General features: G+C 41.0%; 59 protein-coding genes and 2 riboswitches (2 of these 61 cut by a window edge). Of the genes, 15 read left to right on the top strand and 44 right to left on the bottom strand.

What is annotated here, in order from left to right:
• Both MHZ92_RS11995 and MHZ92_RS11990 read right to left on the bottom strand, forming a co-directional pair.
• A protein-coding gene (locus MHZ92_RS11995) for a sodium/solute symporter (RefSeq protein ID WP_239432030.1) crosses the window boundary here: on the bottom strand, positions 1 to 1,494 show its 5' portion. Its footprint begins 69 nt before the window's first position; 1,494 of the gene's 1,563 nt are visible here — the first part of the coding sequence; it begins with the start codon at positions 1,492 to 1,494; its stop codon lies beyond the left edge, outside the window.
• Positions 1,494 to 1,904: a DUF485 domain-containing protein gene (locus MHZ92_RS11990; protein WP_239431934.1), complete on the bottom strand. Its 411-nt coding sequence runs from the start codon at positions 1,902 to 1,904 to the stop codon at positions 1,494 to 1,496. Before MHZ92_RS11990 ends, MHZ92_RS11995 begins: the two co-directional genes overlap by 1 nt.
• A 512-nt stretch (positions 1,905 to 2,416) precedes the next feature.
• Between MHZ92_RS11990 and MHZ92_RS11985 the strand changes: the two genes are divergently transcribed.
• Complete coding sequence (locus MHZ92_RS11985) at positions 2,417 to 3,007, top strand: TetR/AcrR family transcriptional regulator (protein WP_239431933.1); 591 nt, start codon at positions 2,417 to 2,419, stop codon at positions 3,005 to 3,007.
• Positions 3,008 to 3,078: 71 nt separating this feature from the next.
• On the opposite strand, the gene MHZ92_RS11980 is transcribed toward MHZ92_RS11985, so the two are convergent.
• From MHZ92_RS11980 to MHZ92_RS11905, 16 genes are all read right to left on the bottom strand, one after another.
• Positions 3,079 to 3,588, bottom strand: a complete 510-nt coding sequence (locus MHZ92_RS11980) for a hypothetical protein (RefSeq protein WP_239431932.1) — start codon at positions 3,586 to 3,588, stop codon at positions 3,079 to 3,081.
• Between the two features lie 856 nt (positions 3,589 to 4,444).
• A complete protein-coding gene (locus tag MHZ92_RS11975) occupies positions 4,445 to 5,089 on the bottom strand; it encodes a vWA domain-containing protein (protein WP_239431931.1) in 645 nt (214 codons plus the stop codon).
• An 82-nt stretch (positions 5,090 to 5,171) separates the two neighbouring features.
• Positions 5,172 to 5,666, bottom strand: coding sequence for a helix-turn-helix domain-containing protein (locus tag MHZ92_RS11970; RefSeq protein WP_239431930.1), 495 nt, complete (start codon positions 5,664 to 5,666; stop codon positions 5,172 to 5,174).
• Between the two features lie 95 nt (positions 5,667 to 5,761).
• Complete coding sequence (locus tag MHZ92_RS11965; RefSeq protein WP_239431929.1) at positions 5,762 to 6,211, bottom strand: universal stress protein; 450 nt, start codon at positions 6,209 to 6,211, stop codon at positions 5,762 to 5,764.
• A 109-nt stretch (positions 6,212 to 6,320) separates the two neighbouring features.
• The gene (locus tag MHZ92_RS11960; RefSeq protein WP_239431928.1) at positions 6,321 to 6,677 is read right to left on the bottom strand and encodes a DUF1428 family protein; all 357 of its coding nucleotides are present in this window, start codon (positions 6,675 to 6,677) and stop codon (positions 6,321 to 6,323) included.
• A 21-nt stretch (positions 6,678 to 6,698) separates the two neighbouring features.
• On the bottom strand, positions 6,699 to 7,157 hold the full coding sequence (locus MHZ92_RS11955) for a hypothetical protein (RefSeq protein ID WP_239431927.1): 459 nt from the start codon (positions 7,155 to 7,157) through the stop codon (positions 6,699 to 6,701).
• Between the two features lie 269 nt (positions 7,158 to 7,426).
• Positions 7,427 to 8,800 carry a GntP family permease gene (locus MHZ92_RS11950; RefSeq protein WP_239431926.1) on the bottom strand — a complete coding sequence of 458 codons (1,374 nt, stop codon included), beginning with the start codon at positions 8,798 to 8,800 and terminating at the stop codon, positions 7,427 to 7,429.
• A 73-nt stretch (positions 8,801 to 8,873) separates the two neighbouring features.
• Positions 8,874 to 9,887, bottom strand: a complete 1,014-nt coding sequence (pdxA, locus tag MHZ92_RS11945) for a 4-hydroxythreonine-4-phosphate dehydrogenase PdxA (RefSeq protein ID WP_239431925.1) — start codon at positions 9,885 to 9,887, stop codon at positions 8,874 to 8,876.
• A 2-nt stretch (positions 9,888 to 9,889) separates the two neighbouring features.
• The gene (locus tag MHZ92_RS11940; RefSeq protein ID WP_239431924.1) at positions 9,890 to 11,191 is read right to left on the bottom strand and encodes a four-carbon acid sugar kinase family protein; all 1,302 of its coding nucleotides are present in this window, start codon (positions 11,189 to 11,191) and stop codon (positions 9,890 to 9,892) included.
• Positions 11,192 to 11,199: 8 nt separating this feature from the next.
• Positions 11,200 to 11,958, bottom strand: coding sequence for a DeoR/GlpR family DNA-binding transcription regulator (locus tag MHZ92_RS11935; RefSeq protein WP_239431923.1), 759 nt, complete (start codon positions 11,956 to 11,958; stop codon positions 11,200 to 11,202).
• 575 nt (positions 11,959 to 12,533) lie between these two features.
• A complete protein-coding gene (locus tag MHZ92_RS11930; protein WP_239431922.1) occupies positions 12,534 to 12,974 on the bottom strand; it encodes a hypothetical protein in 441 nt (146 codons plus the stop codon).
• 554 nt (positions 12,975 to 13,528) lie between these two features.
• Positions 13,529 to 13,981, bottom strand: a complete 453-nt coding sequence (locus MHZ92_RS11925; RefSeq protein WP_239431921.1) for a YrvL family regulatory protein — start codon at positions 13,979 to 13,981, stop codon at positions 13,529 to 13,531.
• 108 nt (positions 13,982 to 14,089) lie between these two features.
• Positions 14,090 to 14,959, bottom strand: a complete 870-nt coding sequence (locus MHZ92_RS11920) for a GNAT family N-acetyltransferase (RefSeq protein ID WP_239431920.1) — start codon at positions 14,957 to 14,959, stop codon at positions 14,090 to 14,092.
• A 147-nt stretch (positions 14,960 to 15,106) separates the two neighbouring features.
• Entirely contained in the window at positions 15,107 to 15,508 is a 402-nt protein-coding gene (locus MHZ92_RS11915) for an NUDIX hydrolase (RefSeq protein ID WP_239431919.1), read from the bottom strand.
• A gap of 63 nt (positions 15,509 to 15,571) precedes the next feature.
• A complete protein-coding gene (locus MHZ92_RS11910) occupies positions 15,572 to 16,360 on the bottom strand; it encodes an MBL fold metallo-hydrolase (protein WP_239431918.1) in 789 nt (262 codons plus the stop codon).
• A gap of 332 nt (positions 16,361 to 16,692) precedes the next feature.
• A complete protein-coding gene (locus tag MHZ92_RS11905; protein ID WP_239431917.1) occupies positions 16,693 to 17,391 on the bottom strand; it encodes a FadR/GntR family transcriptional regulator in 699 nt (232 codons plus the stop codon).
• Positions 17,392 to 17,589: 198 nt separating this feature from the next.
• Here MHZ92_RS11905 and MHZ92_RS11900 point away from each other — a divergent pair, with 198 nt between their 5' ends.
• From MHZ92_RS11900 to MHZ92_RS11880, 5 genes are all read left to right on the top strand, one after another.
• Positions 17,590 to 18,675: a tartrate dehydrogenase gene (locus tag MHZ92_RS11900; RefSeq protein WP_255723503.1), complete on the top strand. Its 1,086-nt coding sequence runs from the start codon at positions 17,590 to 17,592 to the stop codon at positions 18,673 to 18,675.
• Complete coding sequence (locus tag MHZ92_RS11895; RefSeq protein ID WP_239431916.1) at positions 18,676 to 19,425, top strand: SDR family NAD(P)-dependent oxidoreductase; 750 nt, start codon at positions 18,676 to 18,678, stop codon at positions 19,423 to 19,425.
• A 14-nt stretch (positions 19,426 to 19,439) separates the two neighbouring features.
• On the top strand, positions 19,440 to 20,882 hold the full coding sequence (locus MHZ92_RS11890) for an aldehyde dehydrogenase family protein (protein ID WP_239431915.1): 1,443 nt from the start codon (positions 19,440 to 19,442) through the stop codon (positions 20,880 to 20,882).
• 25 nt (positions 20,883 to 20,907) lie between these two features.
• On the top strand, positions 20,908 to 21,909 hold the full coding sequence (locus MHZ92_RS11885; protein ID WP_239431914.1) for a bile acid:sodium symporter family protein: 1,002 nt from the start codon (positions 20,908 to 20,910) through the stop codon (positions 21,907 to 21,909).
• Positions 21,910 to 22,039: 130 nt separating this feature from the next.
• Complete coding sequence (locus MHZ92_RS11880; protein WP_239431913.1) at positions 22,040 to 22,678, top strand: hypothetical protein; 639 nt, start codon at positions 22,040 to 22,042, stop codon at positions 22,676 to 22,678.
• A 118-nt stretch (positions 22,679 to 22,796) separates the two neighbouring features.
• Here MHZ92_RS11880 and MHZ92_RS11875 read toward each other — a convergent pair whose 3' ends face one another.
• Positions 22,797 to 22,949, bottom strand: coding sequence for a hypothetical protein (locus MHZ92_RS11875; RefSeq protein WP_239431912.1), 153 nt, complete (start codon positions 22,947 to 22,949; stop codon positions 22,797 to 22,799).
• 263 nt (positions 22,950 to 23,212) lie between these two features.
• On the opposite strand from MHZ92_RS11875, the gene MHZ92_RS11870 reads away from it, so the two are divergent.
• Complete coding sequence (locus MHZ92_RS11870) at positions 23,213 to 23,926, top strand: SH3 domain-containing protein (RefSeq protein WP_239431911.1); 714 nt, start codon at positions 23,213 to 23,215, stop codon at positions 23,924 to 23,926.
• Positions 23,927 to 24,036: 110 nt separating this feature from the next.
• Here the strand turns inward: MHZ92_RS11870 and MHZ92_RS21425 are convergent, their stop codons facing one another.
• Together MHZ92_RS21425 and MHZ92_RS11865 are read right to left on the bottom strand one after the other, a co-directional pair.
• Positions 24,037 to 24,168 (bottom strand): hypothetical protein, encoded by a 132-nt coding sequence (locus MHZ92_RS21425; protein ID WP_255723502.1) that lies wholly within the window; start codon positions 24,166 to 24,168, stop codon positions 24,037 to 24,039.
• Positions 24,169 to 24,434: 266 nt separating this feature from the next.
• Positions 24,435 to 25,268, bottom strand: coding sequence for an STAS domain-containing protein (locus MHZ92_RS11865; protein WP_239431910.1), 834 nt, complete (start codon positions 25,266 to 25,268; stop codon positions 24,435 to 24,437).
• 314 nt (positions 25,269 to 25,582) lie between these two features.
• Between MHZ92_RS11865 and MHZ92_RS11860 the strand changes: the two genes are divergently transcribed.
• Positions 25,583 to 25,807 (top strand): cysteine-rich CWC family protein, encoded by a 225-nt coding sequence (locus MHZ92_RS11860; RefSeq protein ID WP_370644696.1) that lies wholly within the window; start codon positions 25,583 to 25,585, stop codon positions 25,805 to 25,807.
• 271 nt (positions 25,808 to 26,078) lie between these two features.
• The gene (locus MHZ92_RS11855; protein WP_239431908.1) at positions 26,079 to 26,927 is read left to right on the top strand and encodes an STAS domain-containing protein; all 849 of its coding nucleotides are present in this window, start codon (positions 26,079 to 26,081) and stop codon (positions 26,925 to 26,927) included.
• A 165-nt stretch (positions 26,928 to 27,092) separates the two neighbouring features.
• On the opposite strand, the gene MHZ92_RS11850 is transcribed toward MHZ92_RS11855, so the two are convergent.
• The 9 genes from MHZ92_RS11850 to MHZ92_RS11810 all read right to left on the bottom strand — a co-directional run bounded on the left by MHZ92_RS11850 (position 27,093) and on the right by MHZ92_RS11810 (position 35,287).
• Positions 27,093 to 28,388, bottom strand: a complete 1,296-nt coding sequence (locus MHZ92_RS11850; RefSeq protein WP_239431907.1) for an NCS2 family permease — start codon at positions 28,386 to 28,388, stop codon at positions 27,093 to 27,095.
• A gap of 150 nt (positions 28,389 to 28,538) precedes the next feature.
• A riboswitch (purine riboswitch) is annotated at positions 28,539 to 28,639 on the bottom strand.
• A gap of 81 nt (positions 28,640 to 28,720) precedes the next feature.
• Complete coding sequence (locus MHZ92_RS11845; RefSeq protein ID WP_239432028.1) at positions 28,721 to 29,164, bottom strand: SgcJ/EcaC family oxidoreductase; 444 nt, start codon at positions 29,162 to 29,164, stop codon at positions 28,721 to 28,723.
• A gap of 69 nt (positions 29,165 to 29,233) precedes the next feature.
• Complete coding sequence (locus MHZ92_RS11840) at positions 29,234 to 31,024, bottom strand: PDDEXK-like family protein (RefSeq protein WP_239431906.1); 1,791 nt, start codon at positions 31,022 to 31,024, stop codon at positions 29,234 to 29,236.
• Positions 31,025 to 31,623: 599 nt separating this feature from the next.
• Entirely contained in the window at positions 31,624 to 31,773 is a 150-nt protein-coding gene (locus tag MHZ92_RS11835; protein WP_239431905.1) for a hypothetical protein, read from the bottom strand.
• A gap of 15 nt (positions 31,774 to 31,788) precedes the next feature.
• Positions 31,789 to 32,103 (bottom strand): hypothetical protein, encoded by a 315-nt coding sequence (locus tag MHZ92_RS11830; RefSeq protein ID WP_239431904.1) that lies wholly within the window; start codon positions 32,101 to 32,103, stop codon positions 31,789 to 31,791.
• A gap of 24 nt (positions 32,104 to 32,127) precedes the next feature.
• The gene (locus MHZ92_RS11825) at positions 32,128 to 33,045 is read right to left on the bottom strand and encodes an HD domain-containing protein (RefSeq protein WP_239431903.1); all 918 of its coding nucleotides are present in this window, start codon (positions 33,043 to 33,045) and stop codon (positions 32,128 to 32,130) included.
• A complete protein-coding gene (locus tag MHZ92_RS11820) occupies positions 33,042 to 33,821 on the bottom strand; it encodes an alpha/beta fold hydrolase (RefSeq protein ID WP_239431902.1) in 780 nt (259 codons plus the stop codon). The genes MHZ92_RS11825 and MHZ92_RS11820 overlap by 4 nt, the downstream gene beginning before the upstream one ends.
• Before the next feature lie 67 nt (positions 33,822 to 33,888).
• Entirely contained in the window at positions 33,889 to 34,308 is a 420-nt protein-coding gene (locus tag MHZ92_RS11815) for a hypothetical protein (RefSeq protein WP_239431901.1), read from the bottom strand.
• 76 nt (positions 34,309 to 34,384) lie between these two features.
• Positions 34,385 to 35,287, bottom strand: coding sequence for an NERD domain-containing protein (locus MHZ92_RS11810; protein WP_239431900.1), 903 nt, complete (start codon positions 35,285 to 35,287; stop codon positions 34,385 to 34,387).
• Positions 35,288 to 35,440: 153 nt separating this feature from the next.
• On the opposite strand from MHZ92_RS11810, the gene MHZ92_RS11805 reads away from it, so the two are divergent.
• Positions 35,441 to 36,115, top strand: coding sequence for an Ltp family lipoprotein (locus tag MHZ92_RS11805; protein ID WP_239431899.1), 675 nt, complete (start codon positions 35,441 to 35,443; stop codon positions 36,113 to 36,115).
• Between the two features lie 104 nt (positions 36,116 to 36,219).
• On the top strand, positions 36,220 to 37,035 hold the full coding sequence (locus MHZ92_RS11800) for a restriction endonuclease (protein ID WP_239431898.1): 816 nt from the start codon (positions 36,220 to 36,222) through the stop codon (positions 37,033 to 37,035).
• A gap of 159 nt (positions 37,036 to 37,194) precedes the next feature.
• Here the strand turns inward: MHZ92_RS11800 and MHZ92_RS11795 are convergent, their stop codons facing one another.
• Positions 37,195 to 37,860, bottom strand: coding sequence for a restriction endonuclease (locus tag MHZ92_RS11795; RefSeq protein WP_239431897.1), 666 nt, complete (start codon positions 37,858 to 37,860; stop codon positions 37,195 to 37,197).
• A 353-nt stretch (positions 37,861 to 38,213) separates the two neighbouring features.
• Between MHZ92_RS11795 and MHZ92_RS11790 the strand changes: the two genes are divergently transcribed.
• Positions 38,214 to 38,540, top strand: a complete 327-nt coding sequence (locus MHZ92_RS11790; protein ID WP_239431896.1) for a nucleoside triphosphate pyrophosphohydrolase — start codon at positions 38,214 to 38,216, stop codon at positions 38,538 to 38,540.
• An 81-nt stretch (positions 38,541 to 38,621) separates the two neighbouring features.
• On the opposite strand, the gene MHZ92_RS11785 is transcribed toward MHZ92_RS11790, so the two are convergent.
• The 8 genes from MHZ92_RS11785 to MHZ92_RS11750 form a co-directional block, all read right to left on the bottom strand.
• Positions 38,622 to 39,881, bottom strand: coding sequence for a M20 family metallo-hydrolase (locus MHZ92_RS11785; protein WP_239432027.1), 1,260 nt, complete (start codon positions 39,879 to 39,881; stop codon positions 38,622 to 38,624).
• Positions 39,882 to 39,943: 62 nt separating this feature from the next.
• Positions 39,944 to 40,660, bottom strand: coding sequence for a small-conductance mechanosensitive channel (locus tag MHZ92_RS11780; protein WP_239431895.1), 717 nt, complete (start codon positions 40,658 to 40,660; stop codon positions 39,944 to 39,946).
• Positions 40,661 to 40,703: 43 nt separating this feature from the next.
• Positions 40,704 to 41,417: a DUF5058 family protein gene (locus tag MHZ92_RS11775; RefSeq protein WP_239431894.1), complete on the bottom strand. Its 714-nt coding sequence runs from the start codon at positions 41,415 to 41,417 to the stop codon at positions 40,704 to 40,706.
• Positions 41,418 to 42,650, bottom strand: coding sequence for a M20 family metallopeptidase (locus MHZ92_RS11770; protein WP_239432026.1), 1,233 nt, complete (start codon positions 42,648 to 42,650; stop codon positions 41,418 to 41,420). It lies immediately after the preceding gene.
• 207 nt (positions 42,651 to 42,857) lie between these two features.
• Entirely contained in the window at positions 42,858 to 43,988 is a 1,131-nt protein-coding gene (locus MHZ92_RS11765; RefSeq protein WP_239431893.1) for a zinc-dependent alcohol dehydrogenase family protein, read from the bottom strand.
• 13 nt (positions 43,989 to 44,001) lie between these two features.
• A complete protein-coding gene (locus tag MHZ92_RS11760; RefSeq protein ID WP_239431892.1) occupies positions 44,002 to 45,435 on the bottom strand; it encodes an aldehyde dehydrogenase family protein in 1,434 nt (477 codons plus the stop codon).
• 68 nt (positions 45,436 to 45,503) lie between these two features.
• On the bottom strand, positions 45,504 to 46,340 hold the full coding sequence (ahlS, locus tag MHZ92_RS11755; RefSeq protein WP_239431891.1) for an AhlS family quorum-quenching N-acyl homoserine lactonase: 837 nt from the start codon (positions 46,338 to 46,340) through the stop codon (positions 45,504 to 45,506).
• Between the two features lie 65 nt (positions 46,341 to 46,405).
• Positions 46,406 to 47,503 (bottom strand): zinc-binding dehydrogenase, encoded by a 1,098-nt coding sequence (locus MHZ92_RS11750; RefSeq protein ID WP_239431890.1) that lies wholly within the window; start codon positions 47,501 to 47,503, stop codon positions 46,406 to 46,408.
• A 124-nt stretch (positions 47,504 to 47,627) separates the two neighbouring features.
• Here MHZ92_RS11750 and MHZ92_RS11745 point away from each other — a divergent pair, with 124 nt between their 5' ends.
• The gene (locus tag MHZ92_RS11745; RefSeq protein ID WP_370644695.1) at positions 47,628 to 47,828 is read left to right on the top strand and encodes a hypothetical protein; all 201 of its coding nucleotides are present in this window, start codon (positions 47,628 to 47,630) and stop codon (positions 47,826 to 47,828) included.
• 40 nt (positions 47,829 to 47,868) lie between these two features.
• Here the strand turns inward: MHZ92_RS11745 and MHZ92_RS11740 are convergent, their stop codons facing one another.
• From MHZ92_RS11740 to MHZ92_RS11720, 5 genes are all read right to left on the bottom strand, one after another.
• Positions 47,869 to 48,147, bottom strand: a complete 279-nt coding sequence (locus MHZ92_RS11740; protein WP_239431889.1) for a hypothetical protein — start codon at positions 48,145 to 48,147, stop codon at positions 47,869 to 47,871.
• A 74-nt stretch (positions 48,148 to 48,221) separates the two neighbouring features.
• Positions 48,222 to 48,321: riboswitch (SAM riboswitch) on the bottom strand.
• A 48-nt stretch (positions 48,322 to 48,369) separates the two neighbouring features.
• On the bottom strand, positions 48,370 to 50,079 hold the full coding sequence (locus MHZ92_RS11735; protein WP_239431888.1) for a DUF2357 domain-containing protein: 1,710 nt from the start codon (positions 50,077 to 50,079) through the stop codon (positions 48,370 to 48,372).
• The gene (locus MHZ92_RS11730) at positions 50,063 to 52,039 is read right to left on the bottom strand and encodes an McrB family protein (RefSeq protein ID WP_239431887.1); all 1,977 of its coding nucleotides are present in this window, start codon (positions 52,037 to 52,039) and stop codon (positions 50,063 to 50,065) included. Before MHZ92_RS11730 ends, MHZ92_RS11735 begins: the two co-directional genes overlap by 17 nt.
• A complete protein-coding gene (locus MHZ92_RS11725) occupies positions 52,036 to 53,076 on the bottom strand; it encodes a hypothetical protein (RefSeq protein ID WP_239431886.1) in 1,041 nt (346 codons plus the stop codon). Before MHZ92_RS11725 ends, MHZ92_RS11730 begins: the two co-directional genes overlap by 4 nt.
• 337 nt (positions 53,077 to 53,413) lie before the next feature.
• On the bottom strand, positions 53,414 to 57,079 hold the full coding sequence (locus MHZ92_RS11720) for an ATP-binding domain-containing protein (RefSeq protein ID WP_239431885.1): 3,666 nt from the start codon (positions 57,077 to 57,079) through the stop codon (positions 53,414 to 53,416).
• A 209-nt stretch (positions 57,080 to 57,288) separates the two neighbouring features.
• Between MHZ92_RS11720 and MHZ92_RS11715 the strand changes: the two genes are divergently transcribed.
• Positions 57,289 to 57,507 carry a DUF1659 domain-containing protein gene (locus MHZ92_RS11715; protein ID WP_239431884.1) on the top strand — a complete coding sequence of 73 codons (219 nt, stop codon included), beginning with the start codon at positions 57,289 to 57,291 and terminating at the stop codon, positions 57,505 to 57,507.
• A gap of 20 nt (positions 57,508 to 57,527) precedes the next feature.
• A protein-coding gene (locus MHZ92_RS11710; protein WP_239431883.1) for a DUF2922 domain-containing protein crosses the window boundary here: on the top strand, positions 57,528 to 57,671 show its 5' portion. 69 nt of this gene lie beyond the right edge of the window; 144 of the gene's 213 nt are visible here — the first part of the coding sequence; it begins with the start codon at positions 57,528 to 57,530; its stop codon lies off the right edge, out of view.

The raw sequence follows: 57,671 nt of genomic DNA, 5'->3' as shown, positions 1-57,671 counted from the left end.
CAGTTTGGATACGATATAAACGGAAAGGAAGCCGATCGGGACAGTAATAATGCCAGGGACTCTAAATTGCAAAGCTTCTGGCAGAACACCTGAGAAGAAGATCATGAACAATGAAGCTAATAGACCCATCACAAGGCCTGCAATCGCTCCTTTTTCAGTGATGCCCCGCCACCAGATGCCGAGTATGAAAATCGGTGCAAATGTGCTTGCCCCGACGGTAAAAGCTAAGGCAACAAGATGACCGATTGAAGCCGTTTTTACGAGTAAGCCAAGGATTCCGTAGAAAACGCCGAGACCAACAATTGCCCATTTCCCTGCACGAACCCGTTGTTTTTCAGTCAGTTCTTTCTTTGAAAACTTTGCGTACAAGTCATGGGCAATTGCTCCCGAGCTCGCAATAAACAATCCGGATAGGTTCGAGAAAATGGCTGCAAATGCACCTGCAATAACGAACCCGAGTAGCCATTGGCCACCAAGCGCCGTTGCAATCGACGGAACGACCATATTATCGCCACCAGTCACCAAGTTCTTCATTACCTCTGCACTTGCATTTCCTTCCAAGAAGATCGCCCGGCCAACAACCCCGAGGTACACCGCAAGCCCAAAGAAAAGACTCGCGATTCCAATCGACATAACTGCAGACTTACGCGCTGCTTTAGCATTTGGATTTGTATAAAAACGCAATAAAATATGAGGCAACCCGATGACTCCGAGTGCAAGCCCGATCACCATGGAAAGGCTATGCCAAAAGTTCGGATTAAACAACCCGACTTGGTACCATTTTTCCCCGCTAAACACAATATCTTTTCCGTCTGCTGTAAAGGCGCCTGTATTAGCAATCGTTCCGCTAAAGTCACTAATAACCGCCAAGATCTTTTGGTAATGAAAACCGCCGTAAATGGCAGCCGCCACCATAACGATAAAAGCGCCTAACCGGATCCATAGCTCCAACGCCTGATTTAAGGTCGTACCTTTCATTCCGCCGACTCCGACGTAGAAAATCATGACAAGACTTGTAAATAAAATACCAATTTCATAGGAAGTCCCGAAAAACATGCTTAAAATGGATGCCGCACCAAGCAGCTGCGGTGCTGCATAGAAACCTGAAATCGCCAACACAACGATAACCGCGATCACCCTCGCTCGCTTGCTGTGAAAACGATAGGCTACAAAATCGGCAACCGTATATGCTCCCAAACGGCGCAATGGGCCAGCAACGAATAGTGCCAAAAGTGTTAACCCGATTGAAAAGCTGAATGTATAAAAGGCTCCATCATAGCCAATGGCAAAGGTGAGACCTGCGAGCCCGAGGAACGTGGCAGCACTCAAGTAGTCTCCGGCAATTGCAGATCCATTCGTAAACCATCCGAATTGACGGCCACCAACGAAAAAGTCGCTTGCACTTTCGTTCCTTTTTGATAGATAAGTTATCCAGACAATGGTTCCTAATAGTAAAATAGTAAAAAGATATTTAGGATCAAGGAGGATTTGCATCACACAACAGTCTCCTTCTCTTTTTCAGTAATAGCTGAAGCAGTGGCTGTCTCAACTTTCTTTTCTTCATTTCCGCTTGAATGCATGATCGTCTCAACTTTCCTTTCCCATCTCTCATAGAGCTTCGTATGCACAAAAGCGATGACAAAAGCCATGACCATGGCAATGATCGTTGTTAAAAACCAACTGGCAGACATACCGCCGACCAATTTGGTAAATGCCCAATCCGGTTTAAACCAGTTCATCACCGGAACCGAAAGAACAAAAAGGAAATAAATAACGGTCAGAGACATTCCAGTTCGAAATTCAGACCTAACTATAAACCTTGTTTCCTTATCGAGCTTTTCCAACTTTTTAATGTCAATCGTTTCACAGGGCTCATCCGTCAAGACAAATTCTTTTTCTTTCACTTCGATTCAACTCCCTTTGTATTTTGGAACTGCATCATCCAGTCAAAACACATGAGGTAGGAAGCTTACTAAGATGCAAGGGACTGGAACTCATTCATCGCCTTTAATGAAAGCGGTTTCAAAATATTCTTTGCGCTACACCTGCCTTCAACGTAATTGAATGAAAGGCAAGTCAAAACTACCTATTTCTTCGGAAATCCTCTGTTCTGCCCCAAAAAATTCGTCTTGTTTTCATCCCTTTCTATGTAAGGTACAGGTGTCTTTCACCATAAGTGAAAGGTGATTCACCTTTTATATGATTGATTATACTGAACTTTTATAAGATTGCAACATGAAATTCCTACGAGTCTATGTGCATTTTTATGGGCAGATAGTTTCATCTTTTTGCAGTAATCGGCTCGACCTCATTAATGTCCAGTATAAAAAAGGAAGCGTTAATAGTTGCTTCCAATTGTGCTATGATAAAATCACACTTCCCTTTTCCTATAAAAAAGAAAGAAGAGGTGATTTATATGACACTAAAACCGGAAAGTGAATTAACGAAAAAAGGGCTACACACGCGAAGAAAATTACTTAAAGCAGCCGAAAAGGTGTTTGGAACGAAGGGCTATTTTGAAGCATCCATTGTCGAAATTACCCAAGAAGCAAAGATTGCGCAAGGGACATTTTATAAATACTTCCCTTCAAAAAAGGCCATTTACGATGAATTAGTGCAGCAAATGAGTCGGGAGCTACGGCTTTTCATTAAACAAGCAATCGAAAACTCGCCTCACGCCGATGTGCACCGGAGAGGGTTCGAAGCATTCTTTGAGTGGATCAAAGAAAACCGAAACTTGTACAGCATCGTGTTGCAAGCTGTTATTGTCGATAATGATTTATATCAATGGTATTACGACAAATTAGCAAAGGGTTATATAAAAGCGTTACAAGCAGCCGATCAAACAGGTGAATTCAAGTCACTCAATCACGAAGCGTTGGCGTATAGTTTACTAGGCGTCGGTCAGTTTCTCGGAATGAGATGGATTTATTGGGAAGGCGAAGAGGTCCCTCAGGAAGCGTTGGATGTAGCAATGGAGATGGTGTTACACGGGATCTTAAAGTAGAATATTACAATGTATTGAAAGGTACCAGGCACCGGTGCAATTTAGAATTTTCCGGGTGCCTAGGTACCTATTTATTTCAAACTTTCCAAGTCACTCAATAACAGCTTTTTACTTTCTTCATCAGTCATTTTCTCTACATATACATAGGCAGTATCTTTATATTTTTGACTTTCGTCGAATTGCTGTAAAACGATGCAAGCTCTTGCCGCAGCCTCATATCCGTATCCAATATAAAACGGAGCAAGACCTGCCTCTAAACTCATCGATATACAGCGTTTGGCATAATGCAAGGCATTTTCCCCTTGACCTACCACTGCATAGACACGCGCAAGTTGCCAATATCCGATAGAGAGATTTTTCTCCGTACATTCCTCTGCTTGTGTCCAATGCCAAAAAGAACTATGACAAAGGTGAATCATCTGTTCTTGTTCCTCGAGTGAAATATTTTCTTTCTCGAGAAGATCCCACACTTGATTAAAATAAGTTGCGGCTAGTTGTTTATGGGAAAAGACGGGTGCTTCGGTTTTCATAATATCTGCTACCTCACTTTCGTTGATTACAATAGTCGGCTGAACAATCATTTTATCATAGTGAGATTAGTATGAACATTTCCCCTGCTGTATTTGGAGCCCCCCCTCCCCGGGTTGTAGTATTGACCTCGCTTGGAAATACAGTGGAGTATCAAAGAGATACGATTCTTTCGTTATAATTTAGGAAATGTACCACTACACAATTACATATATGTGTACATATATTGATTTTATAGCAAAGGAGGTAATTGAAATTCTAAAGAAAATACTGTTTCATAGTGCATTCATTATCGGTTTATTACCGTTATACGCTATTACCTTGATGTTAAATCTCGGCACGATGTTTTACCAAAGCCAATTGGAAAAGAATGTTAGCTCGATAGGATCTTTCCTTGTTCCATTTTTATATGTAACATTATGGGTCCTACTTGGCATGAAGGTTCATAATAAAAGTTCTAAAATAGCAGCGATACCTCTTGGACGGCGAAAAAAATAAAAATGTATGTGTATACGAGTACATTTATATGGACTTCTATGTACTCAAATTTATGAAGTCTTTCGTCATGGGTAGCGGGAGGAAAAGAAAAAGGACGCTTTAGATAGCATCCCTTACATTTTTAAGCCATTCGATTTAATATCCATTCCTGTACTTCACTTACCCTGTCGATCGGTACGTCGGCCTCAACCAGTACAACACCTTTGCCAGCAATCCTCATGCTAATAGAAATTTCCAGCTTCATGGGGTTGCGTGACCACACCACATATAAGTCTTTTTCGACAAATACAACGGCTTTTTACGTTTTTCATAATTGTAAACTGCAGAATGTGTCGTCTATTTCCCGGGGAATTTGTCTTCTGTCGATTGACCGTCCAACCAATATACAAATTCAGCATATTTATAGCGCAATCAGTCACGCAGACGATAATCCGCTTCAATCCGTTCCTTCCAATTTCCCTCTATTTTATTATGCTCTCGCAAGGAACTGATTGTTTCACTGATCACTTCATAGTTCAACTGCGTTCCATCACTGTCTGCATGAAAATTTGTAGCTCGATCCTCTTCAATTCCGAACAGATTTGCAGTTGCAATAGCGTCAATATTCGCACCGAGAAATAAAAATTCCCATCCATACTTACTCTTCTGATGCTCAATCATGTTGCGTACTTTTTCATAATTGAATTCCTTACTGGCATTTTCCATGCCATCCGTCGTAATGACGACCATTACATTTTCCGCACGTTCCTCTTCTGCAATTTGTTTGTGTGAGTTGCTTATTTTTAATATCGTTTTCCCCACTGCATCTAGAAGCGCTGTCGTCCCTCTTACAAAATACTCATGATCCGTCATCGGTATAACGCTACGAAGGTCAACACCATCATGCAGCAATTCATAGCTGTCATCAAACAGGACGGTCGTGATCATGGCTTCTCCCGGTCCTTTTTTCTGCTTCTCCAGCATGGCATTATACCCTCCGATCGTGTCCGTTTCCAGACCACTCATAGAGCCACTTCTATCGAGAATAAATACCAGTTCCGTTAACCCTTTTTTCATTTTGTTATCCTCCCAACTATTATTATAGGTTTAGGATAGCATTCAAAAAGGGGCATCAGGTCGCCTGCCAAGCGACAAATCTTCATACAAGCACGTTTTGGTCAAAAGCGAACAACGCTTCATTGATTTCAAAGAGATTATAATTTCCTTCCCGGATGAAATACTCGATAATCAGGTCGAACTTGCTGCTCGGCGATAGGGCGAATCCCGCCTTCAGCAACAGATCCTTCGTTTCATCTAAATTTAGTTGCAGAGCGATCGCAAACGCAATGGCCGTCGATTTACTCGGTCGATAGTGGACATCATTCCGGATTTTTGAAAAATGCTTCCGATCCACATTCGCTCGTTTATAAGCCTCTGAATCGGTCATCCCTCTTTCATCAATCAAACGGAGTAATCTTTCCGAGAATGTTTCATCCAATTGCCTCAAAACATCCTCCAAGCTTCGGCTTTCCTCACGAATCGATTGTTCCGCTGAAAAAAGTTCACTTTCAAGTTGATGAACGACAAATTCATCGACATAGTTCGCATCGATAAATTTAGAAATGGATAACATCATTTCCTCTGACAACGCCATATAAAAGCACTCCCCTTCGTACACAAGATAAAAAGCCACCTAATACGAATTTTTCAAATCGTACAGATGGCGTATCCCATTCTTATTTTTTTCCTCTATAAGCCTTCGGGTTTACGGACGACGAGTACATCACATTTTGCGGAGCGTACAATGTTTCCAGAGACGCTGCCCATAACGAAGCGTTCAACTGCATTGAGACCCGTCGCACCACAGATGATGAGATCTGCACCCAGTTTTTTCGGGAGGTCTGTTGCAATCATTTTTTTAGGTGAGCCATAATCCACAACTACATTAACGTTTGACACACCAGCTTGTACAGCTTCCGCTTTGTAGTTGTTCAGCAAGTCTTCTGCGGATTTATTGGCACTTTCAGCGATCGAACGGTCATATGCCTCAGCAGAAGAATACGATCGTGTATCGACGATGTTGACCAAATTCAGAGTAGCCTCATTTCGGTCAGCAATCGCCACCGCCTTTTGAAAAGCCCATTCCGACTCTTCTGATCCATCGATTGCAACGATTATTTGTTTATATGCTAATGTCATAGATCTTCACTCCATTCTTTTCGTATGTACTACTTCGACAGTAAAGGAGCATTTCCTTCCCCAACAGTCCTCATATTTTGACAAATTTATTACAACCCCTGAAGAAGAATTAGGGCAATCCGAATTCACCGCGGACAGTTCGATTCATATCGATCACCTTTGTCATTTGAACATATAACTCACCAATCTGCTTGTCATTGTCAACTTTCTCTAATACTTGGCGGTGGTGTTCCTTATTATGATAACGGTTAATTTCTAACATAAGAATCTCGTTTTCATGTAGTTCAACTGCCGATACCATTCCTGCACAACCGTATTCCGGTTGAATAGATACAGCCATAAATGTGTCGCTCTCAATCGCACCATACTCTTTATAAATACGTTCAGCTTCTCGATTAATCTCTATAAATTTTTCTTGATTTTCTTCCAGTACGGGATAAAGATAAATCTCTAAATACATACACATTCCCCTTTTAGATAGAGTGTGTTACGAAAAATCCAAATCACTCAATAGCAGCTTTTTGCTTTCTTCATCAGTCATTTTCTCTACATATTCATAGGCTAAGTCTTTATATCTCCGGCTCTCATCGTTTTGCCCCAATACGAAGTAAGCTCTCGCCGCAGCCTCATAACCGTAGCCAATATAAAACGGAGCAAGACTCGCCTCTTCGCTCACAACTATACAGCGTTTCGCATAATTTAACGCATTTTCTCCTTGCCCTGCTACTGCATAGACACGTGCAAGTTGCCAATAGCCAATAGATAGATTCGTTTCCGTACATTCTTCTGCCTGTGTCCAATGCCAGAAAGAACTATGACAAAGGTGAATCATCTGTTCTTGTTCCTCTGGTGTACGCACTTCCTTCTCAAGTAGATCCCACACTTGATTGAAGCAAGTTGCGGCTAGTTGTTTATGGGAAAAGGTTAGTGTTTCGGTTTCTTTCATTTCTATTACCTCACTTTAGTTAATCTCATTTTGAAAGCTAATCAATTCTATAGATTCAACAAAAAGGACATCAAACCCTCTAATGCCCTTTAAGTTCAATATGTTATTCCTACCTCTTACAATACTAACATAGCAGCTTCTATTAATTCCCCGATATTCATAACAGATGGACCTAAAGTTTTAATCACTAAGGATGCACCTACTCCAGGCACCTTTCCCTTTTTTCGCAAAATAAAAGCACTGATCTACTATAGATCAGCGCTTTTATTTTAAACAATCAAATCCGCAATAATAATCATAATGAGTGATGCAGCCCATGCCAATGTCGTTGGTACCGACCAGACAAGGATTTGTTCCTTCGGATCTTTAATCCCGAGTGAACGGTTGACGACCCAAAACAGTGTATCACTATAGTAAGAGAATACCATTGCACCGAGTGCAGCCGCTTGTGCAGCGAGTGTCATATTCACATCTGGCAAGTTCATCAAGATCGGCGCAGAAATGGATGCCGCGGTAATCATGGCAACCGTTCCACTACCTTGGATCAGACGGACAAGGGAAGCGATGATGAATGGAATCAATACGGCTGGAAGTGGTAATCCCGCTACAAGTTCTGCGATATAGTTACCGGCACCACTTTCACGAAGCACATAACCGAACGCTCCACCCGCACCTGTAATTAGCAAAATAACACCGGCACTGTTCATTCCTTCTTCCATACGACCGAGCGTCTCTTCACGGTTCAAGCGACCCGCCAGCGCATAGATTGCAGCAATTACCGCAAGTCCTACCGCGATGACCGGCTGCCCGAGGAAGATGATATAATCGTACAACCCACCTGTCACTTCCAATGCGGAAAGCGTTGTATTCAAAAAGATCAAGACGATCGGTAATGCAATTGGCAAAATGGAACGGAATAAAGAAGGAAGCTCTTTATCTCTTTCCCGTGAAAGTTTCTCAAAATCTGCGAATGTGAAATCTTTGTCAGGACGGAAGAAGTCTGTTCCATCTTCTGTCGGAATTTGGTGAATTCTCTTTCCAAGCCATTTACCATAAAACACACCAATGATCATGATTGGAACCGCAAAAATCAATCCATAAATAATCATTTGTCCAACATCGACATTGAAAATCCCTGCAACACCAAGCGGACCTGGAGTCGGCGGAACCGCATGGTGCGTTGCAGCAGCCCCAATCGCCAACGGAATCCCAAGAGCGACAACCGACTTCCCTGTTTTTCTAGCAACCGATTTAATGAGCGGTGTTAAGATAATGAACGTTGAGTCAACGAAGATAGGAATCGCAACGATATATCCGGCAAGCGCCATTGCCCATTCCTCTTTTTTCTTACCGACCGCGCGAATTAGTGCATAAGCCAACCGTTCGGCAGCTCCAGACACTTCCAATAGACGACCCATCATGACACCAAAACCAATAATAATCCCAATCGAACCTAATGTACTACCGAAACCACTAATGATGGCGTCTGATACACTTTTAGGTGCCATTCCGCCGATAAGTCCCACAACAGCAGCTGCTATGATCAAAGCTAAAAATACATGAATTTTCGTTTTTACAACAAGGAATACTAGTAAAATGACTCCAATAATGAGTCCTAGAATAATTTGCGTCTCATGTGACATCCCTTGTAACCCCTTTCAATTTGGACGATGAAAGAAGGGAGAGGCATTCTCTCCCCAATCTCGTCAGTTGGACTTAGAGTGAATCTCTAGTGAATTTTGGCGCATACTCAGCTGCAAGCTTAATACACTCATACATGCTCACTTCTGATGCGATATTTTTCCATGCAATGTCAAATGCTGTACCATGGTCAACCGATGTACGAAGGAATGGAAGTCCATTCGTAATGGAGATTGTACGGTGGAAATCCGTCATTTTCGCTGCAATATGTCCTTGGTCATGATAGAGAGAAAGGACAGCGTCGTATTTTCCATTCAATGCTTGGAAGAATACAGAGTCTGCTGGAACCGGGCCGTATGCATCGATGCCGTCCGCTTTTGCCGCTTCAATCCCTGGCTTGATTTGCTCTACTTCTTCATTTCCGAATAGGCCACCCTCACCTGAATGCGGGTTCAAACCTGCAACAGCGAATTTCCGATTCTCGACTCCGAGACGTTGTAGTGCTTTATCACAGCGGATCAAGTAATCGTGTACACGTTCTTTCGTCATTTGGCTAATTGCTTCTGCAAGTGATACATGGCGAGTTAAGAAGAAAATACGCATACCCTTTACTTGGAACATCGTTAGTGGATCTGGCGTTTCGCCTAGATCTTCAAGCATTTCTGTATGTCCGATATAAGGGACATTTCCAGCTTTCAACGATTCTTTGTTAATCGGTGTTGTCGCAAGTGCTTTCACTTCATCTGCCATCGCTAATTCGACAGAACGTTTAATGTATTCAAATGACGCTTTACCATTTGTGCCTGAAACTTGTCCAGGTTCGAAAGTTGCCATATCGATATTTGCTAAATCCAACATGTCGATCGTACCGAATTCGTAAGTACCTTCTGCTGGTGCATTGATGACATTGACGTTCAAATTCACGCCAGTTACTTCGATCGCTTTCCGAATAATATTGGCATCACCGACAACAAGCGGTTTACATAGGTCGTAAAGTTCTTGTTTCGCCAACGATTTCACTGTAATTTCCGGGCCGATTCCTGCAGCGTCACCCATTGGGATTGCAATAATTTCTCGAACTGTTGTCATGTTCAAACACTTCCTTCATGATTATTTGACTTTAAATAATTGACACATGTGTAAATCGATTGCTTGTCGCCAACCGTTCCACCTTTTGTCACAACTGGAATTCCATCGAATGTGCCACCGATGAATTTTCCATATGCCGCGCGCGGCATCACTTCATCCTGCAAATGGATCGCTTCCGCTTGACTGACTGCGCATAATGCGGCTGTCACGTCCCCACCACTCGAGTATGTACCATTGATCTTTTTCTCACTTTGTTGGACGACATTATGAGTGATATTCGCGAGACCGACCGTAATTCGCTTCGCCAGTTCTTCCCTTGTCGTTCCTTCTTCTTTTGCAATATCCGCTAAAGGAAGGACTTTCGCTGTCGGTGAATGCGTCGTAATGATGAGCAACTCTTCCGTTTCCAATTTACGGAGCGCTTCTTCAGTCGCTCGCTTCACTTCATGATCCCATGAGTCCGTCATCGAAGCTAACGCTTGCACATTCACGTAAATCGGTTTTGCATTTGTTTTATCAACCAAATAATGAATTTGGCGCCCAGTGATCGGGGTTACACTCCCAATCGTGAGAATCCATTTGCTTTCCTTGACGTCTTGGCTGGCGATCAAACGGCCATACGCCGCAGAAAGTGGCCCCGGATCAACCGGAACAAATGACTTTCCTCCGATCAATGCCATTGCTTCTGCAATATGTTCGATTTCTTCGTTTGTGACGGCATCGACGACAATAATTCGATTGCCTTCATCAATACACCGTTCCATCGCGGGCTTAATACAGGCTGTCCCTTTTAGGACGACGCCCAATCCAATATGACCGACCGAATACTTGCTTTGTTCCGCCACAATGTCCGGCACATATGAATTCGTAATCGGATTCATCGGATCTTTTGCCACATCCGTCTCTTGGACAGGCACGCCATCCACTAACAAATATCCACCGGAAGTGACACGTCCGGAATCAGGATAAGATGCGACAACGATTGCAATACTGTCAGGACCGATCGCCTCTAAGATGGCGTCTGTTTCCGAACCCAAATTCCCACGAACCGTACTGTCAATCCGTTTCGCAACGACGTCTACGCCCCATCCCTTTAATTGCTGATAGGCATCTGACACCCGAGCTTTCGCTATTTCCGGCTCGACATATCGACTATCCGTATCAACACTAATCGACGTAAACTGATCCGAATCCGGGACTTTCCCGCCGAAAACAACGGTAGCGCTTACAAACCCAACCTTTGAGAGTAGTACACCTGTTGCATTAGCTCCTGTAATATCGTCTGCTATGATTCCTATCTTCATAATGACACCTACTTCGCTATGATGAGTTCCGTATATTGCGCATATTCATCCACTACTTTTATTGAAATCTGTTGATCTGTAATTATTTTGGTAAGACTCGTTAACTCGCACACTTTCGAAAACGCTTTTCGATTGAATTTGGATGAATCGGCAACTAGAAACGTTTTTTCAGCTGCTTGAATCATGGCTTTCTTCACCGCAGCTTTTTCCAACGACGGCGTTGTCACACCGAGTGTCGGATGTACAGCATGCGCACCAAGAAAGAATAGATCGGCATGCATCTCACTGAGTGTTAGTTCTGTCAATGAGCCATACAATGCACCCACGTCATTTTGCAGGCGCCCTCCAACAACAATGATGTCAAGCTTACTATTCATAAGCTCTACAGCAATTTTAATGTCGGTAGTAATGACCGTTAGATTCTCCCGATGCTTCAAGATTTTTGCGATTTCTAGTGTTGTCGTACCGGAATCGAGCAGAATCGTCATATTCTCTTTAATCAATGAACTGGCTTCCATGGCGATGAGTCTTTTCTGTTCCACCGCTTGTCCCGCCTTCGACTCATACGTTTCCTCAAAGATAAGCCCTTGAGGCAACACGGCTCCCCCGTGTGTCCGTATCAGTTTTCGTTCTTTCTCCAATGCATCCAAATCTCGACGGATTGTCATCGGCGTCACAGACAACTCGTTTGACAACTCAACAATGTCAATCTTCCCGTACATTTCTAAAAGTTGTAGAATATGTTTTTTCCGTTCCCGAGGCAACATTAGAAACAACCACCTTATAACTTTTTATTAGTATGTCATAATGTTCGTTTCAAACATTATTATGTTACTTTAAAACATAATAGTCAATAGTAGTTTTTTGTAAATTGTCAAACCTGTCCGATTTTGATAAATCTCCATAATAAAAAGCATGATCCTTACAGCGAGATCATGCTTCTAGAAATGCTTATTTAGTGTGAAGTACGAGACCTCGTACAATTAATAAGGATCTCCTCTAAATCTAAAGGGTTCGGTTGATGAGGAGAAAGGTGTAAGTAACAACGCAAATAACAGGTTAATCAGCATATATTTCGGCAGTGAAAAAGCTAAATAAAAACAAGTAAAAACACTCGAATTGAGCGTTTTTTGTCGAAATATTATAGTATCCTTATTGAACTAAAGTACCCGTTAGCGCACAATAAGAAATTCATTTATTGTTTGTACTTCTTTTCACCTAGTTCAATAAAATTGACTAAAACAATAACCTATATGGACCGAGAGATGTGAAGGCGCTTCTTTACTACCGATACGCATTCGGTTGATTAGAGGTGGCAGTGGATTACGCAGTCCAGCTTCCCTCAGCGCCACCGATCTGCGTGCTTCTTCACATAGTGAGAAAATACATAGCGCCAAGGAATGACGAATGGAAAAATCACGACTATTAAGCAGGCTGAAGCCGTCGCCCAGGTTGATTCATCCATTTGACCGGCTGACCACAGTGGGACTGCAACGACTAGCAGCCAGATTGACTTCCACAGCAGTTCCCACAGAAGCAAAGGTAGCATCTGCAGCGGATACCGTAGCCCCAGGATTGAAAGAGCCGAAAAGGCGGTCAACATACAGGCAACTACTCCTTCCATTAGCTCCCAGGACCTCTCCTGATGGATAATCTCCTGGATGACTTCCGGCCATTGCACGATACCGAGCCCTACGACGATAAGAAGGTACAGTGCTCTCAGCAAATAAAGTCGAAACAACGAGACCTCGCTCATTTTTGCAGTTCTTTTTTTAGAACTCATATTTATCTCCTTCGTTTTAAATTTAAATCCCAGTTGTTTTTGTAGTTATATCATTGCTTACAGGACAATGGGATACTATTAAATTGGTTTTCCATCTTGATCTGTTGCGGGATTTATGGGTGTATGGATAGCTATTGGGGAGATGAAAAAGGAAGGAAAAATTGATTAATCGTCCCCACCGATATAAACATTACCTTGCTAAACGGAGCGGATGGAAGACGTATGTCTAATTACTATCAAAACCAATTAATACAAACAATGAAAGAAATAACCCTGATTTAGTGCCCTTTTTCACTTTCTCCTCCCTCTCACTTTATATATATGCTTTCTAGCGTTATTCGAACTTCTTAAATTTACGAATAATAGTAAAAACTTTTAATACCTGTTATTGAACTAACCTGTACTCTAGTTAAAGTGAAACTTTTTAAACATTGTATCGTCGAAGTCTTCTTGATGTTTTGGACATAAAAACAGACCATCAAAATGATGGTCATGTTTAACTATAGCACCTGTTAGTTTAAGTGTAATTTTTCACAAGCCTTGCGTTAGATAGCTTATTTCTTAGGATTAAAGCTATTTCCTATTTTCTCAAATTCTTCGCTATCAATCATTGGGGGTTCATCATCTTTCTCTTTTAATATCAAACCGGCAAGTCCAGCAATCAGTGCAAATATGAGGGAACCTTGCCAAGTAATTGAGACATTCACCATGAAGGTATCGAGTAATTCAATTAAAGCAAAAGTAAGACCCGCATTCAAAATAAATGATAACCAGCCCTTACTTGATTGAATAATACCGATAGACTTAAAAGCTTTTGGTATCGCATTTGTAATGAGGGTGAGGGGTATTTCGAGGAATACATACATAACAAAGAAAAATAGTAAAGCACCAATTGAATTATATTGAAATCCGAGTAATCTTAAAAATATGTATTCAAAAAAAGTAATGCCCAGTAAAATTATCGATACGATAGATGTGCAAATTACTACTGTTTTAATTTTATTCATATTAAACGCACCTCCTTACTAAACTGTCCCGTTAGAAAAAGAGCAGTCTAGATAGCTCAACGATCTTCAACTAAAGCACCTGTTAGTTGAAGAAGAATATTGCTATCTCTAACCAAAGATTTGTGCAGCAATAGCAAATAACTCTTTATTCCTATATGGCATATTACTAGAATTCTTGATCATTATCGGTGGATTGCTAACTTTTACAAATCCGCTTCTCTCCAAGAATGACATTAACTCGTCATTATTGGATGGTACATCAATCCTTAACGTTCCTTGATGATCAAAAACTAACCTATCAATTATTAAAGCAGCTGTTTGTGAATCTGGTGCTACAATAGGTCCTATTAATAGATTTACTGGTCCTAATATGGATAATCCAAATCCAATAATCTTCCCCTTTAGATTTCTAACAACTAAACAACGTTTTGATTGATTTATCCTGTTAAGAAGTAATTTTCTTCTCTTATCACCAAATGCAGCAGAATCTAATTCAATAATTTCTGTAATATCATACTCTCTGTATTTCTCTAAGATAATCTCTCTATTATTAAACAATTTAGTTGGAATATATTTATCACTTAAATACTTATGTACATAGTCAACAGTAATAAAACCCAAGTTTTCATATAAGGGCTTCCCATCTTCGGTTGAAATCAATATGATAGAATTGTTTTGAGAAACACTGTCTATACATTTCTGAGTAGCCTTTTTTCCTAAGCCAAAGCCTCTATATTCTTCATTAACAATAACCATTCCAATTGAAGCTAAATTAGTTTCATAAGGTATTATTGCGGCACTTGAAACAATTATCCCCACAGCATTTTTATGTCCGTATATTTTACCAGATGACATAACAGTTTTGATCTCGTGTTCATCATAATCCCAGCCAACTGAAGCAGAAAGCTTTATTAAACCTAAGACATCATCTTTATCAAATTCCACTAATTCTAAACCTATTGCATTGCCTGTATGCATTAGATGTCCCCCTATTTTATTTCTATTCTTATTATCATTTCATATTTAGTCTTGTTCAACTAACCCCCTTTAGTTGAAGAAAAAGAGCCCTCTAAGCAGCTCAACAATCTGCAAGCTAAAGCACTCGTTTGCTCAATAAAAAATCATTTACAATGTTATAAAAAACGGATGATTATTTTTATCCAAACATTTTAAAAGTTCCACTTTGAAGTCGTCATTTCTAATCAGTTTTAATGCATCTTCAATACCAAAAAAACCGGCCTCTAAACTTTCGCTACTTGTTTTTAAACTACCACTTACAGGTGTTCCTAACCACCACATATTACAGATATTTCTTTTTATTTCTTGAGAGACTCCACAAAACCTTTTAATTTCAATGTTTATTCCCGTTTCTTCTTTAACCTCTCTAACTACTGCATGCTTTATATTTTCATTTTCTTCTACAATCCCGCCTGGCAACTCCCAACCCCGATAAGGATCTTTTTTTAATAAAATCCTCTTATGTTCATCAAGAACCACCGCACCTGATGTAATAATAAATTTATTCATAGAAACACCACCAAAATATCATTCCCTATCTTGAACTATCCCCGTTAGCTGAATAAGAATTCGTTAAAATTGAACACTAAATCCTTTAAATTTATGAATTCCCGTTCCAAATCTTACAAGTTCTTGTTCCCAAAGCTCTTTAACTGCATTTTTCACTTCTATCAAAAGAACTGAATCAAGACCTAATGTGTTATGTCCTCCAAAAATCTTAGTTACATTAGGAATACTCGATATTTTTTCCAATGACTGTACCAATTCCACAGGATTGGTAGTTGGAAAAAAGGCATAAATCGGAGTCTCATCATAAAGCAAATCCCCTGTAAATAAGTAACCTCTACTATTATCGAAGATGGAAATATGACCTGGAGAGTGCCCAGGTGTATGGTAGATAGTCAATTTTCTACTCCCTATCTCTATTTTATCACCATCATTTAATAAACCAGTTGGATATCCTTGAAATGGTTTATATGTGTCTGGAATAAACGTTTTTGGAGTTGGTATTGTAATATCACGACTTACATCTTTTCTTATTTGTTCAATTGAAAGTTTCTTAATTCCATTGATAAGCCAGTCTTCCTCATCCTTATGTACATAAATATTCTTAAACTCCCCGTGACTTCCAATATGATCCCAATGGACGTGCGTTGTTAGAACAATAATCGGTAAGTTTGTCAGCTGGTCTGTAATCCTTTTTATATTATCAATTCCAAGACCTGTATCAATTAATGCAGCTTTCTCCTCACCAATTAATAAATAAGAGTGAACTTTCTCCCAATGTCCATACTCACTAATAGCGAAAGTTGTGTTATCGATTTGATTTACTGTAAACCATGAGTCTTTAATTTCAGCCATTTATAAAATTCTCCTTTCTAAACTCTCCGACTTGTAGTATTCTCTATTAATTCACTTAAAACCTTCTACTGTCACTCTTCAATTAACATAAACTTTTATGTGCTGTTGCTTATTCCTGTGCCAATTGTGGTACCAGTTCGTCACTATAAAGCATCTAAATGTTGTTGCAATCACAAAAACAGGGACACCAATTCATATGAGAATCGTGTCCCCAAACACTGTGTTTTTTGTTGTTTTCTCCCCATCAATCGAACCCGTTACTCTAAATCTCCCTCGCTATTAATCTCCTTAATTGAATATCCCCGTATAACGCGAAAACTTCTACCCCAATCTCACTCTCCCTCCAGCCATTCCTGATTGTTTAAGATCATGTCATGAATCTGTTTCTTACTAACATCTGCATCCTTTTGCATGAGCAAATCCAAATAGGCCTTATGCGTATTAAGCGTCCGCTCGATGCTACTGGATTGTTTGGAGGCAATCATTTTCGGCCTATACAACTCGTAAATCGTTTTGCCAATCTCAATAATAAAGGCGTTTTCAGTTGCTTCTAGGACCGCATAATGGAATTCTAAGTCAATGTCAGCCAGTTCTTCAGGGCTTAGCTCGGGCTTTAGCCGCTGGACTTGACTGTGATAGACCTCCTCAATTTTCTTTATCTTTTCCTCAGACCATTTGGTACGGATGATATTAATCATAAGAATCTCGAAATGTTGCCGGAATTCGATTAGCTCCTGCGTATTATTGCTATGCATAATCAAGCTGAAGATTAAGGGGTTTAAGGAAAAATGAGAAGGATTATTAGTTATGTACATACCTTCGCCGCGCTTAATTTGAATAACACCAATCGATTCTAGTATTTTTATAGCTTCCCGGACCGGTGTCCTACTAACGCCAAGCTGTTCCACCATTTCAGATTCTGTAGGTAATTTATCACCACTTTTAAGCGATCCTTCTAGTAGTTTAGCTTTTATTTTGGAGACAATTTCGGTTGAAATTTTGTCTGAAGTTGTCAGTTTCGAAAATTGCATAAGGTGAATCCTCCGATTGAATTTACTTTCCTTTCTATTCATTATATCGGATAACTAGTCTTTTTGTATTTTTTACTAATATCAATTAATTTGTAATACTAAATTTACAAAGAGTTGTCTAAGTGTTATCATAATTCAAGTACATCATACGTAATATGTAGTATGTAATATATAGTCAGTTGAAAGGAAGTGTCTTGATTGAATAAACACACAATCGCTAGCATTCCAGGAGATGGAATCGGGCCAGAAGTGATGCAAGAAGCTATCAAGGTGTTGAGGGCAGTTGAAGAGATTCATGGGAATTTACGTTTTGAAATCGATACATACGATTGGAACTGTCAACGTTATCTTGAAACTGGGCGTATGATGCCAGAGGACGGATTGAAGACCTTGGCTCCCTATGATGCCATTCTATTCGGTGCAGTAGGGGCACCTGAAGTTCCTGATCATATTTCTGTTTGGGAGTTAATCTTACCGATCAGAAGAGAATTTCAACAATACATAAACTTACGGCCTATTAAATTGTTGAAAGGGATCGAAAGTCCTTTAACGAACAAAGGGATTGAAGATATCGACTTTGTCGTTGTACGTGAAAATACGGAAGGTGAATACTCAAATAGTGGAGGTCGGTTGCATGTTGGCACTCCCTATGAAGTAGTTGTTCAAAACAGTGTTTTTACACGAATGGGCAGTGAACGTGTCATCAAATACGCTTATGAATTGGCACGAAAAAGAGGGTCAAAGCATTTATCTGTAGCAACAAAATCGAATGCTATCAATTTCTCCATGCCGTTCTGGGATGAAGTTGTGAAAGAAGTCGGCGTTGATTATGAGGAGATAAAAGCGAACTTCTACCACATTGATGCATTAGTCGCCTTTTTTGTATCGAAGCCGGAAATCTTTGATGTAGTCGTTGGCAGCAACTTGTTTGGTGATATATTAACAGATTTAGGTGCTGCAATTTCAGGCGGACTTGGCATTGCACCTTCAGGAAACATCAACCCTGAAAGGAATTACCCATCTATGTTTGAAGCCATTCATGGTTCGGCACCAGATATTGCAGGTCAAGGCATTGCCAATCCGATCGCCCAAATTTGGAGCACATCCATGATGATCGACCATTTAGGTTACCCAGAATTAGCCGAGTCGATTGTTCATGGCATAGAAGAAACACTAGTTGAGGGCAAGGTACGAACACCGGACCTAGGTGGAACGGCTTCCACAACAGAATTCGCAGATAAAATTATCAGAAATATTAAAAAGTACGCTAAGGGGGACTTGTAAGTGGGACAACTAGAAGCTAAAGTTATTGCCGTCACAGGAGCCGGTGGAGGTATGGGAAAAACCGTCGTCGAAAATCTTTTAGCCGAAGGCGCTATTGTAATTGGACTGGATATTCATACAGATTCCCTATCCTCTATCGAAAATGAAAATTTACATGTAAGAAACATTAATCTCCTAGAAGAAACAAGTATTACTGAAACATTCAAAGAAATTTACACGAAGTTTAATAAGTTAGACGGGCTCGTGAACGTAGCCGGAATCGCGCAACAAGGGAAACCAATAACGGAAGTAGAAGTATCCGAGTGGCATAGGCTCATGGATATTAATGCGACTGCCGTATTTTTAACAAATCGAGAAGCGGTTCGGTATATGAAGGAAAAAAATACTGGATCCATTATTAACATAGGATCCGTTTCTGTTACGAGACCGCGTCCGGGTCTACAAAGTTATGTAGCGTCTAAAGGTGCGGTAGAAGCATTTTCTAAAGCGTTAGCACTGGAAACAGCACCGTTCAATATTCGTGTCAATGTCATTCACCCTGGTCCAGCTGATACACAAATGCTTGGTCAGTTCTCTTCTAAAGAAGCAAGTGAAGTCGAATTAAATAAAGACGTATTTGCAGAAAGTGTTCCGCTCGGCAGATTGATTAGACCAACCGATATTTCCGCAACTGTGACTCATCTATTAACGGATGGCGCGCAAATCATTACAGGTTCAGTCATCCATGTTGACGGAGGAAGAAGTATCTAGAAAGGATGATCTAAATGGAAAAAATACAAATGCTCATCGATGGAAAATGGGTCGGAGATGCAAATGAACAATGGATAGACGTCATTAATCCTTCTTCAGGTGAATTGATTACCCAAATTGTTCGGGGCAATGAACAGCATGCAGACGCTGCTGTTCAAGCTGCTAAAAAAGCATTGAAAAGTACAGAGTGGAAGTCGATCAAACCATTTGAAAGAGGACAGTTTTTACAGGAAACAGCAAGATTTATACGAGAGAATGCGGAAGAATTAGCGAATCTTGAATCTCTCGATATTGGTAAGCCAATTGGACAAGCAAAAGCAGATATTGAAGCTGCGGCTCGCTATTTTGAATTCTATGGTGGCATAGCTGACAAAGTATTTGGTGATACGATTCCAATTGAAGAAAATTTATTAAATGTAACGGTGATTGAACCAATCGGCGTTACCTTACACATTGTCCCTTGGAATTACCCGATTCAAATTACTGCACGTAGTGTTGCTGCCGCAATTGCGACTGGAAACGTAGTGATTGTAAAAAGTTCTGAAGATACACCTTTGACGACAAACTTTTTAGCAAAATGGTTCCATGAAAAACTTCCTCAAGGAGTATTTCAACATGTTACGGGATACGGTGCAGAAATAGGAGCTGCATTGACTTCTCATCCTGGCATCAATCAAATTACGTTTACCGGTTCAGTTCCAACAGGAATTGCAGTGATGAAATCAGCGGCAAACAATGTGGTACCTGTCACACTCGAGTTAGGTGGCAAGTCACCGAACATCGTCTTTAAAGATGCTGATTTAGAACGTGCAGTGCCTGCAATAGTTAATTCGATTGTACAAAATGCGGGTCAAACATGTTCTGCAGGATCTCGCCTCTTAGTAGATGAAACGATTGCAGATGAATTACTAGAAAAACTAGTAGAGAAGTTTAAAAGCTTAAAAGTGGGACCACCTACGACCAATGCGGATGTCGGACCGATTATTAACAAAAAACAATACGAACAAATTCTAAGCATTTTAGATACGGCGGATCAACAAGCGAAGATTGTAGTAGGCGGGCAACCAGTTGAGGTGGAAGGTTATGAAAATGGCTTCTATATCAGCCCTGCGATCATCGAAGCATCTTCCCATAATAGCTCGTTTGTACAAGAAGAAATCTTTGGACCTGTGTTAAGTGTCATACGTTTTAATGACGTGGAAGAAGCGATTGAATTAGCAAATGACACGGAGTACGGACTCGTTGCGGGTGTCTGGACGAAAGATATTGACCGAGCGCATTATGTAGCAGCACGTATTGAAAGCGGCCAAGTGTTCATCAATAGTTACGGAGCTGCAGGCGGAGTTCAAATGCCATTTGGAGGATATAAGAAAAGTGGCATCGGGCGAGAAAAAAGCCATTTAGCTGTTCAAAACTATATTGAAATTAAAAATATTGCCGTTCAAGTTCGACTATAAATAGACTCTAACCAGGAGGTTAACAATGAATGCACTTAGCAAGATTAGTGATGTAGCCGGCAGATATTTTGCCTTAATCATCATCATTTTTTCAGTCATCGCTTTTATAGTTCCGAGTTGGTTTACTCAATTTAGTGGGTACATCACAATCTTACTCGGGGTCGTCATGTTTGGGATGGGTCTTACGCTGAAAGCTTCAGACTTCAAATTAGTTTTCACAAGACCAATTCCGGTGATTATAGGGGTTGTGGCACAGTTTTCAATCATGCCCACGACCGCCTTTATCATTGCTTATTTATTAAGATTACCTCCAGAACTTGCAGCAGGATTAGTTTTACTTGGTAGTGTTCCTGGTGGGACTTCTTCAAACGTGATGGTCTATTTGGCAAAAGGAAACGTTCCCCTTTCCATTACAATGACGAGTGTTTCCACCTTACTTGCGCCGATAATGACACCGCTTCTATTATTGCTTTTTGCGGGGCAATGGTTGCCAGTAGATCCAATGTCTATGTTCATGTCCATTGTACAAGTAATTATTATTCCAATTCTCTTAGGATTAATCGTTACTAAATTCTTACCAAATGTTACTCAAAAAAGCATTTCTGTTTTACCCCTAGTTTCAATTGTTGCCATTACAATTATCGTTACGGCAATTGTTGCAAACAATAAAGAAACGATTGCTACTGCTGGTATTCTAGTATTTGTAGCAGTATTACTCCACAATGGATTCGGGCTTATGTTAGGATACTATGCAGCTAAATTGTGTAAACTATCTCGTCAAGACCAACGTGCGGTCTCCATCGAAGTCGGAATGCAAAACTCAGGTCTCGGGGTCGCTTTAGCCGCTGCTTATTTCACGCCATTGGCTGCATTGCCAAGTGCATTTGCGTCAGCATGGCAATTAATTACCGGTACTTTTATCGCGACTCACTGGGGAAAACGTGAAATACCAAATGAATCTGCCCCTACCCCAGACGTGGAACCACGTAAAGAATCGGTCTCAAAAGCAAAAGAACTGTCGAAATAGGATTATAGAATGCCATAAGCCCATGAAAATAAAGGGCTTATGGCATTTCTTAATCGCACTATTAATTCGAAAACGATGTTCTTCCATGCGCCATGATGGTAAAATATAGATTAAAAAAGGGGGATTTGATTTGAAAACACAACAACTTGCATTCATGGCGGCCCTGTTTACTTTCGCGCTTGTTCTCAACGGCTGCTCATCGGACAATAAAACAGTAGATTCCAAAACAGCTGAAGCAATCGATGTATCGGAGTACTTTCCGCCAATCGGGATGACTCGAGAGTATACCAATTACGATACAGACGGGAATTCGGTTGCCTCCATTGATACCGTAAACTTGTCGACGAACTCAGATGGAACGGATACAGTCTACATCCATGAAAAGGGTGTTGCTTCCGAAGCCATCAAAGAATACATCGTCAGCAAGGAAGAAGTGAAACTCGTCTACCTCATCAATTCGTTCGGGAATGCCGAAACGGCAGTAGTGGAACTCGCGAATAAACCAGAATGGGACAAGAACGATGCCAGCCAATCGGTCAGTCGAATGACCGCTACTGGCTTGACGATGGAAGTACCAGCGGGCAAGTATGATCATGTCATTGAAATCACGAGCGTGATTCCCGGTGATAAAGAAGGGAAAACCCTCAATTATTACGCGCCAGAAGTAGGGCTGATCAAGACTGTATTCAGCTTCAAAGACGGAGAAGAGTTCATTTTTAACGAACTAAAGTCTGCAAAGAAAGTGGATAATACAGCAAGTGTGAAATGAGTTGGAGGTACCAGGTACCCGGGCAAGGAATTGTTCGGGGGCTTGGTACTTTTTATATTCACTATGTAGGTGTAAAGTCACAAAATGACAATATAATTCGGGAAATGATCGATAAACTCTAGGAAATGACCGATATCACTCCCCAAATGACCGATAAGTTTCCGGAAATGATCGATAACTTCCGGGAAATGATCGATATTTTTTCAAATCGCGCCATTTCAGCCATTAATCCATCGATTTCCCCCGCGTAATACGGAAAATGCACCGCCACATGCTAAATTTTTGAAGTACCAGGTACTCGGACAGATAATGGTTTGGGAATCTGTTGTTTTTTTTCGCAAACAGACCCGAATTTTTTTCATAGTTTTAGGGTACATAAAGATTAACGAGTTTAATCTTCCCTGTAACATGTTCTATTTTGAAAACTTGCTTCATAACCTCCTCTAGGAGTAACTAGATTAAGGAGTGGTTCAAATTAGAAAAATAATAGTAGCTTTGTTGGTGTTGATACTTGGTTGTACTTATGCCTTTCCTGTGGAGACAAGCGTAGTAGCGACGACCGACATGTATGTAAATGCGAAAAATGATATTATCCTGCGTGTCGAACCAAAACAAAATGCGAAACAGATCGGGACCATTCCAAACCATTCGAAAATAACGGTATTGTCTTCGTCAGACGGCTGGTCCTATGTACAAGCCGGGGAAAGTAAGGGATATGTGTATACGTCTGCTTTATCGAAGCAAAACCCGAAAGCTGCAGCAACAACGGTCACCGGTGGCTTGGCGCCTAAAGAGGGGTTGATTCTTACGTATAAACCGTCGTTCTTAGACGAGAAGAAAGAGACGTTTCACGTAGCGAAAGAGAATGAATACACGTACTTGTATAATAAAAAGAGTCCCCTGTTCCCGGATTTATCGAACTTCACCTATGTTGAAGACGGAAAAAGACTACTGATGGGTGTATCGAGTTCCGACTTCATCTTCGTCAACGTTCCCTATCCGTTGAAACAAGGGGCGTACACAATAGACTCGTCAATGATGTTAGAGGACCAAAAGGTGTTGGTTGAAAGCACGACGAAAACAGTCACCGTAAAAGCCGGTACCTTTGAGAACGTCGTCATTCTCCGTTTTCCGGATGGCTCTAGAGAATACTTGGCTAAAGGAATCGGGATCATAAAGAGTACGGATAGTAATGGGAAGATTTATACGGAGTTAGTGTCTGTGCAAGAAAGTAAACAAGCCCCGTAAATGAGGTGCCAGGCATTCACTTCATAAAGAGAGAAGTGCAAACAATCTCTACCATTAAAAAGACGCTAGGTTCTACTAAGAACCTAGCGCCATTTACTTTTATCACCTTTCTACGCTGCCCCCCACTCCCACTGCCTCTTCTCATAAATCCCCATCATAAGCAACGTCATTAATATCTCCTTCTGATCAGATGTCGCCTCTGTCCAAATCGGCTTATCCGATAAGGACCTATGTAATTTCAACCACCCACTGTTTTCCCTTGAAAAAACACCAGCCTTTGGTCGACTTTTGGGTCGATAAGTTGGTGTTGGAATGCGATTGAAATTCTAAGATTTTTAGTTAAAATAACTGCCTTAACTCTTCAGTCTTTTCTCAACTAATTTGGGGTTTCATGAAACGGAGCGGGCGTATTTTGAAACAAGTTCAATTTGCCAGGCAGCATCCGTTTTCACGGCAACGAGGTTTTGATGAGCATTTACTTTGAGTTCACTCATTACTATTAAAATACTTAGTAACGTTGTTGTATCGCTTGTGAAAGTTTTGATGTGATTCGTACATTCTCAAAAGAAATTCCTAACTGAATCGCCGTTAGGGCAATTTCCGGCCTGATGCCGGATAATGTTGTTTTGACACCTATTAACTCTAAAGACTGTATTAGCCCAAATAGCTGTTGTGCAACGATCGAATCCATCTTTAGCACACCAGACAAATCTATATATAGGTTGCTTATCCCTTTAGCCACACATTGTTCCAATGTATTCTCCAGGAGTAATCTTGCTCGGTCAGTATCGATTTCTCCAATAATCGGAAGTAAGGCTGTGTGATCACTTAAAACAATGACTGGGGTACTCAATTCATTTATCAGTTCTTTTTGGGATCGTACTTTTTCGTTTAAATATCGGTTTCTTTCATGTGTATACCAAACAATCGCCTGATCCGTTATTTTTATAATCAGTTCATAATAGTGTAAAGTAGATTCAATGGTCATCGACTCTTTATTCGCATCGACAAATTCTTTAATGAAACCAAAATACACATCCCGGGTTCTCATAAACTCTCTTATGATAAATTCAATAGGTGTTTTTACAAGTTCAAGGTCGCTAGTCGTTTCCAAAATCCAACTTTCCATCCTCTTCATAACTTCAGATTCTTCTTCAATTAATATTCTAAACGCATTTTCGTGGAACCTATAATTTTGCCCTTTCAATTTTTCAATCTCCAAAGGATCGGTAGAAGAATACACGCCTGACGGGTCACTTTTATCTAATTTTGCGTACCATTCTTCCGTCATTTGTTCTGCTTTACTCAGTAAAAAATCATGAAGTTTCTTTGTGTCCGACATTTTCTTTACCTCCGCTACTCCTCAAAGTTAAAAACACCAATCCACCGAAGAGTACCATCATTAGCTACTATTTTTTCATTTTAACACATTTTATTATTTTTGGAATATTCTTTTTGTGAATTCTAGAAAGGTTCCAATTCAACGGGAGATTAGTAGTCGTTTCCTATTTTTTGTTGGTAAAGTGTCAGGTTCAAAACCATTTCTATTCATGCAAATCCCATTTATGCAATTGTAGTGTATAATTAGAATAGTTTTGACCTGAAAATTTGATACCCGCAATCAGGATAATTCTAGATTACAAAGAAGGAGTGATAATGATGACTCCCCCACTAAACGAGCATTGCCCGCTATGCGGCAAAACGAATAACTGTTGCTACGGAAAAGATAAATCGCTGGGCATTTGTTGGTGCAACCAAGAGACATTTCCGAATGAAATTTTCAAACTAGTTCCAGAAAAAGATCTCCGTGTGAAATGTATATGCAAGGAGTGCTTGAATCGGTTTAAGGGAGTGTCTGATCCTGCACAAATCAATGGATAATGGAAATAATATAGTAATATGTAATAGTAGGTGCCCTTTAAGGGGGATCAGCTAGTGGGATAAGATAATCCATTCGTTATGAGCTGCTACTCAAGGATGATTTATTTTTCATGGGTATTCCGTACGGAGCGAACAGCTATATACTCACTAGCAGAAAATAGCTATTCCATCGCGTCTTTGTATTATTGATTGTTAGTTTGCAGATATCTTTGGAATATATTACGATAAAATGGAAATCTAAATGTATTTCATTTGAGGGGGGAATGAGCTAATGATAAATGAAATGGGATTACTCGGAGAAACTTTATTAGAAGAAAAGATTAATATAGCACGTAAAATCCATGAGTTACGATTATCAGAGATTCCGGATGAGCAAAGACAATTAATCCCTTCACATATTGAAGAGGAAATAATAAGGATGAGAGCAAGCTTTATAAGTCTCTTTGGAGAATTCTTGGCAAAACCCGAACAGAGAGAAACGGCCTATGATCAAATAGAAAAATGGGCGAAGGAAACTTCAGAGTATGTATATAAACTTGGAGTCCCATTAGATGAAGCCTTGAAAGATACAACGCTTTATCGAACCTTTATCAATGAAGTAATTGAAAACACGGTAATCACTCATGATATGTCGGTAAAATCATTGTTAGCAACATCTAAGATCATAGACCCATTGCTTGATCATGCTGTTTACTGTTTTAGCTTAACCTTTGTTCAGTTCTACACAGTCAATCTCGAGAATGCAAAAAGAGCAATTATTGAATTATCTGTACCTATTGTTTCTATATCTAATGATATCGCCGTACTGCCATTAATCGGAAATATTGATACTGAACGGGCGTTATTGTTGATGGAGAATACGACGAAAGAAGTAGACAGATTAAAAATATCTTACTTAATACTCGACTTGTCTGGGGTAGCTATTGTCGATACAATGGTGGCACAACATATCTTTAATTTGTGCACTACCCTAAAATTGCTGGGAGTTCAAACGATCATAACAGGCGTTAGGCCTGAAGTTGCCCAGACTGCTGTAAGTCTTGGATTGGACTTTAGTGATCAAATGACAAAAGGAACCTTGCAGCAGGCACTAGTAGAACTAAAATTTTTTCGTGATTAAACGTTAATTAGATAAAACGTTGTATTAATTTCCATTAAACGAACGATCGCATATCAAAAAGGTACAATCCAAATAGAATGATGGATTGTACCTTTTCACTTTTGTCCCAACTCATTTCTAACGTTGAGTTATGTTACTATTCATTACTAATTTCCTTACCTATAGCTACACGATAAAAACAAAGTACAGTATAAATAACAAACAAAGCACATACATAATTGGATGAATTTCTTTATACCGCTTTTGTGCTACTAAACAAAGTGGATAAAGAATAAAACCAAATGCAAGGCCCATTGCCACACTAGAAGTGAGGGGCATCATGATAATGGTTAAAAAGGATGGAATCACAATTTCCAGCCTGCTCCAGTCTATTTTTCTTATTTCCATTGCCATTAAGGCTCCTACAATAATTAACGCAGGGGCTGTTACTTCCAATGTAATAACGGATAACATGGGTGAAAAGAACAAAGCAATCGTAAAACAAGCGGCAATGACGACAGACGTAAAGCCTGTTCTACCTCCGACAGCAATGCCGGCAGAAGATTCAACACTCGTAGCAGGTGTGGATGTTCCCAATATCGCTCCAACTGCACTAGCGGTAGAATCAGCAAGCAATGCTCTTCCTATATTCGGCACAGTATTCCCTTTCATCATTCCTGCTTGACTGGCCAGTGCAATTAAAGCACCAGCCGTATCAAAAAAGGCAACAATTAAAAAAGTGAAGATCACTGCTAGTAATTCAGGGGTGAAAATCTGATCTAAATGGGAAAACACGACACCAAATGTTGGTTTCAAGCTCGGTATACTTCCAATAATTTGTGAAGGACCATTTATTAATCCAACCATCATTCCAATAATCGTGGTAATGATCATTCCATAAAAAATTCCTCCGCTTATTCCACGTACTAACAGTACAATCGTAATAACCAAGCCAATAATGGCTAGTAGGGTAGTAGGTGATGTTAAGTTTCCAATCGAAACAAATGTATCAGGATTGGAAATAATAAGCCCCCCATTTTTCAACCCAATAAATGTAATGAAGAATCCAATTCCAGAAGCGATTGCATATTTTAAATTCAATGGGATGATCGTAATAATCTTCTCGCGGATTTTCATTACACTTAAAAACATAAAAATGATTCCTGCAATAAAAACACCAGTCAACGCGACTTCCCATTGTATGCCCATCCCAATACAGACAGAAAAAGTGAAAAATGAATTCAATCCCATACTTGGTGCAATTCCGATTGGGAAGTTCGCAAGCAACCCAATAAGTAGTGTACCGATAATCGCAGTAAGAGCGGTTGCAGTAAATACTGCCCCACTATCCATCCCAGCTTGGCTTAGGATAAGTGGATTTACGACTAATATATACGCTATCGATAGGAAGGTTGTTACTCCTGCTAGTGTTTCCTGCTTATAGGTAGTATTCCGTTCGGTAAATTTAAAAAAATTTCTCATGTTGTAATCTCCTATTTGCTAAGTTAAAGAATGGAAGGAAATAATTTGAAGATTGGTTTTGCAGCTAGTTGATAATATCATGCCCTTAATACCAAAAAAACTTTGGCCTTAAGTAGGACAAAGTTTTTCTACACACAGGAATATAAAATTGGTTTATTTCACATTCCTTGTAGACGAGCTATTTATGGTAGCTGGTAGAAACTTTCAAGCCGTATTCTTGAATTTATACAAGGTATTTCTATTCTTTTTTAAAAAATAATAGATGAATCATAACAAGTTTAGGTTAGAACGTCAAACTATTTCTGTATATCGGGTATCCAACTCAGTAGCTCCTAAAGTAACTGCCTTAACTCTTCAGTCATTTGCTCCACCAATTCCGGTCTTCCATGGAACTGAGCGGGTGTATTTTGGAACAGTTCAATTTGCCAATCATCATCCTTTTTCACTGCAACAAGGGTTTGATGGGCATTTACTTTGGGCTCAATATCTTTTTTACCTGTTGGAACCATCCCCGCAATTGCGTGTAAGATTACTGCATTCGTTCCTAAAGGTCGGATGGATTTAACTTTTGTTACAAAAGGAGCCGTAGGATGATTTTCAAATATAGGGATAAGATGAGACAAAATCTCCGCTTTCCCAACTACCTTACTACCATCAAAACCAATTTGCACCCCTTGTTCTGAAAACTGATCTGCCATTCCTTGGGCATCACGGGTATTCCACGCATCAATTAATTTTCGATAAAGGTCTTGGATTTCATCATTTATTGGTGTCATAGCTATTTCTCCTCTCATTTGATCAAACATCTCTTTGACGCTATTCACTTTTCGGTACGGAGCAAACTACTATTTCAATCGCAAACCTTCAATCGCCCTCGCAATTCCCTCTCGAACAGCTATATACTCATTAGCAGAAAATAGCTGTTCCATCGCCACTTTCAATTCTTCGGTATCTTCCATATCCTCAACAGGCACAGCCCGTGAATAAATCCTTGTAAAGCGTCTTCCTTCCTCGTAAGCAAGCGCACGTACAGGAATGCCCTGCTCCTCTATGCTCTTCAATACGCGGGTTCTTTCCAAATGCGGCATTGGTCCGACCTCAACAATCAACCGAACCGTTGAATTCCGTCTTCTGAACCATGCAATGAGCGGATAGCCGAGCCAGTACTTTTCTGTCACTTCGTACTTGGAAGGTAGCTGCGTCCATTCAGGCTCTACAAAACTAGGGACGATGTGATTGACATTATAATGGTGAGATGGGATGCGCTGTTCATTCACAAAAAGAGTAAATGCTGTCTCCAAAGGAGATTCCGCCTTTAATTCAGTAGGTTCAAAAATTTGTATGTTATCGTCATCCCCCACCACAACTGCCTCGTTGGTCAATCGTAATAGAGACTGGAAGGATTCCTTCTTGTACAGTCTCTCCATGGATTCAACCAAAAAATCGACATCCTCCCACGAATTCGGACGATCAGCATCCATATAAATTCTCGTATACTGCCTACCCTCTTCAAACGCCTGCTCCTTCACGTCGACCCCTCTCACCTTCAAAGCTTGCAACAGCCGGACTCGATCTTCATGATGCAAAGGTCCAACTTCCACCCTCAGTTTTAACCGGTCGTCCGCTTGTTCAAACCAGGCAATTAGCCCCTTATTCATCCACCATTTCTTACGTAAGTCGTTCGCGTCAAAATGCTCGTCCCACGTCTTCTCGATGAAGTGCGGCACCTTGAAATGCGGCGTGTACAAATGTTCGGGCCAACCCAAATTTCGAGCGAATCGAATAAACGCCTCCCGTAAGAAACTGCTTCCAACCTTCACAACAAAGTCGATTGTCTCCTTATATTGATTGTAAATTTGGCTCAATTCATTTGCGAAGCTGTTTTCCACCACGCTTCCCTTTCCTGCACTAGAAAGGAGGTCGACAGCTTCCTTATGATTTTTATAAAGGGCCATCCCCTTTTCATTCAGTTCATCGTTCTGCACCAATTGGTCCTCTAAAATATCGATGTAATAGGAAATGAAGGAATGCACGTCTGGATGCATATAGTCTTTATTCGCATCGGTCATATTGTTGAGAATATCCAGCACATCCGAATACCCGAGCATCAGATAGTCCTCATGCGTAGGCTCCTCATCCTGCAACGTCAAAAACACCGGAATGATTTTATACCCAGCATAGGCCGTTCGAACAAACTCGATATATTCCTCAAGCTGCCCCTCGGATTCAGTAGACCAAAACTTGTTTTCAATCAAAACCGCCACTTGATATAAATCGGAGACAGCTAATAAATCAATCCGCTTCCCGTTAGACGTCGCCAACTCTTTATAAACAACAAGATCATGATAAGAATGTCGACTCAGCTGAAGGACATCATAATTGGCAATCTTGTCCTCATCCTCATAGTTGGCTGGATTGACAAAGACCTTCGCGATAAGCTTCTTAATGAAATACGAACCCAAATCATGATTCTGCTGCGGATCCATCAACCACGCCAACACATTGGAATGTCGAATTTCATAATTATCGACCTGAAGCACTTTAAATGGATTGAATCGGTTGAAGTGGTTATGTAAATAGGTGAATTCCTGAGAATCCTCGATGAGGGTCAGGATTTGTTGTTGGTGGTTTGGCATGGCAGTTCCTCCTGAGTCAATTGTTTTTGGAAAGTGCATTGGTTGTATTGACCAATAATCTGCTCTATAATAAAACTATCAGGCATACATTTGTCTACTACGAATAAACTAAAAAGGACCACCTAATGCTACCAACATTAGATGGTCTGTAATAGCAGGTTCCCTTCAAGGGGGATCAGCTCGCTAGATAAAATAATCCATCCATTATGAGCTCCCACTCAAGGATGGATTATTTTTTTATGTAATAGTACTTGGCCAATTCGATGTCCAATCAAGTTGATTCCAAGCATTTTCTTTAAACTATAACCATCCATTCACATACGTTAGTAAACCAATAATTGCACCAACAGCTGCCCCGACGATGACATAAGTAATCGTTGGTCCGCCTTTTTCACCTTGTCGGTTTTGAACATCCCCCATCACTTAACACCACCTTTTATTAAATTTCTTCATTTATACTTTACCATAAACTATGAATATTACATTGTAGTCATCTTAACTATCCTTGAGTGACCTATTCTATTACAATTTCATTGTACCATTTGTATAATGCAGCTCTATTAAAGTTCATGTTATTTTCGCGAGGTACTAGGCACAATCTATTCCTTATCGGAAACCCCGGGGTAAGTCCGTCCAAGACAATCGTCTTTGTCTAAACCATATAAATCACTAATCTCATCATCTTCTTCATCTCGGTCAACAGGAACACCTTTAATCCATTTCTCCAGTTCTTCTGAGGACATTTTCAAAAAATCCCTCCTTCATTATTTCGCTTTTTCTAATCGATTAAGTAAAAGTGGCAGAGCTTCTCTTTGCCAAAATTCCACGCTAATATGTCCACTTGACATGCCTCCGTGAGCATATCTTTCTACAAAGATTTCTTCGTCTTCAGTCCCTCTAAACGAATGATTGGTAAGCTCTTGAAAGAACTGTTCAAAATGATCGAGAAAACATGTTTGTGAGCAAGGCAAGGGTATTGTTGAAAAGACCTTCTCAAATTCATCCCATAAATAAGGATCCCCTCTCAATCCCCATGTTTCAGGCTTTGGCTTAAAAATGACTGACACTGACTTCTCCATAATTTCCTCCTACATTATTGCCCTTTAAAGCTTAGAAAGATTACGCTTGATATGCCGATAAAGTTTATCTTGATCCCATCCTAATCGGTATTGCAATTCATGACAAAATGCGAGCAATATGAATGACCCATCTGAATTCATTTCGAATTGAATGCCTCTTGCTGCTAATTCATCCATTAGCGGTCTTAATGGCTCAAAACTGCCGTTTCTATAAAGGGCTTCAGCACTTTCTTTCACTTCAGTAAGAAAATCGAGCATATTCTCCTGTATGAGACGCTCTTTTGTTTCTATCGACAAATGAAAAACAGCTTCAAATAGTAAATCTACTTTAGCATTCGTCAATTTTTCTGTACCAATAAAAATCCGCCTTACCTCGGCATCCAGTTTACGGATGATTGGCACTTCCTTCCTGCGGGATTCAATAGCATTTAGCAAACTCATATAATACCAAGACTGTTCCCGCTTTCCGCGATTGAACCGCTCCCAGACAACCTCTCCCACTTCATCAAGATCCGTTTGAACCGAACGGATATTATGCAACTTATCTGCTACAATTACCGCCAATTGATCCGGACTCTTTTCCTTCAGCTCTTCAATCGTCCGACGTTTCCTCTCTTCCCACGGAAGGGATTTATCCAGTTCAGATGCCGCTCGTACCAGGTCGAGAATAAAAGGACCGAATTTTAATAAATCCTGTTCGGTTGCATCCGTATCCTCTAGCGTGTCATGAAGTAATCCGGCGGCAACAACTTCATCGCTGTAACGATAATGCTTCAAGATCATGGCAACCGCAAACGGATGTGTGATATAAGGAATTTTTGTTCCTTTTCGATATTGTCCATCATGTTTTTCCAAAGCGAATTGAAATGCTTGTTCAATGATATTTATGATGAAAGCCTCCTTTATGTAAGGCTCTGTTAAAGGTAGTTGTTGATAATTCAAGAGCCTGGACGCAAAAAATCTTCTAAAGTGCTATTAAATTCATTTGGTACATCCATGTTTACAATATGACCTGCATTATTAAATATAACAAATTTACAATTTGGCTCTGTTTCCCTCCACATTTTAGCTACTTTTATTGCCAGATCGATATCATATTCTCCTACTCCAATCATCAAAGGATATTCTCTTTTTTCTATTTGAAACTTATTTACGATTCCATTTAATGATGCTAATTGTTTAAAAGAACTCTTTCTAAACTCTAGATTCATTTCATAAAATCTGTCTTGTGCTTCTTTAGTATAAGCAGATATTTTCTTATTATCTTTTGCAAAAGCTTTAATTGAAAAAACAGCTTTAAGCATCATTTTCATTTGTTTTCTTCTATTTTCTTTTTGTATAGAGCTATCAAAATTATTTATATCATATCCTCCGATACAGCAAAGGGATGCAACTTTATTTGGATATTTATTTGCAAAGTCTTGAATTAATAACGCTCCAATTGAAACTCCTACTAAATTAATTTTATTTATATTCTCCTTTATCATTATTTCTTTAATAAATTCTGAAGTATCAACAATAGTTCCTTTTCCAATTGATTTACCATGACCTAATAGATCCATTGCAATTACTTTATAATTATCTTTAAAATGTTCAAATTGGAAATCAAAACAAGTATGATTTGCAAAAGCTGGGTGAATAAACATTATGGTTTCTTTACTCTTATTATCATTTATCCAATAATGGATAGGTGTGTTATCTAGTAATTTTTCTTTCATAGCAATTCTCCTTTTAACTTGGAATCAATCAAGTTACTAGCCACCAGTTCGTCCTAATCAATAGACATCACCGACTCGGATGTGCTTTGAAGCCGGAAGTGGCCGTAAACTCTTTTGCATAATCGAAGACGGCCTGCACCACATTCCCATCGCCCTCTAAGAACGAGTCTTCCAAGAACAAAATCAACTGATCATGCCCATCCACTTTATACTTTTTAGTGAAACGGTACCCTGTAGTGATTTTCCGGGGAGGCGTTACCGAAAGCCCTGTGTTGTGGGCAAATTCCTTCTCATCAAGAAATCCCGGACTTAAATCGAATACAACCCGGACATGCTTTTCATTATTTGCATCAACTTGTCCCCATTTGATGCCATGCCGGTTGTAAGGGACAAATCCTTCCTTCTTTTTTACTGTAGTCTTTGTAGTGCAGCCTTCTTCGCTTCTCATAATCTCTTTTAATTCCAGAAGAAACTTCGAACGGTTCATTTTGAATCCCCCCTCACAAAGTACCTATAATATTTTTGATCATAAGTGCATGTATATGAATCTTTAATCCATTCTCCTAAACACTCATCTGTTTAGTGTTCACATTCTCCGTATGTCGACATTCAGGATAATTACTACACCCATAAAACTTCCCATACCTTCCAGACTTCAAAATCAGTTGCCCATCACACTTCGGACACGTAGTTTGTACAGGTGAGGCTGTCTGCTTGGACATATTTTTGGCAATGACGTTCTTTGCCTGTCCAGTCTGTTTCGCATCTTTCGCTTTTCGGATTGATTGCATATGCTTTGTCTTGAGACGTTTCTTGTCGCTTTTATCTTTAACCAAAAGCCCCTCTAACTTTTCATTGATACCCTTCACAGTAGCCTCACTAATTCTCCGCTCTTTGTATTGGGTGATTGTTGTTATCAATTTAGGGAACTGTATGACGTGCGCGGAAGTGAATTCCTTTTTGAATTTAAAAGTAGAGTTAGGTGAAAAGGCGATGATGGAATGGACATCCTGCACTTCCCCTTGTCCTATGTAGGTAAGCAAAGCTTGAACATGACCGTAGTTTTGCCGGATTGGATTATGCATTTTTGTTTTCTTTTTATAGATGACTTGTGTCCAATACGGTTTATATTCATCACCGAAAATCCAACCTTCGTAATGTTTAGTCTCGATGACAAACACTCCATGTACAGATGTCACAATATGATCTACTTGTGTTAGACCTCCCTCACCGTTTGGAATATACACATCATGGAAGACGTTGTACTCATCCCCTAAATTTCGAAGCTTAGACTTTACAACCGACTCCCCATACTTCCCTTTAATAACCGGCATTCTTCGTTTCAATATGATCATTAAGATTACGATTACGACGGCAAACGGAAACACACTTGATGCGAGAAGCATCATGATTACACTCAAAATACCCTCATAAAATCCTGACATCATACTATTGTCTACATTCATGACATTCCCCCATTTCAGCCGGAAACCAAGTCAATGTATATACTTTCCAACTATTATAATAATAGTACCACACAACATGTAAAAACTGGAACTATATTACCAGTAAAATATATGGTATGGTTTTCACAGACTACATAGAAGGAGTTACGAGAAATGACTAAACAACAAAAACAGAAAAAACCATTCTATAAAAAATGGTGGGTTTGGGCGATTGCGATTATTATTGTGATTGCTGTCAACAGCAACGATAAGGATACAGCGGAAACAACCAAAGAGGAAAGCAAACCGGCTGTAACTGCATCGGCAAAGGATAAGCCGGATGAGAAAAAAGACGAACCTAAAAAAGAAGAAACTAAGGTAGAGGATGACGTTCCTAAAGAATATCAGTCTGCTTTGAAAAAAGCTGAATCGTACGCAAAAACAATGAACATGTCCAAAAGTGGTATTTTTGATCAATTAACTTCAGAATACGGCGAAAAGTTTTCAGTAGAAGCTGCCGAGTATGCAATGGATCATCTTGAATTTGACTGGAAAGCAAACGCTTTGAAAAAGGCCGAATCCTATTCGGAAAATATGTATATGTCAAAACAAGGAATCTACGAACAACTAACTTCTGAACATGGTGAAAAATTCACGGATGATGAAGCTCAGTATGCAATCGACAATCTGAAAGCCGATTATAAGGAAAACGCATTAGAAAAAGCAAAAAGTTATCAGGAATCAATGAGTATGTCACCAGAAGCTATCAGAGACCAATTGACTTCTCAATACGGTGAGAAATTCACAAAAGAAGAAGCCGATTACGCTATTAAGAATTTAAATAAATAAATAGAAAACATGCCCTCTTCCTTCGTTGGTTGAGGGCATTAGAATACATATAAATTCTATTGGGAGATACCAGTTAATCTTCCAAGAGAGATGGAGATATACATATGAATAAAGATTTACTTGATGAACGAAGTGTAATGTTCAATAGGGAATTTACCTTTGAGAAAAAATCAAAAGGAATTGCTTTTCTATTATGGTTATTCCTTGGTGTTTTTGGTGCTCAACGTTATTATGTTGGAGATATTGGTATAGGTCTTGCTATGACATTAACGGGTGGCGGCGGTGGTATTTGGTTTCTAATTGATGCCTTTTTCATTGCGAAACGTGTAGAAGCTAAAAACCGAGAACTTGAGCTAAAAAGGGAAAAAGACATTTGGATCTGGAAGCAAAAAAGAGGGCAAGAAATTAGATTACAGAATCAAAGAAGAGAGCAAGAAAAGGAGCATGCAATTAGATTACAGAACCAAAAAAGAGAGCAAGAGATTAGATTACAGAATCAATTAAGGGAGCAACGAATTAGAAGATCTGGTATCCATGAGGTTGACGAAATGTCAGGCGAAGCTTTTGAGGAGTTTCTTCAAACTTTATTAAAAGCTAGAGGATACATGGTCAATTTAACCCCGACCTCAGGTGATTATGGCGCTGATCTTATTTTATCTACAAGTAGTAAAAAAATAGCCGTTCAGGCAAAACGATATAATAGTAAGGTAGGTTTATCTGCAGTTCAGGAAATTGTTTCTGCGAAAAGCTATTATCATGCGGATGAATGTTGGGTGATTACCAATAATCACTTTACAGCTCAAGCTGTAAATTTAGCATCTTCCAATGGAGTTATTTTAGTTGATCGGGATAAATTGATTGAATGGATGGTCGAGGAGACTAAAAATGTAGAAAACGATTTAGTATCTTCGGGATTATGAGCTGTTTTACGTAAAGTTCAGAGTAGCGTTTCTGTGATAAACAGGAACGCTTTTTTGTTTTGGTTACGAAGTATCGGAGTCAAAAGACCACACAGACAGCAATTATAATCCAAGCACCCGTCCGTCTGAATTGTTCAGGTGCCTGGTACGGTAACGCAATCAGCCGTTAAGTAATTTTATTAGATTGCTACGATCAATTAATCTGACCTCAAGTTCATTTGCTAGTTGCATTGCATGAGATGTATAAAATGACGTAGTTATTACCCAAGCCTCCGTACATTCATAACGTAATTTACCAGTCGCCACTTCTTGAATTGGTTCATTGCCGACTTTATTGCTCGGCTGGTACCTTTTGCACTGAACCGCAATCTTTCTGTCTTCCTTCTGTAATATCAAATCCACGCAGTGATCTCCAAATAGCCATGCTAATTCCGCCCGATATCCTTGGCTCTGAAAAAATTCTAATAAATAAAGTTCAAATTGATAGCCTGACATATTATCAATTAGTTCAATACCTGTTTTCGGATTGGATGGAAAGGGGGTTCTTTCTGATACTGCTATGGTTAACGCTTGTCGTATCGTTATGCCCGAAAAATATAGTTGCTGTTCTTGAAGCCTTTGATCGATTTCTCTTACATCGTTGCTGCTTGGTACAAATGTAGGTAATAGTTCCGGATCAATCGCATTGACAAACTCTGTTATCACTTTGTTATCTGAAAGCCTTGTAGATCGAAACCATTCTACAAGTAATAAAATCATGATCGTCATTAAAGCAGCAACTATCCAGTATTCGGGGACCGTAATTTTTAACAGTATGAAAGACATTTAATCCACCCCAAGCGCTTAGTGTTTTAACACTTCCGATAAGCCCGTCTTTCTGCATACACGCAGCAATCCAAACAAACCTTTTCCACCTTGTTGTTCGGTAATCTATATCGTTGATAGTCTGAGATTTTCCTTTTACAGATTCCACATTTCGATTTTAAGAAGCTGAACATTCAATTCCCCGCCCTTTTTCTGCATAATTCGCATTAATTAAATAATATCATACAAAATGAAAAATGTTCCTTAAATTCAAAGAATTGTTCTTGCAAATTCTATTGTTAACATTGCTATACACACTACAATCTAGCACTATGCTAAAATGTAGAAAATTGCTAATCGAAGGAGAAAATTATATGCCTATCTACAATAAACTTGTACGTGACTTGATACCTGACATTATCGAAAAGGACGGTAAGACGTGCGTCACATATACATTGGACGACTCACAATACATAACAGAAGTGAACAAGAAGATGCATGAGGAATTGGCGGAATATGAAGGGGCTCTCACATCGGATGATGCCGTTGAGGAACTTGCAGATTTGCTGGAGTTGATTCACGCAGCAGCGAAGTTTCACGGGGTGACGGTGGGAGAACTGGAAGCTGTGCGTGCGGAGAAAGCAGCTAAACGCGGTGGTTTCGAGGAACGGATTTTTTTAGTAGAAGTAGAAGATGACTGAACTGCGTTTCCTTACATAGTAAAGTACCAGGCACCCGTAAAACTTAGAATTGTTCGGGTGCCTGGTAACTATTTTTCGTCTTTATTTAGTTGCTATTTTGATAGCTGTTTTATACAACAACTCGGTCCCGATGGCAATATCTTCATAGGTCGAAAACTCCGCAGGATCGTGGCTGATACCGTCTTTAGATTGCACAAAAATCATTGCAATTTTACAATCTTGCGCCATAGAGAGAGCATCGTGGAACGCCCCGCTAGTTAGTTCCGGAACGACTTCTAGCCCCATCGCTTTACTCTCTTCACGCATAATATCTAAAATATCCTCACTACACGGCTCTGGAAAGAAATTCGTATCTTCGTAAATCGTAAACTGAAGACCATTTTCTTGGGCAGTTTTTTCAATGTAACTACGTAATTGTGCTTCATACCGATTGCGTCTGTCTAAGTTAATATCCCGTAAGTCGATCGTAAAGGTAACCCTTTCTGGAATAATCGCTCTCGCATTCGGGTATATTGTTAAGTTACCAACTGTGCCGACAGTCGGAGCATCAGGATCTTGTGTTACGATGTCTCTCAATCCAGAAATCACTTCTGCCGCACCAACTAACGCGTCTTTTCGTAACTTCATTGGAACGGTACCAGCATGGCCAGCAGACCCAGTCAGTTCTACAGTCAGCCAAAGCGGCCCGGAAATTCCCGTAACAATTCCTACAGGAGCATTTGCTTTCTCTAACACAGGGCCTTGTTCAATATGCATTTCAATATAAGTATCAATTGATCCTTTTGGATATTCTGAAGCAGTGAGCTGGTCAGGGTTTGCCCCAAACTCAATCAACGCTTCCCGCCTTGTGATTCCGTCTTTATCCGCACGGTCAAGTTCACCTTCATCTAATTGCCCAGTTATCCCTCTGGATCCGAATAACCCCTTATTAAAGCGGAAGCCTTCTTCATCGCAGAACGCCATAATTTCGATTGGCATTTCAGGCTTAATATTTTGTTCTTGCATCGTTCGGACAACTTCTAATCCGCCCAGCACACCAATTGGACCATCAAAACGCCCACCGGATGGCTGTGAGTCAATGTGTGAACCGAGCATCAAAATAGGTGCCTCTGGATTTTCCCCTTCCAGTCGGCCAATTAAATTCCCGAAGTTATCGACTCTCGTCTGTAAGCCAGCTTCTTCCATCCACCGCTTCACAAGTTCTATTCCTTCTTTATATTCCTTTGACAAAGCTAATCGACATACGCCAGTTTCACCAAACTTACCAATTTCAGCGAGCTTATCAATATTTTCTTGTAATCGTTTTTGGTTGATTGTTAATTTTTGTAGACTCGTATTTATCAATTATCCTTCTCCCCTTTGCAAAAAGCCCTTATCCAACATTTAAAAGATATTCACCGTGATTAAGCGTTAGCTTTCTTATCTTTAGCTTTTTCGACGTTATAAATGATAGCGATTGAAATCGCAACACAGGAAGCAATTTTTATTAATGATGGTATTGGTGAGAAAAAGACCCCTATACCGATTAGAACCGCCATTACACCGTATTTAGGCTTACTAAAGGCAAATTGACCTAAGACCGCACCAAAAACTGCAGGTAGGACGAATACAAATGACGCTTGGATAGATTCAGGGATTAAGTTGACGATAAATGTTCCGGTCAAAACCGTTAAAATAATTATGATCGTATTCGTTAAGGAGGCGAGGGCAATTCCGAGAACTCCAGCTATTTCAGCTTTTTTCGTTCCAAGTTCGGCACCGACAGCTTTTTGGGCAGCCGACGAACAAGGGACACATAGATTTGCGATATTTCCCGATAAAAAGGCGATATATGTTCCGCCTATCCCGAGAATCGGGAAGTAAGTTATAGGTTCAAGTATCCATAACACTCCAATAAACGCAGCATAACCAATTAATCCGGCAAGAATTGGCCCCCACCCCGGATGTGCTCCGAGTACAAACGACAAATACGCCGGTAATCCTACTGAAGCAATCATTACTAGTAAAATAGTTAAGCGACCCCAGAAGTGGGACTGCTCATGAAATCTAGCCATTGAACTGCTAGCAGACTCAGATTTTGCTTTAGAAGCTCCACGAACATACTCTGGACTAATACTCATAATTATTCCTCCTTAAATATACAAAGTTTACTCATCTTTAAAACTAGGTAAGGGTTATGACTATAGTTCCGACAATCATTCCACAAACCATTGAAATTCCAAGTGACCATTCTCTTAGCCAACCTATATTTTTCTTATCGGCAATTGTCATGCAAACAATCATTATTCCAAGAGAGGCAATTCCTGCAAAGAAAAAGCCCAATCCTTTTAGCATTTGTTCGCTTGCTAAATATCCAAATGCACCAAGCATGGCTGCTAAGGAAATACTTGCTACCGCTTTAGGGTTTTTCGTACGGATTGCCTTCTCTGCTTTTCCAAGAGATTTTGTGAAAAGAAATGTGACTAGGAGCCAGCCCATTCCACCTAAACACATCGTCCAAACGACAGTTGCAAGCGCTTTTTCATTAAATCCAGCGCCCCCTAGCTCAACGCCAAAGGCCTTCGCACCAATATGAGCCGCGGCTGTTTCTGTTGCGGCAGATCCGATAATTCCGATTCGCATCATTGTTATAGGTGGACCAAGGAGTGCTATTAACGAAACGATAACAATTGCAATCCCAAATGAAGGTCCAAGTGAGCTAATAAAGCCTGTCCTTATCGCTCTTGACACTTCTGTAGGAGTTAATCCTGCATCCGGGGCAGCTTTTTTAGCAATGCGCATAAACATAAGTGCTTGAAAAATAACGACTCCCATTACAAAAAAGGCGACGATCCACACGATAGTACCGCTAGCCATATTCATTACATTTTCCGGCATTTAAATTCCCCCTTCAACGTTGTATGAATACATATTTGAACTACTATGCAACTCAAGTATTTTTTCTTCCGACAGATAATCAAATACAGATGCAATGAAAAGCCTTCCGATAGTTATCATTGCTCTTTCATCAACATTAAACTTGGGATGGTGATGAGGATAGACATCACTTTCTAGCGCACCGCCCACCCAAAAGAACGTTCCAGGTACTTCCTTTAAATAGTAAGCAAAGTCTTCCATCCCCATTTGCGCTGGAATATGTTTAATGAATTCCTGATCAAATAGATCTCTGGCAACTCTTTCTACGCGTTTTGTTTCTGAAGGGTCATTGACTACAGCAGGATAACCACGAACATATCTAAAGTCGGCTCTTGCACCAACAGCTTCACACGTTGAAACGACAATCTTTTCAATAGATGCTTCAATCTTGTCACGAACATCATCATCAAACGTACGTACAGTTCCTTTAATCCGTGCCGAATCCGGGATGACGTTAAAACTGTCACCGCCTTCAAATGTTGCAACTGTTACGACAGCTGGTCTCATGGGATTTACTTGGCGACTGACAATATGTTGTAAGTTTAAGAGAACTTGTGCACCGGTAATAAGCGGATCAACAGTTAAGTGAGGCGTAGCTGCATGTCCCCCTTTACCGTAAATCTCAATTTCAAACGTGTCTCCTGCCGCCATTGCTGCACCTTCTTTAAAACCGATCACACCGAGTGGATCCATGGAACTAACGTGTGCGCCATATATGACATCTACTCCATCAAGACAGCCGTCTTCAATCATCGGCTTTGCTCCACCGGGAATAACCTCCTCAGCGAATTGATGAATAAAGACGACTGAACCAGTGAGCTTATCTTTGTTTTCACTTAGTACCTTAGCAACGCCAAGCAAGGCAGCGGTATGTAAATCATGGCCACAAGCATGCATGACACCCGGAATTCTAGACTTATATTCGAGATCATTCTCTTCTTGAATAGGAAGGGCATCAAAATCTGCTCTTAGTGCCACCGTTTTTCCAGGCTTGTCCCCTCTTAATGTCCCAACGACACCACGGCCTCCAACACCTGTCTTAACATCGATTCCTAGGGATTCTAAGAACTCAGCTACCTTCTTAGGAGTGTTTATTTCTGTGTGTGAAAGCTCTGGATACATATGGAGGTCTCTTCTGAACTCTACGAGCTCAGGATAAATTTCATCTAACCTAGTAAACATTTTTTCTAGCATTGTATGACTTCTCTCATTGTGAAGTAGCATAGTATGACTCCTCTCACTGTATAGTTGTTATTTTAAAAGAAGGGCTTAACACCCCAATACATAATTCTTTCTCGTGCTAATTCAATTACATTCTTATCTGGAAATATAATATGGAATGCTCCCGGCATATCACGGATGTGCAACTTCCGTTGACTGCCGGAAATATTCCCATCCATGTTAGTCGCCCATTTTAATGATGATTCTGGAATTATCGCCGGTCGCAAGTAAATCGAAACCTTCGTTAATCTCGTCCAAAGTAATAATATTCGAAAGCAAGCGGTCAACTGGCAGTTTTCCGGATTTCATCATCGTAATGTAATTCGGTATATCACGCAGCGGTACACAACTTCCAACATAGGAACCCTTGATTGTTTTTTCTTCCGCTGTCAAGGTCACTTGAGGAAATGCAAATTTAGCTTCTGGATGCGGAAGCCCTGTGGTCGTTGTGACCCCACCCCGTTTCGTTATCGCATAAGCAACATCCATCGCAGGGACGACTCCGGCTGTTTCAAAAGCGTATTCCACTCCTCCGCCTGTATAGTTGCGTACCTGTTCCACAACATCCGAATCTTTTGAGTTAAAAACAGCGGTAGCCCCAAATTCCTTTGCCTGTTGCAACTTTTTCTCATTAATATCGATTGCAATCACTTCTCTTGCTCCGGCAGCAATGGCACCAAGCAAAGCACTTAAACCAATACCGCCAAGGCCGACCACCGCAACTGTAGAACCTAATTGAACTTTTGCTGTATTGACGACTGCACCAACGCCTGTAATAACAGCACATCCAAATAACGCTAACTTCTCAAACGGCAGATCCTCGTCAACTTTTACGAGAGAGTTCTGAGAAACGACAGCAAACTCTGAAAAGGCGGAAACTCCAACATGATGGCCAATCTGTTCTTTCCCGGTATGCAGACGAACGCCACCGCCTATTAATGTTCCATCCCCATTCGCTTTAGCACCAGGCTCACATAAAGCAGGTCTCCCCTCTGCACACGGGACACAATGACCACAACTTGGGACGAATACACAGATGACCTTGTCACCTTTTTTGAAGTTTACAACCCCTTCACCAACCTCTTCGACGATCCCTGAAGCTTCATGCCCTAATGCCATTGGTAAAGGCCTTGGCCGGCTGCCATTAATTACAGACAAATCAGAGTGACAAAGGCTTGCGGCCTTAATCTTTATTAATACTTCTCCCGCTTGAGGCGGGTCTAACTCGATTTCTTCAATGTGAATTGGCTTACTATGTGCATATGGCTGACTAACACCATCCGAACGTAAAATTGCTGAACGTATCTTCAAAGTACCCCCGCCTTTATAATAGTTTTACACCTATAAATTTCAAATCGGACATACCTTCAATGGCATAACGTACGCCCTCTTTCCCAATTCCGCTTTGTTTAACACCCCCGTATGGGAAATGGTCATATCTTCGAACAGAAACCTCATTTATCCAAACCCCGCCCATTTCTAACTGGTCAGCAATTCGGAAAGCACGATTAATATCATTTGTAAACACACCCGCTTGAAGGCCGTATTCTGACTCGTTCGCTTCTTCGATCGCCCGTTGTTCATCCTCAAACGGAATAATAGCAATCATTGGAGCAAAAACTTCCATGCAGACGACATTCATATTCGGCTTAACATTTTCCAGAATAGCCGGTACAAGGAAAGGGCCGTTACGTTCACCGCCTGTACGAAGTGTCGCACCTTGACGAACTGCCTCTTGAATCCAATTTTCCGCACGGGTAGCAGCGTCTTCCGTAATCATTGGTCCAAGCTGGGTCGTTTCATCGGCAGGATCACCTATCTTTAACGATTCAATTTTTTCCGTTAACAGCGATACGAACTCTTCGTAAATTTCTTTATGAACGAATACACGCTGTGCGGATACACAAGCCTGTCCAGCGAACGTAAATCCACCCATCGTAATCGCCGCCGCTGCATTTTCCAAGTTTGCATCGTTAAAAATAATATTCGGTGCGTTCGATCCAAGTTCTAATGTCACCGGTTTTTCTTTCGCAAGATCTTTCACATGCCATCCAACTTTATCACTGCCAGTAAATGTAACTTTCTTCACTTTCGGGTGTGTTACAAGGGGTTTGACTAAGTCAATCCCATATCCGTTAACGATATTAACTGCCCCTGGCGGAAGACCCGCGTCCAATAGAAGGTCATGCAGAAGCACAGATGAGATTGGTGTTTTTTCAGCTGGCTTCAGTACAACTGTGTTTCCAATCGCAATAGCGGGTGCAATCTTATGTAACGCTAAGTTAAGAGGGAAGTTAAAAGGTGTAATCGCTGCTACGACTCCAAGCGGAATCCGTTTCACGATGCCAAGCTGTTTTTCCCCGCCAATTGCGCTATCCATAGCGATTTGCTCGCCATTCAGATTTTTCGCTTCCCCGCTGGCTAGCTGCAATACTTGAAGTGCCCGAGTAACTTCCCCTCTGGCTTCTACAATCGGTTTGCCGGCCTCCTCGCTAATCGTCTTCGCAAATTGTTCGTTGCGCTCCTCTAACAATCGGGCAGCGGTCTGCAGAATTTTACTACGTTGATGTGCAGGCATAGACCGCATTGTCTCCATATATACGTCATGTGCATTATCAATGGCAGCTTCCAGATCTTCCAATGAAGAACTGTGAATTGTTGAAAGCAATTCTTGGTTGTACGGATTTCTTACTTCGATTTTCTCCGCAGACTCATTTACCCTGTGTTCCCCTGCAATTATGCTTCCAATCTGTTTCAATATCTCCCCGCCTTTCTATAAGGTACAACACCCTAAAAGTTAGTTTTAGGGTGTCTGTATATGATTACTTATTCGTAATAACCTTCAGTCGATTTTATAAAGGACTTGAATTGATTTGCATCGTGGCCAAACCAAATTTCTGAGTTGTTTTCATTTGCAAACTTTCGAATTCTTTCTACGGTGGCGTTATAGCCGACAGAGTCATAAAGGATACCAGGCGGTTTTATTGGAGGACCATAACTTTCGGCAGTATATAATGCATCTGATGCAAGCAAGACATTTCCATGGCCCGGTAATTCTACGTGAAGACCTAGCATGCCATATGCGTGTCCTGGCCCAAAATTAATAATTTTTATGCCATCTACTAGCGGCACTTCTTTTTCATGTGGTTTAATCGTGCGCCAGCGAAGCTCCTTTTTAATCCATGCCATTACATCGCCCCAAATATATGCACCCATATCACGAGTTAAAGCAAACGTCTTCATGACATTTGACAATTCCGAGTCATGTACAATAATTTCAGCATTCGTAAATAGTTCCAGACATCCCGCATGATCTAAATGCAGGTGAGATGCGACAACATATTTAATATCCTCAGGTCGAACTTTTAGTTGTTCCAAACGGTTGATTAAATAGCATTCTTCACTCTGGAATGCAGGGAAAAGTGTTTGTACTCCTTGAGGCCATCTTCCTTCCTCTCCCATTCCATCAGGGTTACAACCAGTATCAAAAAGGATTTTTCCGTCAGGATGATCGATTAACACTGCATATACTGGAAACTCGACAAACTCTGCTGGCGGGTTTGGATTATCAACACTTGCCGGATTATGCATGGCGATCATATAGTTCTTGTCCATCTTCATCGTCCCAGTATCTAATACATACACCTTTTTCGAATTACACATTGGTTTTCCTCCCTCTCCTATTTACGAATATTGAAAGACAAATCACGAGTTCATAAACTTTCATTTTAAACAAGAACAATTGTCGCTCTTGTAACCTCTCTGCTAGCTGATTTATCTAAAGCGCCTTTAATATCCTCCAACTTAAATTCAGCGTCTAACAGTGTCTCAAAAGGATAGCGATCTATATTCCTAGCTAAAAAATCAAGAGATTTCTTTAAGTACCACGGGTGATAGCGTAAAACAGGATAGATGGTAATTGCTTTACGCGTTAAAAGCCCGGGATCAAAGGCTACTGTTTGACCGGGCGATATATTTCCGATGGCAATATATCTGCCACCAACTCGAATATGATGAACCCCTTCACTAAAGGCAGCGGGTACACCTGTGACCTCCATGGCGACATCGACTCCTGCTCCGTCGGTCAGCTCATGAACTCTTTCTACCCGGGCTTCTAAAGTCGGATAGTCCGTAAAACTAATCACCTCATCCGCACCGAATTGTTTTGCCTGTTCAAGACGGCTGTCGACAGCATCCACTGCAATCACTCTTAAATTCTTTTCCTTCGCAACGGCTATGGCATTCAATCCAAGCCCGCCTGCACCTTGAACCAAGATTGTTTCACCAGCCTTAACTTGTCCTGTTTCAAGACCAAAATAGACTTGAGATAATGCGCAATTCGCACTAGCCGCAACATTGTTTCGAATCTCATCTGGTACTTTATAAAAATATTGATCCGGATGAATATAATAGTGCGTTCCAAATGTACCGTGGAAATGCGGTGCTTGTTCTGTTGGCAATCTCCAGAACTTATACGCATTCTCACATAGGTTGAACTGACCTTCTTGGCAAGGTTTACATTTTCGACAAGTCAAGAAGTAAGCGCTTACAACTCGGTCTCCAACTTTAATAGGTTGACCAGCAAAATCTTCTGTAACCCCCTCACCTAATGCGAAAATTTCTCCTATCATTTCGTGACCAAGAGCCCCGCTGCGGATAACCGGATGAAGCCCTTTCCAAATATGAAGCTCGGAACCGCAAATATTCGTCTGTAAAACCTTAACAATCACACCCCCGGGCGTCGGTTCAACAATCGGATACTCTTTAAATTCTAATTTCATTGGCTCAGTCATCTCAGCAACTAATCCCTTTTTTCCATCACACATATTTTCCCCTCCTTTATTCTATTTGGAATTGTATCCAATATCCCGTTAGAATCAATTTACCAAATAGTTTGATTAAAGTAAATAGATTGATAGAAAATACTTTTCGAATAACTTTTGAAGATACATGAGGTATTTGTGCATTAGGGAGGGATCCACATCAGATGATGTCTTTGAGGAACTGGCCGATTTGCTGGAGTTGATTCACGCAGCAGCGAAGTTTCACGGGGTGACGGTGGGAGAACTGGAAGCTGTGCGTGCGGAGAAAGCAGCTAAACGCGGTGGTTTCGAGGAACGGATCTTTTTAGTGGAAGTAGAAGATGACTGAACTGAAAAGAAGCGTCCAGATCTGGACGCTCTTCACTTCATTATAACTTTACGTGTTCGCCAAAAACAGTATTCATGAGGTTGCGCTTCTTTTCCGCTTGCAAAGCCGACAACCTGTCGATTTCTTCTTGGAGGGCATTGATTTCAGCAACTTCTTGCTGAATATATGCTCGTGGAATCATATCTCCCAGTTCATAATAATCGATTTCCCGTCGCAGATCCGCCACTTGATGATGCCGCAGCGTCGCACTAGCCGATCCTGTCGGCTGTCGATCCATCACTTCTTCAAGCTGTCGATAAAGTTCTTGTAATCTCGTCATTTTCATCACTCCTGAATTTTTTCCCAAACAAAAACTCTTCCCGATTAAGAGAAGAGTTTGCGTGCAAAAATTTCTTCTCATCGTTCAGGTTTCCCTGTTGGATGTAGCACCTTACCATCAGGCAGGTTGCTGAGACTTCGTCGGGCCAATTCCCTCCATCTCTCTTAATAAGAAAAGAGTTTATGTTCAGTTGACTATTAGTATAGCACAGATGGTTTTATTTTACCTATCAATGATTTCATCAATCGCTTCTTCCAACATGGCACTGAAATACGTATTCTCCGTACCAGGACTCAGATCAATCAATCGGACATCATACTCATTTAGTTTATAATCCGGATTGGTTTCTTCCCATTTGATTGGATAAACCGCCCACACCTCTGTTACCGGTTTTGCATCAATGAGTTGATTCCTCACGCCGTTCAATTTTGTCGTGTAGGAACTCATTCCGTTTGAATAATTCGCAAGCTGCCTCATGACCTTCGGAATCTGTCTTCCCTCTTCTAAGTCCGCGTCGTTCCATAAGTATTCGCGCTTCCGGTATTTAAAATCAATAATGAGTGAACCCTTATACTTCTCCTCGACCCACACATCAATTCGACAGTCCGGCCGGTTATTATCCAAGGTGCGCATCGTTACCAATGGTGATAGCTGTTCCCTTCTTTTCGGAAGCAGTTCATCATAGAAGATACGGATTTTATAGTTATCACGGACAAGCTCTACATAATCCACTTCATTTTGACCAGGAACGATCACCTGATCTAATGTGTTTTGATCGATTTGAAGCCAGTTTCTCCTCATCGTGAAGCCGTGTTCATCCCGTAGAATATTGATGACCTTCAAATAACCCCATATTTCATAAAGGATGTCGGAACGCTTATAGTGAAACTGCAGCTTCGGTTCTGCTGCATTTTGCTTCGTTCCTTGTTTGATCATCCGATACAGTTTGTAGAAAATTGAGTATTGCCCTGCTGAAAAGAACACCAACGGAATTTGACCGGAAATATTTTCAGATATGTCCTGGATCCATCTTTCCGTCAGAAATAGCGTAAGTTCGTTCCGCAAATAATTGACTTCCTTGAGGAGCTCTTGAGCCTGCACCATATTGTAGTTTTTAATATGCGGGCTACCAAAACACTCTTGCATTTCATTCACATTCTTTAGAATCAATCGGACGATGAACTTGATCCAACGGTTTTCCGGTATATTATACGTTACCGTCGAGACGGGTGCCTGTATCGTCTTTTGTTGTTCCGGATGCATCATGAGATATTTGATCGATTTGCTGTCTATTTTTTTCGCCCGATGTTTCGGGATAACCGGATAATCCTTCACAACCGAATAGCGACGATTCTTCCCAATTGCATGAAGGCCACTAATTATTTTTTCCCTGCTCGACAAAATCATCGAGTATTCATCAATCTTCTTAGGGCCGAAAATATCGAGTGCCACCTCATTGTAGATCATGCGGCGATTTGTCAGCTCACTCGACAATCCTCTGACCGCCCGCTCGATTTCCTGCACCATAATCGTATGCTGATCCTCTGTGACGCGTTTCGTCAACACTCTTGCTCGTGCTTCCAAAGACTCGCCACTTGGTGTAGAAACCATGAGGAAATACGTTCCTGGAATGAAAGGGTACGGCTTATTCTTTGCAGGATGATAGAGCACATAAGGAGTTTCAGAAGGAACGATATAGAGCCCCTTCTCATCCTCCTGCACGTATTGCTCCTCCAGCTGGTCGATGCCGTCAATATAAAGCTTGTAACCAGGCGGTGCCTCGAATAACACGCTTAACAAAGAGTTTTCGACGAGCTGAACTTCATCCACCAAATAGCGTTCGTCCGTTCGCTCATAAAAATAGTTGCACTCTTTTTCCACTCTGCTTGCTCCATATTGCTCCACAAAAGTGACGTTAAATTGTGTAGCCATTTCTCATAAGCCCTTTCGCCTTTTCCAACAGAACCGCCCTCGATTTGCTGAAATCGGATAAATCAGAGTAGTCGTCATAAATCGCAGACAACCGAGAGTTGACGACCCCTGTATTATCCTTTACAGTCTCACCAATTAAGGAGCGGAGCATTTCTTCAGAGCCGCGAATTTTAGACATGACCCGTTGGACGAACTGCAAGTCGAATGCCATTTTACGGTCAATCGGAGATTCCGCTAAATTACCTAAGTTCTTAATGTACGTGTCAATCTGCTTAACGATACGAGGTCCAATCCCCATAGTAGCGGATACTTCCATGAGAGCAGTATGTACTTCCCACAAAAACTCAAGTTCCCTTTCCGTCAACACCATTTTGCGGTCCTGATGGACGAAGCTCTGAACAGAGTAAGAGACTTTCTTATCCACCTTATCATTCACTTGTGATTCCATCGTTAGGAACTGAGTGAAAGGCTCGACATGCAGCGTAATCAAGTTCGAACGATCAAGCACCTTATCACTGAATTGATGCGTGCTTTCATCCAAGTTGACGGTCCCCGTGAAGATGACATTGTCACCGATCAAGATTTCCGGTGGATAGAACGAGCCGTTGTAAAACTTACTTTGAAGATCACGGTTATATAATTTCAGCTTACGACGGCCTTTTTCCATCTCCAGCACCGATAGGAATTGAGAAAAGTAATGTTCCACCTTTGCCAAGTTCATTTCATCAAAGCAGACAATGAACGTCTCATTGCGGTTTTTCTCCGCCTCGATCAATAGGTTCACGAGTCCAGTTTCTGCCGGACGATACACATTGTTCACGATATCCGGGTAGCCGATTAGGTCAGTGTCATCCGTCCAAGTTGGGCTGACCGGAATCATGAGGAACTTATCGGAATCCAAATGAAGGCCTTTTTGATAGGCATTGATGAGTTGGGATTTACCCGTACCACTCATCCCAGCCAAAATCGTTAAACCGCCCGTTTTGACGCATGTATGGAAATTATATAGATCTTCCACGTTGTACACTAAATTCATCTTTTTCGTTTCAGCGATGAATTGCTCCATGAATGCTTCTTCGTCCAACCGTGAAGGCACTTCCACTTCGATCGTCGAAACCGGTACTTCTTCTTTCTTCACGGTAGACTGAACATCTGCTTTTTTGGCGGGTGCTGCAGCTTGCTCAGGCTCAGGTTGCGGTTGAGGTAGCGGTACTGAACTTTCCTCCTGTAACGCTTTGATGATTTGATGATCTTCATCCATTCCGACAAACATCGCATTTTGATATGTATAGATTTCATTGACGATTTTCTTGTCTAATTGAGCAAACTTAAGGTTTTGATCCTCCGGTACAAAGCTGAATCCCCCATGGGCATAATGATGGCTTTCAAATTCACCGACTGCATAATACTCATTATCCAATGTCTTGAAGATAATGAATCGCGGCGTATCCTCAGGCTCACGGGATACTTGTTCGTTCCGTCCGATATACCGGCCTTCCTTCAAATTGGTGATGAATTGCTCCCACGTATAATCGTCAGCAGTTCCCATATCCTTGCTTTCTAGGAACAACGGCACCGGCATGAAGCTTGATCCGTCCACAAACGACGGCTTCATTGGAATCAACTGGATGTTCTTAGCGGAATAGTACTCATCACGCGGACTCACCTTCTTCTCAATCTGGAAGACGAGCAGCTTGCCATCCAAAAAGTCAATCAGGCTCTTGATACGTTGGTCACGGTCAAAATATTCGTCCTCAAATCCATGTTCTGCTAGATCGCTTCCCCAGCACGTGATCGTTCTTTGGCTATTTGGAAAGCTATGCGGCGGTGTCGACAAAATCCGGATGGAAAATTGAAGCTCATTCGAACTGTTTACAAAAATCGACTTATATAATGGATAACGCCCTTCTTCTGCTTCAGCTAATACACCTAAAATAAACGGTTCCCAAAATCTATTCATCTCACTAGCTCCCTCATCACATCTTTTAATTGTTTAAAGTTTGTGATTGTTAGTATTTTTTCTCTATTCTCTTGCGATACTTTTTCTTCATATAAAACCTCATCAATTACATAACTGAGAAACAGCTTATGTTCATAGAGGTCGATACTTTGAATCAGCTCTTCGATATTGTCCAGTTCAAATAAGTCAATATCGAAGCGATCATCTCTTAACACTTTATTGTTCTTCGGGTTACCGATGATTGCGAGCTTCTTCTTTTCCTTTGGTACTGACTCTTGCTTTTCTATTTCTTTCTCTGCGTTGCCTTGCTCCCTTTCGACCGCCTTTTCACTTTCAAATTTCTTATGTAATTGCGCAAGCTCTTCCTCAAGCTTTTTTGACGATGCTTTTTCCGCAGCTAAATCTTGAGTTAGCTGATTGATTTCCTTTTGATGTTCTGTATTCTTTTCTTTTAGTTCTTTCTTGAGTTGCTGTACTTGGTTGATCAAGTCCTCCTTCTCTTTCTGAAGCGTATCTATTTTCTGCTGAAGCTTCTTTTCCTGTTTTGGAGAAAGTGTTTCTGCTTTAGGTTGTGAAGGCTCTTGCTCCACCTTTTCTTTTTTCGGTTTCTCTTTCTTTGGACTTTTTTCATCATCGGCATGTCGATTATCGTACAAATCCAAAGCTTCTTCATAGTGGTTTTGCAAGAAGAGCATTAACGCTTTTTGACGGTCATCTACGTTATGTTCCTCGGCAAGTTCCAAGAGATCTTCTTTCGTGGGTTCTTTACCAAGCTTTTCTCGGTTATCTACAATGAAGCCTAAAGGAGGTATGATCTTCATTTTCCAAAGCTTCGTTCTGATTGTTTTAATCAGAAGTTTATTTTGGAGAAACTGAGTTGGGAGTTTCTCTTGACTATTATATTTCTTGCTCATACTCGTGCTATACAGCAGCAAGTCCAACTGTTTGTTATTCAACTTTTCGATCATCCATTTAACGAATTCCTTATCCTCTAATCTCTCAATCAGGGCATCATCCAATTCCTTTGCGTCTTTCACGACAATCTCCTCTTTTCCGCATTATTTTGCTATCGAAAATCAAAGGGTAAGAGCATGTTAATTATGAAGTTATAACGAGTTAAATCTAAACTATTACATATACATTGCTCACTCCTCTACCACTTTCTGGTTTTATTCTCTTACACTACTGAAATATGTAATAGGTAATTAAACAAAAATACCTGCAACAATTTTACCATATAATTTTGAATTCCTGTTTAGTATTTACTTCTATTTCAAGATATATGGGCAAGGAAAAAAGCCGGATTTTGATAATCACCAAAATCCGGCTTTCATATTAGACTACCTTCTGTTTTCTAAACCGTGATACGTATACTTAGCTTACGGTACCCACCAAACAAGACTTCCCTCTTTCCACCATCATATATAACTGGTGCAATGCCCTACTTGTCGCAACGTAGGCTAATTTACGATCTTCGTCAGTTGGTGCATACTCGTTGAAACGAGTAATGACGACAGCTTCGAATTCGAGACCCTTTACAGCTGAAGGAGTCGTGATCACTACCTTTGTACCTGTTGGCAGTGTACCCGCCGTCTGAATTGCGACAGAGAAATAAGGATCGATCATATAATGGTACCGCTCGATCTGCGATTCGTCTTTCACAATGACGGCTACTGGCTCATACTTGCTCTCGTAGACAGCATGCTCGAGGATGTGAATCAATACCTTCTCTTCCAAGTTTTCGACGAACTGTAGACACTCAACCGGGTTGCCTTCCCGGAACGTCTCTGCTGAAAGCGAATATTTTCCCGAAGCAAACGGCCCGATAATTTCATTGCTTACTTCTACAATCTGAGCTGTTGAGCGGTACGTCGCTTTCAACTCATGCAGCGAGAGGTCGCCAATCAATTCGCCAAGTACATTCCAGTCTTGCAGCGTATTGGCTTGGTTTAGGTTCTGCCCGAGATCTCCTATGAGCATGATGCCATTCTTTCGAGTAAGTGCATGCAGTTCGGTGATCTCATACGGCATATAATCCTGTGCTTCATCGACAATCAAGTACGACAGAAGATGATTTTTCGGTGCACCGTTCAACAGCCTATCAATATGCAGGAGTGCCGGTAAGTCTTCATAATACATGGCACTTGAACTGTCGTGTTCTGCAGGCAGCATTCCTTCATCTTTCGCAGCTTGAACCGCAGCTTCATAACAGCTAAAGAGATCCGCTTTCAAGTTCTTTTTCACGTAATTACGCAAACTTTTCTCTTCAGGAGCAGACAAGGCGAGTTCTTCTTCAAACACAAACCCGGAAAGCTGGTGATTAAAACTGTACTGGAGGTTATACTCCCTCTGTAAGGCCGCCGAAATCTGTCGGTAATAGGAACGCTCAATTCCAGCTAAACTTTCCGTATACAACGCCTGCTGAATTTGGTTTTTCCGTCTTTCAAAGAAGTCCTGCTTTTCCACTGCAAATTCCTGCAACAGCTGCGCCTGAACTTCTTCGAGCCGTGCTTTAACGACCGTATCTTCCGTCAACCTAGCTGTACTGAATACTTCCTCGCGTTGTGCAACAATATGCTGAAGAAGAACGACCTCCCTCTCTTCCCGCATTTTCCGCTTCATATGCTTATGCCAGTCTTCTGAGATGAGCGACTCGTCCACCATTTGGGAAAGCCATCCTTTTAGATTTTCCCCATGTTCGTCTAGTTTCAATTGGATGGCATGTTGGATGGCTGCGATGAACTGTAGACGGCCTGCATCTACCTTCTTTTTCGTCACTGGAGATGACTCTTCAGCATGAGCAGCTGCAAGGTTCATCCACTTCTCAGCCAGTTCAGTAATCCTTTCGGAAATGAAATTCGTTTGGAAGAGAGACAAACTAGCAGTTTCCTGCTTCTCTATCTGTTTCGCTTCGTCCCGCACCCATTGCTTCCATTCACGGGCTACTTCATTCCGTTCCTTCATCTCTTTCTGCACACTTTTCAGGAAGAAGTTGAAGTATAGGTTTTCCCTCTCTTTCAAAGACAAGTCAGGGTACCTTTCCATTTCCCTCAAGATCGGCAAGATTGGAACGGCAATTGAATCGGCTATTACGGGTTTTGCCCAAGTCCTAAGATCGTTGAATTTCCCCATCGTCTTTCTTTGTACAATTGCCTGGAATTCCAAGGAGCCTTTCGTTTTGATAAGTTCGAGCTCCGTTACGTTATGACGCTTAATACCTGACGGCGAAAGTCCAAGGATGTCACAAGCCAAATTGAGGAATGTCGTCTGTTTAATGCCGTAATCCCCAAGGGAAGGCAGTACGTTTTTAATATGTGCCAAGAACGCTTCATTGGGCCCTAAAATAGCAACGCGCTCAGGCGAAAGGTCTTCGTACTTGAACAGCAGATAACTTAATCGGTGAAGCGCGATGGCGGACTTCCCGCTTCCGGCAGACCCTTGGATGATAATCGGCTTCGTCATCGGAAGTCGGATGATTTCATATTGCTCGCGCTGCAATGTTGCTACAATTTCCTGCATGTCCACTCCACGTTTATCCGACAGTGCTGACACCAGTCCTTCATCTTGGAAATATTGGCTCGATGCGGTGAGTGGCGGATGGAGCTTTTGGATACTACCACTTCGTATATCAATTTGTCGGATATAATCAACGATGACATCACCGAGCGTCTTATGGGATATCGGTTGGCCGACTGTCCGCAAATAATAGAGCGAAGCTGCCTCCGCCTTCCAAGAGGTGACATATCCATCGATGCTTTGTTCCCCGATGTACATCGTTTCCGGGCCGTTCTTCGTAACATAATCGACACGCGCCACATAAGGCTTATCTTCAACCCCCTGCAGACGACGATTATGTTCGTATGATTGCTTACGCATAATCCCTTCCGCATATGCGGATGCGTAATCCACCCCATATGTACTGTCAAACTCAATTTTCCGGATTGGTCTCATTAAAGACTTAATGATGCTAACTACTTTACGCAAAAATCCATACTCCGACTTATCGTCCCGCGGTAGAAATGAGGACTCACTATAGGCCGGGAATGAAGGAGCTTTGGACTCTTCAGGCACCTTCGTCTCTTCTAATGAAGACATAGTCGTCAACATCACTTCAGACATTGACTGCAACATCTGATCTTCATCGATTTCCTTCTCAGCAAGCATTGGTTGGTCAACAACCTGTTCATGTGATAAAACGGGAGGAGTTGCGTAAAATTCAAGTTCCTCTTCTTCCAACTCAAGCTGTACAGCAATCGCTTCTTCAAAGACAGCCAAGAAATCTTCTTTATCGTTATGATCCTGGACGGAAGTCTCTTCGATCACTATTTCATCTACGACCGACGCAGCATGTTCCTGAGCGGCAGACGCCGGCGTCTCCATAGCTTCAGTGAACTGTTGTAACTGGTTAAATTTCCTTTCCATTTCATCTAACCGCTTAGCCAACCGATCGTTTTCCACCATTCGTAGAGAATGGCTCATTTGCAGTACCGCGTACTTTTTCTCCAATTCCATATGTATAGCTGTTGGCGTACTTGACTGGACTTCCACCTCAAGTAGGTCCGCCTGAGCTTTCAGCTGCTCTGCCGCAGCCGTCATTGTACGTAGTTTTTGCTCTGCAAGCACCGTCTCCTGTTTCGCCTGTTCGTACGATTCCATGGGGACGTGGCTCTGGATGACCGTTTTCAACCGTATTGCCAATTGTTGAACTTGCCTATCTTTCTGAGCTAGCTCCTCTGTTGTTGGCCGCATTGAGAGTTCTGCATTTTTCGCTTCAAGTTGGCGGATGATCCCTTTCAAATTTTCAATTTCTCTTGATTGCTCGGTAATGAGCTCATCAGATTTTATTTGGTTGGCTATCAATTGCTGATTCGCTTGCTCTTTCATTTCCAGATCACGTTGCCATAGGTAAGCTTGCGTATCTACATCCACCATAGGACGGACAGGTGGAAATGAATCTATCTTCACGTCTTCTTTTTCTGTTATCTGGTGTTCTGTCGATGTATCGTCTCGCTTAGTAGTTAAGAACTTAAAAAAATTCATTTCCCCACCTGCTCATAATCTATTAGCCCATTCTTTTAATCTATTGAACTATCCTACATTATACCTGATTCAATGAAACTGTTCCTTAATTTTCTGCAACTTAGATTCCCATTACAACCGAGCATCTCAGAAGACATAAAAACTTACTGAGAAAGTATCCGTTTCATCATTTTAAGTCTATATAGTAAGTGAAAGGAGGGGAAAAGCAAATGGCGACAATCGAATTCAGAAATGCAGTTGGAAAGGTGTATTTCGACGGCGGGATGACGGAGGATGGGAAAATGATCCGAAAATCGAAAACTTACCGCAACATCGCACAAGGGGCGACGGCTGACAACCTACACAACGCCCTTACACAATTGGCACAGCTCTCCGAATATCCATTCATCGGAGCAGAAAAAGTCGAAACAGCAGACATTATGAACTAAGTAGAAAGGGGAGATGAGGAATGGCGAAAACGTTACAATTGAACTTCACGACGGCTGCGGGAAAACAGACATCCCTAACAGTGGACGAGCCAAAAGCTGGATTGACACCAGCCGAAGTGGAGGCAGCCATGCAGGAAATTATCGATTCACAAGTTTTTGAAGTG

It is taken from the genome of Sporosarcina sp. ACRSL (assembly GCF_022346605.1).
Taxonomy (GTDB): domain Bacteria; phylum Bacillota; class Bacilli; order Bacillales_A; family Planococcaceae; genus Sporosarcina.
This window is presented reverse-complemented; position numbering and strand designations above follow the sequence as displayed.

Coding starts and splice junctions, on each gene's coding strand:
- MHZ92_RS11985 (WP_239431933.1), top strand. CDS start 2,417: ATGACACTAAAACCGGAAAGTGAATTAACGAAAAAAGGGCTACACACG.
- MHZ92_RS11980 (WP_239431932.1), bottom strand. CDS start 3,588: ATGATTGTTCAGCCGACTATTGTAATCAACGAAAGTGAGGTAGCAGAT.
- MHZ92_RS11975 (WP_239431931.1), bottom strand. CDS start 5,089: ATGAAAAAAGGGTTAACGGAACTGGTATTTATTCTCGATAGAAGTGGC.
- MHZ92_RS11970 (WP_239431930.1), bottom strand. CDS start 5,666: ATGGCGTTGTCAGAGGAAATGATGTTATCCATTTCTAAATTTATCGAT.
- MHZ92_RS11965 (WP_239431929.1), bottom strand. CDS start 6,211: ATGACATTAGCATATAAACAAATAATCGTTGCAATCGATGGATCAGAA.
- MHZ92_RS11960 (WP_239431928.1), bottom strand. CDS start 6,677: ATGTGTATGTATTTAGAGATTTATCTTTATCCCGTACTGGAAGAAAAT.
- MHZ92_RS11955 (WP_239431927.1), bottom strand. CDS start 7,157: ATGAAAGAAACCGAAACACTAACCTTTTCCCATAAACAACTAGCCGCA.
- MHZ92_RS11950 (WP_239431926.1), bottom strand. CDS start 8,800: ATGTCACATGAGACGCAAATTATTCTAGGACTCATTATTGGAGTCATT.
- pdxA (WP_239431925.1), bottom strand. CDS start 9,887: ATGACAACAGTTCGAGAAATTATTGCAATCCCAATGGGTGACGCTGCA.
- MHZ92_RS11940 (WP_239431924.1), bottom strand. CDS start 11,191: ATGAAGATAGGAATCATAGCAGACGATATTACAGGAGCTAATGCAACA.
- MHZ92_RS11935 (WP_239431923.1), bottom strand. CDS start 11,958: ATGTTGCCTCGGGAACGGAAAAAACATATTCTACAACTTTTAGAAATG.
- MHZ92_RS11930 (WP_239431922.1), bottom strand. CDS start 12,974: ATGAGTTCTAAAAAAAGAACTGCAAAAATGAGCGAGGTCTCGTTGTTT.
- MHZ92_RS11925 (WP_239431921.1), bottom strand. CDS start 13,981: ATGAATAAAATTAAAACAGTAGTAATTTGCACATCTATCGTATCGATA.
- MHZ92_RS11920 (WP_239431920.1), bottom strand. CDS start 14,959: ATGCATACAGGCAATGCAATAGGTTTAGAATTAGTGGAATTTGATAAA.
- MHZ92_RS11915 (WP_239431919.1), bottom strand. CDS start 15,508: ATGAATAAATTTATTATTACATCAGGTGCGGTGGTTCTTGATGAACAT.
- MHZ92_RS11910 (WP_239431918.1), bottom strand. CDS start 16,360: ATGGCTGAAATTAAAGACTCATGGTTTACAGTAAATCAAATCGATAAC.
- MHZ92_RS11905 (WP_239431917.1), bottom strand. CDS start 17,391: ATGCAATTTTCGAAACTGACAACTTCAGACAAAATTTCAACCGAAATT.
- MHZ92_RS11890 (WP_239431915.1), top strand. CDS start 19,440: ATGGAAAAAATACAAATGCTCATCGATGGAAAATGGGTCGGAGATGCA.
- MHZ92_RS11885 (WP_239431914.1), top strand. CDS start 20,908: ATGAATGCACTTAGCAAGATTAGTGATGTAGCCGGCAGATATTTTGCC.
- MHZ92_RS11865 (WP_239431910.1), bottom strand. CDS start 25,268: ATGTCGGACACAAAGAAACTTCATGATTTTTTACTGAGTAAAGCAGAA.
- MHZ92_RS11860 (WP_370644696.1), top strand. CDS start 25,583: ATGATGACTCCCCCACTAAACGAGCATTGCCCGCTATGCGGCAAAACG.
- MHZ92_RS11855 (WP_239431908.1), top strand. CDS start 26,079: ATGATAAATGAAATGGGATTACTCGGAGAAACTTTATTAGAAGAAAAG.
- MHZ92_RS11850 (WP_239431907.1), bottom strand. CDS start 28,388: ATGAGAAATTTTTTTAAATTTACCGAACGGAATACTACCTATAAGCAG.
- MHZ92_RS11845 (WP_239432028.1), bottom strand. CDS start 29,164: ATGACACCAATAAATGATGAAATCCAAGACCTTTATCGAAAATTAATT.
- MHZ92_RS11840 (WP_239431906.1), bottom strand. CDS start 31,024: ATGCCAAACCACCAACAACAAATCCTGACCCTCATCGAGGATTCTCAG.
- MHZ92_RS11830 (WP_239431904.1), bottom strand. CDS start 32,103: ATGGAGAAGTCAGTGTCAGTCATTTTTAAGCCAAAGCCTGAAACATGG.
- MHZ92_RS11820 (WP_239431902.1), bottom strand. CDS start 33,821: ATGAAAGAAAAATTACTAGATAACACACCTATCCATTATTGGATAAAT.
- MHZ92_RS11815 (WP_239431901.1), bottom strand. CDS start 34,308: ATGAACCGTTCGAAGTTTCTTCTGGAATTAAAAGAGATTATGAGAAGC.
- MHZ92_RS11810 (WP_239431900.1), bottom strand. CDS start 35,287: ATGAATGTAGACAATAGTATGATGTCAGGATTTTATGAGGGTATTTTG.
- MHZ92_RS11805 (WP_239431899.1), top strand. CDS start 35,441: ATGACTAAACAACAAAAACAGAAAAAACCATTCTATAAAAAATGGTGG.
- MHZ92_RS11800 (WP_239431898.1), top strand. CDS start 36,220: ATGAATAAAGATTTACTTGATGAACGAAGTGTAATGTTCAATAGGGAA.
- MHZ92_RS11795 (WP_239431897.1), bottom strand. CDS start 37,860: ATGTCTTTCATACTGTTAAAAATTACGGTCCCCGAATACTGGATAGTT.
- MHZ92_RS11790 (WP_239431896.1), top strand. CDS start 38,214: ATGCCTATCTACAATAAACTTGTACGTGACTTGATACCTGACATTATC.
- MHZ92_RS11780 (WP_239431895.1), bottom strand. CDS start 40,660: ATGAGTATTAGTCCAGAGTATGTTCGTGGAGCTTCTAAAGCAAAATCT.
- MHZ92_RS11775 (WP_239431894.1), bottom strand. CDS start 41,417: ATGCCGGAAAATGTAATGAATATGGCTAGCGGTACTATCGTGTGGATC.
- MHZ92_RS11770 (WP_239432026.1), bottom strand. CDS start 42,650: ATGCTAGAAAAAATGTTTACTAGGTTAGATGAAATTTATCCTGAGCTC.
- ahlS (WP_239431891.1), bottom strand. CDS start 46,340: ATGTGTAATTCGAAAAAGGTGTATGTATTAGATACTGGGACGATGAAG.
- MHZ92_RS11750 (WP_239431890.1), bottom strand. CDS start 47,503: ATGTGTGATGGAAAAAAGGGATTAGTTGCTGAGATGACTGAGCCAATG.
- MHZ92_RS11745 (WP_370644695.1), top strand. CDS start 47,628: ATGAGGTATTTGTGCATTAGGGAGGGATCCACATCAGATGATGTCTTT.
- MHZ92_RS11740 (WP_239431889.1), bottom strand. CDS start 48,147: ATGACGAGATTACAAGAACTTTATCGACAGCTTGAAGAAGTGATGGAT.
- MHZ92_RS11735 (WP_239431888.1), bottom strand. CDS start 50,079: ATGGCTACACAATTTAACGTCACTTTTGTGGAGCAATATGGAGCAAGC.
- MHZ92_RS11730 (WP_239431887.1), bottom strand. CDS start 52,039: ATGAATAGATTTTGGGAACCGTTTATTTTAGGTGTATTAGCTGAAGCA.
- MHZ92_RS11720 (WP_239431885.1), bottom strand. CDS start 57,079: ATGAATTTTTTTAAGTTCTTAACTACTAAGCGAGACGATACATCGACA.
- MHZ92_RS11715 (WP_239431884.1), top strand. CDS start 57,289: ATGGCGACAATCGAATTCAGAAATGCAGTTGGAAAGGTGTATTTCGAC.